The 55880-nt window shown below is 67.4% G+C and carries 51 protein-coding genes (2 of these 51 running past the window's edge); 25 read left to right on the plus strand and 26 right to left on the minus strand.

Translation table 11 applies throughout. From position 1 onward, the window contains the following. The 4 genes in view from HNP51_RS14340 to mce are tightly spaced (each overlapping or abutting the next) and all read left to right on the plus strand, a layout consistent with a single transcriptional unit that may run on beyond the window. Positions 1 to 472, plus strand: the end of a protein-coding gene (locus tag HNP51_RS14340; protein WP_184271971.1) for an acetyl/propionyl/methylcrotonyl-CoA carboxylase subunit alpha. It extends 1505 nt beyond the left edge of the window; the window shows 472 of its 1977 coding nt (coding positions 1506-1977); its start codon lies off the left edge, out of view; the stop codon is at positions 470 to 472. After that, positions 473 to 1855, plus strand: coding sequence for a methylmalonyl-CoA mutase family protein (locus HNP51_RS14345; protein WP_184271967.1), 1383 nt, complete (start codon positions 473 to 475; stop codon positions 1853 to 1855). After that, positions 1852 to 4011 (plus strand): methylmalonyl-CoA mutase, encoded by a 2160-nt coding sequence (gene scpA, locus HNP51_RS14350; protein ID WP_184271964.1) that lies wholly within the window; start codon positions 1852 to 1854, stop codon positions 4009 to 4011. The genes HNP51_RS14345 and scpA overlap by 4 nt, the downstream gene beginning before the upstream one ends. Next, complete coding sequence (mce, locus tag HNP51_RS14355) at positions 4011 to 4433, plus strand: methylmalonyl-CoA epimerase (protein WP_184271960.1); 423 nt, start codon at positions 4011 to 4013, stop codon at positions 4431 to 4433. Before scpA ends, mce begins: the two co-directional genes overlap by 1 nt. Before the next feature lie 35 nt (positions 4434 to 4468). Here the strand turns inward: mce and HNP51_RS14360 are convergent, their stop codons facing one another. After that, positions 4469 to 7018, minus strand: coding sequence for a TonB-dependent receptor (locus HNP51_RS14360; RefSeq protein WP_184271957.1), 2550 nt, complete (start codon positions 7016 to 7018; stop codon positions 4469 to 4471). A gap of 198 nt (positions 7019 to 7216) precedes the next feature. Next, complete coding sequence (locus HNP51_RS14365) at positions 7217 to 9292, minus strand: TonB-dependent receptor domain-containing protein (protein ID WP_184271953.1); 2076 nt, start codon at positions 9290 to 9292, stop codon at positions 7217 to 7219. Positions 9293 to 9422: 130 nt separating this feature from the next. Here HNP51_RS14365 and HNP51_RS14370 point away from each other — a divergent pair, with 130 nt between their 5' ends. Together HNP51_RS14370 and HNP51_RS14375 are read left to right on the plus strand one after the other, a co-directional pair. Next, positions 9423 to 10280, plus strand: a complete 858-nt coding sequence (locus HNP51_RS14370; RefSeq protein ID WP_184271950.1) for a DUF4232 domain-containing protein — start codon at positions 9423 to 9425, stop codon at positions 10278 to 10280. A gap of 45 nt (positions 10281 to 10325) precedes the next feature. Beyond that, positions 10326 to 11528 carry a glycine C-acetyltransferase gene (locus HNP51_RS14375; protein WP_184271948.1) on the plus strand — a complete coding sequence of 401 codons (1203 nt, stop codon included), beginning with the start codon at positions 10326 to 10328 and terminating at the stop codon, positions 11526 to 11528. A gap of 12 nt (positions 11529 to 11540) precedes the next feature. Here HNP51_RS14375 and HNP51_RS14380 read toward each other — a convergent pair whose 3' ends face one another. The 3 genes from HNP51_RS14380 to HNP51_RS14390 form a co-directional block, all read right to left on the minus strand. Continuing rightward, positions 11541 to 12191, minus strand: a complete 651-nt coding sequence (locus HNP51_RS14380; protein WP_184271946.1) for an exosortase H-associated membrane protein — start codon at positions 12189 to 12191, stop codon at positions 11541 to 11543. Continuing rightward, positions 12191 to 12733 (minus strand): exosortase H, encoded by a 543-nt coding sequence (gene xrtH / locus HNP51_RS14385; RefSeq protein WP_184271943.1) that lies wholly within the window; start codon positions 12731 to 12733, stop codon positions 12191 to 12193. The genes HNP51_RS14380 and xrtH overlap by 1 nt, the downstream gene beginning before the upstream one ends. Positions 12734 to 12809: 76 nt before the next feature. After that, a complete protein-coding gene (locus HNP51_RS14390) occupies positions 12810 to 13421 on the minus strand; it encodes an IPTL-CTERM sorting domain-containing protein (protein ID WP_184271939.1) in 612 nt (203 codons plus the stop codon). Positions 13422 to 13677: 256 nt separating this feature from the next. On the opposite strand from HNP51_RS14390, the gene tdh reads away from it, so the two are divergent. Further along, complete coding sequence (gene tdh, locus HNP51_RS14395; RefSeq protein ID WP_409360129.1) at positions 13678 to 14712, plus strand: L-threonine 3-dehydrogenase; 1035 nt, start codon at positions 13678 to 13680, stop codon at positions 14710 to 14712. Between the two features lie 92 nt (positions 14713 to 14804). Here the strand turns inward: tdh and HNP51_RS14400 are convergent, their stop codons facing one another. Next, positions 14805 to 15827: a DNA topoisomerase IB gene (locus tag HNP51_RS14400; RefSeq protein WP_184271933.1), complete on the minus strand. Its 1023-nt coding sequence runs from the start codon at positions 15825 to 15827 to the stop codon at positions 14805 to 14807. Between the two features lie 90 nt (positions 15828 to 15917). Here HNP51_RS14400 and rlmJ point away from each other — a divergent pair, with 90 nt between their 5' ends. Next, positions 15918 to 16751: a 23S rRNA (adenine(2030)-N(6))-methyltransferase RlmJ gene (gene rlmJ, locus HNP51_RS14405; protein ID WP_184271930.1), complete on the plus strand. Its 834-nt coding sequence runs from the start codon at positions 15918 to 15920 to the stop codon at positions 16749 to 16751. Here the strand turns inward: rlmJ and HNP51_RS14410 are convergent. Continuing rightward, entirely contained in the window at positions 16748 to 17065 is a 318-nt protein-coding gene (locus HNP51_RS14410) for an antibiotic biosynthesis monooxygenase (RefSeq protein ID WP_184271926.1), read from the minus strand. The genes rlmJ and HNP51_RS14410 overlap by 4 nt on opposite strands. Positions 17066 to 17148: 83 nt before the next feature. On the opposite strand from HNP51_RS14410, the gene HNP51_RS14415 reads away from it, so the two are divergent. Together HNP51_RS14415 and HNP51_RS14420 are read left to right on the plus strand one after the other, a co-directional pair. After that, positions 17149 to 17880: a type 1 glutamine amidotransferase gene (locus tag HNP51_RS14415; protein WP_184271924.1), complete on the plus strand. Its 732-nt coding sequence runs from the start codon at positions 17149 to 17151 to the stop codon at positions 17878 to 17880. Between the two features lie 72 nt (positions 17881 to 17952). Continuing rightward, entirely contained in the window at positions 17953 to 20442 is a 2490-nt protein-coding gene (locus HNP51_RS14420; protein WP_184271921.1) for an ATP-binding protein, read from the plus strand. 14 nt (positions 20443 to 20456) lie between these two features. Here the strand turns inward: HNP51_RS14420 and hemF are convergent, their stop codons facing one another. Continuing rightward, a complete protein-coding gene (hemF, locus tag HNP51_RS14425; protein ID WP_184272365.1) occupies positions 20457 to 21311 on the minus strand; it encodes an oxygen-dependent coproporphyrinogen oxidase in 855 nt (284 codons plus the stop codon). A 179-nt stretch (positions 21312 to 21490) separates the two neighbouring features. Here hemF and HNP51_RS14430 point away from each other — a divergent pair, with 179 nt between their 5' ends. Next, entirely contained in the window at positions 21491 to 22768 is a 1278-nt protein-coding gene (locus tag HNP51_RS14430) for a dipeptidase (RefSeq protein WP_184271918.1), read from the plus strand. A 3-nt stretch (positions 22769 to 22771) separates the two neighbouring features. Here the strand turns inward: HNP51_RS14430 and HNP51_RS14435 are convergent, their stop codons facing one another. Beyond that, positions 22772 to 23251 (minus strand): DUF2726 domain-containing protein, encoded by a 480-nt coding sequence (locus HNP51_RS14435; RefSeq protein WP_184751199.1) that lies wholly within the window; start codon positions 23249 to 23251, stop codon positions 22772 to 22774. A gap of 241 nt (positions 23252 to 23492) precedes the next feature. Further along, positions 23493 to 23951, minus strand: a complete 459-nt coding sequence (locus HNP51_RS14440; RefSeq protein WP_184271912.1) for a tRNA (cytidine(34)-2'-O)-methyltransferase — start codon at positions 23949 to 23951, stop codon at positions 23493 to 23495. Positions 23952 to 24143: 192 nt separating this feature from the next. Between HNP51_RS14440 and petA the strand changes: the two genes are divergently transcribed. From petA to HNP51_RS14470, 6 genes are all read left to right on the plus strand, one after another. Continuing rightward, positions 24144 to 24698 carry a ubiquinol-cytochrome c reductase iron-sulfur subunit gene (petA, locus tag HNP51_RS14445; protein ID WP_178824549.1) on the plus strand — a complete coding sequence of 185 codons (555 nt, stop codon included), beginning with the start codon at positions 24144 to 24146 and terminating at the stop codon, positions 24696 to 24698. 17 nt (positions 24699 to 24715) lie between these two features. Continuing rightward, a complete protein-coding gene (locus tag HNP51_RS14450; RefSeq protein ID WP_184271909.1) occupies positions 24716 to 26011 on the plus strand; it encodes a cytochrome b N-terminal domain-containing protein in 1296 nt (431 codons plus the stop codon). Between the two features lie 5 nt (positions 26012 to 26016). Further along, a complete protein-coding gene (locus HNP51_RS14455; RefSeq protein WP_184271906.1) occupies positions 26017 to 26892 on the plus strand; it encodes a cytochrome c1 in 876 nt (291 codons plus the stop codon). A gap of 143 nt (positions 26893 to 27035) precedes the next feature. Continuing rightward, positions 27036 to 28676 (plus strand): M28 family metallopeptidase, encoded by a 1641-nt coding sequence (locus tag HNP51_RS14460; protein WP_221415931.1) that lies wholly within the window; start codon positions 27036 to 27038, stop codon positions 28674 to 28676. A 112-nt stretch (positions 28677 to 28788) separates the two neighbouring features. After that, a complete protein-coding gene (locus HNP51_RS14465) occupies positions 28789 to 30399 on the plus strand; it encodes a M28 family peptidase (RefSeq protein ID WP_184271903.1) in 1611 nt (536 codons plus the stop codon). A gap of 39 nt (positions 30400 to 30438) precedes the next feature. After that, entirely contained in the window at positions 30439 to 30900 is a 462-nt protein-coding gene (locus tag HNP51_RS14470) for a hypothetical protein (protein ID WP_184271900.1), read from the plus strand. Positions 30901 to 30903: 3 nt separating this feature from the next. On the opposite strand, the gene HNP51_RS14475 is transcribed toward HNP51_RS14470, so the two are convergent. The 8 genes from HNP51_RS14475 to HNP51_RS14510 all read right to left on the minus strand — a co-directional run bounded on the left by HNP51_RS14475 (position 30904) and on the right by HNP51_RS14510 (position 40048). Further along, positions 30904 to 32175: an O-acetylhomoserine aminocarboxypropyltransferase/cysteine synthase family protein gene (locus tag HNP51_RS14475; RefSeq protein WP_184271896.1), complete on the minus strand. Its 1272-nt coding sequence runs from the start codon at positions 32173 to 32175 to the stop codon at positions 30904 to 30906. A 163-nt stretch (positions 32176 to 32338) separates the two neighbouring features. After that, positions 32339 to 33358 (minus strand): hypothetical protein, encoded by a 1020-nt coding sequence (locus HNP51_RS14480; protein ID WP_184271893.1) that lies wholly within the window; start codon positions 33356 to 33358, stop codon positions 32339 to 32341. Positions 33359 to 33363: 5 nt separating this feature from the next. Further along, a complete protein-coding gene (locus HNP51_RS14485; protein WP_184271890.1) occupies positions 33364 to 34212 on the minus strand; it encodes a hypothetical protein in 849 nt (282 codons plus the stop codon). A 112-nt stretch (positions 34213 to 34324) separates the two neighbouring features. Next, on the minus strand, positions 34325 to 35422 hold the full coding sequence (gene ychF / locus HNP51_RS14490; RefSeq protein ID WP_184271887.1) for a redox-regulated ATPase YchF: 1098 nt from the start codon (positions 35420 to 35422) through the stop codon (positions 34325 to 34327). 212 nt (positions 35423 to 35634) lie between these two features. Beyond that, complete coding sequence (locus tag HNP51_RS14495; RefSeq protein ID WP_184271883.1) at positions 35635 to 36117, minus strand: copper chaperone PCu(A)C; 483 nt, start codon at positions 36115 to 36117, stop codon at positions 35635 to 35637. Between the two features lie 14 nt (positions 36118 to 36131). After that, positions 36132 to 37511, minus strand: coding sequence for a PepSY domain-containing protein (locus HNP51_RS14500; RefSeq protein WP_184271880.1), 1380 nt, complete (start codon positions 37509 to 37511; stop codon positions 36132 to 36134). Further along, entirely contained in the window at positions 37511 to 39586 is a 2076-nt protein-coding gene (locus tag HNP51_RS14505) for a TonB-dependent receptor domain-containing protein (protein WP_184271877.1), read from the minus strand. The genes HNP51_RS14500 and HNP51_RS14505 overlap by 1 nt, the downstream gene beginning before the upstream one ends. Positions 39587 to 39661: 75 nt before the next feature. Beyond that, positions 39662 to 40048, minus strand: a complete 387-nt coding sequence (locus tag HNP51_RS14510) for a hypothetical protein (RefSeq protein WP_184271874.1) — start codon at positions 40046 to 40048, stop codon at positions 39662 to 39664. 127 nt (positions 40049 to 40175) lie between these two features. Between HNP51_RS14510 and HNP51_RS14515 the strand changes: the two genes are divergently transcribed. After that, on the plus strand, positions 40176 to 41585 hold the full coding sequence (locus HNP51_RS14515) for a DUF4139 domain-containing protein (RefSeq protein ID WP_184271871.1): 1410 nt from the start codon (positions 40176 to 40178) through the stop codon (positions 41583 to 41585). Between the two features lie 4 nt (positions 41586 to 41589). Beyond that, a complete protein-coding gene (locus HNP51_RS14520) occupies positions 41590 to 43203 on the plus strand; it encodes a DUF4139 domain-containing protein (RefSeq protein WP_184271868.1) in 1614 nt (537 codons plus the stop codon). Positions 43204 to 43367: 164 nt separating this feature from the next. On the opposite strand, the gene pth is transcribed toward HNP51_RS14520, so the two are convergent. The 4 genes from pth to HNP51_RS14540 all read right to left on the minus strand — a co-directional run bounded on the left by pth (position 43368) and on the right by HNP51_RS14540 (position 46896). Next, positions 43368 to 43985 (minus strand): aminoacyl-tRNA hydrolase, encoded by a 618-nt coding sequence (pth, locus tag HNP51_RS14525; protein ID WP_184271865.1) that lies wholly within the window; start codon positions 43983 to 43985, stop codon positions 43368 to 43370. Between the two features lie 84 nt (positions 43986 to 44069). Then, positions 44070 to 44672: a 50S ribosomal protein L25/general stress protein Ctc gene (locus HNP51_RS14530; protein WP_184271861.1), complete on the minus strand. Its 603-nt coding sequence runs from the start codon at positions 44670 to 44672 to the stop codon at positions 44070 to 44072. 145 nt (positions 44673 to 44817) lie between these two features. Then, positions 44818 to 45852 (minus strand): hypothetical protein, encoded by a 1035-nt coding sequence (locus HNP51_RS14535; protein WP_260398517.1) that lies wholly within the window; start codon positions 45850 to 45852, stop codon positions 44818 to 44820. 108 nt (positions 45853 to 45960) lie between these two features. Then, positions 45961 to 46896, minus strand: a complete 936-nt coding sequence (locus HNP51_RS14540; RefSeq protein WP_184271857.1) for a ribose-phosphate pyrophosphokinase — start codon at positions 46894 to 46896, stop codon at positions 45961 to 45963. Between the two features lie 241 nt (positions 46897 to 47137). Between HNP51_RS14540 and HNP51_RS14545 the strand changes: the two genes are divergently transcribed. The 3 genes from HNP51_RS14545 to HNP51_RS18890 all read left to right on the plus strand — a co-directional run bounded on the left by HNP51_RS14545 (position 47138) and on the right by HNP51_RS18890 (position 50061). Beyond that, on the plus strand, positions 47138 to 47953 hold the full coding sequence (locus HNP51_RS14545; protein WP_184272361.1) for an outer membrane protein assembly factor BamD: 816 nt from the start codon (positions 47138 to 47140) through the stop codon (positions 47951 to 47953). 99 nt (positions 47954 to 48052) lie between these two features. Beyond that, positions 48053 to 49750 (plus strand): DNA repair protein RecN, encoded by a 1698-nt coding sequence (gene recN, locus HNP51_RS14550; protein ID WP_184271854.1) that lies wholly within the window; start codon positions 48053 to 48055, stop codon positions 49748 to 49750. 128 nt (positions 49751 to 49878) lie between these two features. Then, complete coding sequence (locus HNP51_RS18890) at positions 49879 to 50061, plus strand: hypothetical protein (protein ID WP_311769954.1); 183 nt, start codon at positions 49879 to 49881, stop codon at positions 50059 to 50061. 70 nt (positions 50062 to 50131) lie between these two features. On the opposite strand, the gene HNP51_RS14560 is transcribed toward HNP51_RS18890, so the two are convergent. The 4 genes from HNP51_RS14560 to HNP51_RS14575 all read right to left on the minus strand — a co-directional run bounded on the left by HNP51_RS14560 (position 50132) and on the right by HNP51_RS14575 (position 53508). Beyond that, the gene (locus tag HNP51_RS14560) at positions 50132 to 51052 is read right to left on the minus strand and encodes a cobalamin biosynthesis protein CbiG (RefSeq protein ID WP_184271851.1); all 921 of its coding nucleotides are present in this window, start codon (positions 51050 to 51052) and stop codon (positions 50132 to 50134) included. 71 nt (positions 51053 to 51123) lie between these two features. Then, positions 51124 to 51639, minus strand: coding sequence for a hypothetical protein (locus HNP51_RS14565; RefSeq protein ID WP_184271848.1), 516 nt, complete (start codon positions 51637 to 51639; stop codon positions 51124 to 51126). 3 nt (positions 51640 to 51642) lie between these two features. After that, a complete protein-coding gene (locus tag HNP51_RS14570) occupies positions 51643 to 52428 on the minus strand; it encodes an exodeoxyribonuclease III (protein WP_184271845.1) in 786 nt (261 codons plus the stop codon). A gap of 108 nt (positions 52429 to 52536) precedes the next feature. Then, positions 52537 to 53508, minus strand: coding sequence for a hypothetical protein (locus tag HNP51_RS14575; RefSeq protein ID WP_311769953.1), 972 nt, complete (start codon positions 53506 to 53508; stop codon positions 52537 to 52539). 153 nt (positions 53509 to 53661) lie between these two features. Between HNP51_RS14575 and HNP51_RS14580 the strand changes: the two genes are divergently transcribed. The 3 genes in view from HNP51_RS14580 to HNP51_RS14590 are tightly spaced (at most 51 nt apart) and all read left to right on the plus strand, a layout consistent with a single transcriptional unit that may run on beyond the window. Continuing rightward, the gene (locus HNP51_RS14580) at positions 53662 to 54738 is read left to right on the plus strand and encodes an MBL fold metallo-hydrolase (RefSeq protein WP_184271842.1); all 1077 of its coding nucleotides are present in this window, start codon (positions 53662 to 53664) and stop codon (positions 54736 to 54738) included. Then, entirely contained in the window at positions 54735 to 55511 is a 777-nt protein-coding gene (locus HNP51_RS14585; RefSeq protein ID WP_184271839.1) for an enoyl-CoA hydratase, read from the plus strand. Before HNP51_RS14580 ends, HNP51_RS14585 begins: the two co-directional genes overlap by 4 nt. A gap of 51 nt (positions 55512 to 55562) precedes the next feature. Continuing rightward, positions 55563 to 55880 carry the 5' portion of a GNAT family N-acetyltransferase gene (locus tag HNP51_RS14590; protein ID WP_184271835.1) on the plus strand. Its footprint extends 192 nt past the window's final position, so 318 of the gene's 510 nt are visible here — the first part of the coding sequence; the start codon lies at positions 55563 to 55565; its stop codon lies off the right edge, out of view.

Raw genomic sequence — 55880 nt, forward strand, 5'->3', positions numbered from 1 at the left:
GTCGCTGTCGTATGACGAGGCCGAGGATCTGGTCATCTCGCTGGACGAGCGCGACCTGACCCTGTCGGAAATCGACTGGCGTCCGGGCATGGCCCAGTTCCGCGCCGTGCTGGACGACGAACCCTTCACCGCCGAGGTCAAGCGCGCGCCCGACGGCTTTGATATCCGCCACCGGGCGGCCAAGGCCCGCGTGCGCGTCCTGACGCCCAGCACCGCCGCCATGTATCAGCGCCTGCCTGAGAAGGTCGCCGCCGACACCTCCAAGCTGGTGTTGTCGCCCATGCCGGGTCTGGTCGTCGACATCCCCGTGACCGTCGGCCAGGAGGTCAAGTCGGGCGAGACCGTCGCCATCATCGAAGCCATGAAGATGCAGAACATCCTCAAGGCCGAGCATGACGGCGTGGTGAAGGCGGTCGGCGCCAAGGCCGGCGACCCGGTCGCCGCCGACGATGTGCTGGTGGAGTTTGCGTAAATGACAACCTTTCCCACGCCGACGCCGCTGGAGTGGCGGGAACAGGCCGAGAAGGCGCTGAAGGGGCGGGCGATCGAAAGCCTGCTCCACCTCGACGCCGACGGCTTGCTCATCCGGCCGCTCTATGCCGACGCAACTGGGGTGCAGGCGCTTCGCGCGCCGCGCACCACGGACGCCGAGGGGCGGGCGTGGGACCTGCGCACCCTGGTCGAGGGCGACGAGGCGGCGGCGATCAAGGCCGCCGTCCTGACCGACCTTGAAAACGGCGCCGCCTCGGTGGTGCTGAAGGGGGCGTTCACGACGGACGAGACGACGTTGGCCGCCGCCCTGGAGGGCGTGGCGCTGGAACTGGCGCCGGTGGCGCTGGACGCGGGCTTTGACGGCGTGAAGGCCGCCGATGCTCTGGCGGCCGTGGCCAAGGGTTCGCCCCGCGCCCAGCTGCAATTCCACCTCGACCCGATCTCGGCCTTTGCCGAGGCGGGGGAGGGTCCGATCGACGCTGCCGTGACTGAAGCCGCCGAGGCCGCTGTGCGCCTGGCCGGGACCTATCCCGACGCCCGGCTGTTCCTGGCCTCGGGCCGCGTGGTGCATGAGGCGGGCGGTTCGGCGGGACAGGAACTGGCCTTCGCCGCCGCCTCCGCCGTCGCCTACGTCAAGGCCGCCGTGCTGGCCGGTTTGACGACTGAGCAGGCGCTGAAGGGCGTGGTGCTGGGCGTTTCGGTCGACGCGGAATATTTCGACGCTCTGGCCAAGGTGCGGGCCATGCGCCTGATCTGGGCCAGCGTCAGCAAGGCCTTCGGGCATGAGACCCCCGCCATCATCGAGGCCCGCTCGTCGCGGCGGATGTTGTCGGCGCGCGATCCGTGGCCCAACCTTCTGCGCCTGACCGCCGCTGGCTTCGCGGGCGCTGTCGGCGGCGCCGACGTGGTGGTGCTGGACGCCTTCACCCGCGCCGAGGGCCGTCCCGACGCCTTCGCCCGCCGCCAGGCCCGCAACACCCAACTGGTGCTGATGGAAGAAGCCAATCTGGGCCGGGTCGATGATCCCGCCGCCGGCTCCTGGTTCCTGGACAGCCGCACCCGCGATCTGGCCGAGGCGGGCTGGAAGGAGTTCCAGTCGATCGAAGCCGAAGGCGGCGTGGTCGACGCCCTGAAACATCACCTGATCCAGCCGCGCGTCGAACGCACGCGTGGTCAGCTGGAGGCCGCGCTCAAGGACGGCGCCCGCCACATGGTCGGCGTCACCAAATACGTCGATCCCGATCCGCGCCCGGCCCCGGTCGAGACCGCTGATCCCTCCTTCGTCCCGGTGCGCCACGGCGCCCTGACCCCGGTGCGCTTCGCCGCGCCCTTTGAGATCGCGTCCGAGGAGGCGAACCCATGAGCTTCCCCGACTTCTCCAAGGTCGATCTCGACCTGACCGCGACAGGTGAAGGCCCGAGCCGCGATCCCTGGCTGACGCCCGAGGGCCTGACGGTGGAAACCGCCTATGGTCCCGGGGCGCTGGAAGGCCTCGACGCCATCCACGGCCTGCCGGGCTTCGCCCCCTATATGCGCGGCCCCTATCCGACCATGTACGCGGGCAATCCGTGGACGATCCGCCAGTACGCGGGCTTCTCGACCGCCGAGGAGTCCAACGCCTTCTATCGTCGCAACCTGGCGGCGGGTCAGAAGGGCCTGTCGATCGCCTTCGATCTGGCCACGCACCGGGGCTATGACAGCGACCATCCAAGGGTAAAGGGCGACGTCGGCATGGCCGGCGTGGCCATCGACAGCATTCTGGATATGCGGACCCTGTTCGACGGCATCCCGCTGGATCAGATGTCGGTGTCCATGACCATGAACGGCGCCGTCCTGCCGATCCTGGCCCTCTATGTCGTCGCGGCGGAAGAGCAGGGCGTGCCGCACGCGGCCCTGACCGGAACCATTCAGAACGACATTCTGAAGGAGTTCATGGTCCGCAACACCTACATCTATCCGCCCGCGCCCTCGATGCGGATCATCTCGGACATCTTCGCCTGGACAGCGCAGGAGACGCCGAAGTTCAACTCGATTTCGATTTCCGGTTATCACATGCAGGAGGCGGGGGCCTCGGCCGAGATCGAGCTGGCCTATACGCTGTCGGACGGGCTGGAATACATCAAGGCGGGCGTGGACGCGGGGATGGACGTGGATCGGTTCGCGCCGCGCCTGTCCTTCTTCTGGGCCATCGGCATGAACTACTTCATGGAGGTGGCCAAGATGCGGGCCGGCCGCCTGTTGTGGGCCGAAAAGGTCGCCGAGACGTTCTCGCCCAAGGATCAGAGGTCGCTGTCGCTGCGGACCCACTGCCAGACCTCGGGCTGGTCGCTGGCTGCCCAGGACGTGTTCAATAACGTGCCCCGCACCATGGTCGAGGCCATGGCGGCGGCGGGCGGTCAGACCCAGAGCCTGCATACCAATGCCCTGGACGAAGCCCTGGCCCTGCCGACCGACTTCTCGGCCCGGATCGCGCGCAACACCCAGATCCTGCTGCAGATGGAGACGGGCCTGACCCGGACCATCGATCCCTGGGGCGGTAGCTTCTACGTCGAGCGTCTGACGCATGATCTGGCGAACCGCGCCCGCGCCCTGATGGCCGAGGTCGAGACGGCGGGCGGCATGGCCAAGGCCATTGAGGCCGGCATTCCCAAGCTGCGCATCGAGGAAGCGGCGGCCAAGACCCAGGCCCGCATCGACACCGGCAAGCAGACCGTGGTCGGCGTGAACCGCTATCTGAACGATACGCCCGACGACATTCCGATGCTGAAGGTCGACAACGCCGCCGTCCTGACGGCCCAGATCGAGAAGCTGAAGCGCCTGCGCGCCGAGCGTGATCAGGCCGCCACCGACGCCGCGCTGGAAGCCCTGACGGCTGGTGCGCGGGGCAACGCCAACCTGCTGGAACTGGCGGTTCAGGCCGCCCGCGCCAAGGCGACGGTGGGCGAGATTTCGGATGCTCTGGAGGCCGCCTTTGGGCGTCACGTCGCCACGGTGAAGACGGTCTCGGGCGTCTATGGCAAGGAGGCTGGCAATGATCCCAAGGTCGCCCGCGCCCGCGACATGGTCGCGACCTTCGTTGAAAACGACGGCGGTCCGCCACGCATCCTGATCGCCAAGCTGGGTCAGGACGGCCACGACCGGGGCCAGAAGGTCGTCGCCACCGGCTACGGCGATATCGGCTTCGACGTCACCGCCGGTTCGCTGTTCCAGACGCCCGCCGAGGCCGCCCGGGATGCGGTCGAGAAGAATGTCCACGCGGTCGGCGCCTCGTCGCTGGCGGCGGGGCACCTGACGCTCGTGCCGGAACTGCGGGCCGAACTGGCCAAGCTGGGCCGCGAGGACATCATGATCGTGGTCGGCGGCGTCATCCCGCCGTCGGACGTTCAGCCCCTGCTCGATATGGGGGCGGCCGCCGTCTATCCGCCTGGCTCGGTGATCGCCGACACGGCGGCGGACCTGATCGAGAAACTGAACCTGCGTCTGGGCTACGCCCAGCCTGCTCCGGCGGAGACGAAGTAATGATCGGCAATCTGAACCACGTCGGCGTCGCCACGCCCTCGATCGCGGACTCGATCAAGCTGTATCGCGACATCCTGGGTGCGACGAAGATCGGCGAGCCGTTCGACCTGCCGGCCCAGGGGGTGAAGGTCTGCTTCATCGACACGCCGACGGCCCAGATCGAACTGATCGAGCCCTATGACGAGACCAGCCCGATCACCGGCTTCCTGGCCAAGAACCCCAAGGGCGGCCAGCACCACGTCTGCTTCGAAGTAGCCGACATCCACGACGCCGTCGCCGAGATGCGCGCCAAGGGCGTGACCATCCTGGGCACCGGCGAGCCCCGCATCGGCGCCCACGGCACGCCGGTCGTCTTCCTGCACCCCAAGGAGATGGGCGGGGTCCTGATCGAACTGATGGAAGCGCCGAAAGAGGCGCACTGAAGTCAAAAGGCCCGGTCGCTGACCGGGCCTTTTTCTTAGAACAAAATCTTGCGGAAGCTGACCCGGAAGGTCCGGCCCAGCGGGTCCAGATAGTCGGGCTGATAGGCGTCAGGCGTCACGCCTAGCCCGTTTCGCACATCCAGCTTCTGGTCGAAGAGGTTGTCGATCCCGACGCTGACGCGGGCGCCCTTCAGCCAGGGATATTTCGCCACCCAGGTCTGACGCGACGACAGGTCGGCGAACAGGTTCAGGTTGACCGTCGTCAGGTCCGAGAAGCTCAGGTCGTCGTCGGGCGACGAGCCGCCGTTGATCCGCGTGGACTCCTTCCAGTTGGCGTTCAGGAAGCCGCCCATGCCGCTCTTGAACAGGCCCATCTGGAGCTGGACCTCGTTGCGCGACTGCCCGCCGCGCGCGCCGATGGCGGCGCCGTCCAGCAGGTCCAGCACCGGCAGGCCGTCGCGGATCGTGATCTCATCCTGGATGCGATAGGTGTGATACAGCGAGACGTTGAAGCGCCCCTGGCCGGGCTGCATGGCCGGGCCGCGCCCGCCGCGTCCGCCGCCCATCTGCATCCGCATGCCTCCGGGGGGAGGGCCGCCGGCGCCGCCGCCGGGGGGCGGCCCGCCTTCCATTCGCATCGTCACGGGACCGCCGCCTCCGCCGGGACGTCCGCCGCCCGGGCCGCGCTGCCCCATCCGCGCCGCCGCCGCCGGATCAGGCTTGCCGAACGGGGTCGAGAAGTTCAGGCCCCAGCGGATCTCCTGCTGCTCGGCCTTCTGGAAGTTCAGCGGCCGGGCGTCGATCGACAGCAGATTGCCGTCCAGGTCGCGGTCGAAGCGCTCGGGCAGGGCGGCTTCCAGTTCCGGGGTGATGGTCGGGAAGGCGGCGATGGAGCCCTCCACCTCGGTGCGGCTGTAGTTGGCCGTCAGCCGCAGGTCCTTGTCCTTCAGCGGCGTCAGGTTGAAGCCCAGCTTCAGGATGCGCTTGGTTTCCTCTGACAGGCCGGAGTTGCCGCCTTCGATGCGGGTGATGTTGACCGACTCCCCCTTCAGGAAGTCATAGACCGGCACATTTGCGGTCGAGATGGTCGGGTCGTTCAGCTGCGACATCGACGGGGCGTTCTGCTCGTCCGACCAACTGACGTTGAAGTTGATCGGGCTCCAGGGCGACCAGTTCAGGCCCAGGGTATAGGCCGACAGGCCGCCGAAGTCGGACAGGTCCTGATAGGCCAGGTTCAAGTTGGCCGACAGGTCGCCGAGCACGCCCAGGACCTCGCGGTCGCGGCTGGCGATGGGCAGGTTGAAGTTGCCCGAGGCGCTGGTCCGGTCGCGCGACAGCGAGCGCTCGGAGAAGACGCTGGCCTTCAGGTCCGCATCATATCGCAGGCTCTCGGAATCCAGCGTCTGGGTGTCGAAGCCGACCTTGAAGGTCGAGGTCAAGGCGCCCGCCGGCGCCTCCCAGGCCGTGCCGTTGATGACGGCTTCGAGGTTGCCGCTGCTGGAGACGGAGCGGGCGGTGTCGAAGGGCAGGCGCGGCAACTGGTCCGCATCGCCGAACGGGTCGATCAGGCCCGCCGTCACCCCGGCCTGCAGCGCGTCCTGATCAAGCCCGCGCCCGGTGCGGGTCTTGGTCTCTGTGCGGTCGTAGCCGCCGGTCAGCGTCCAGCGCCAGTCGCCCAGATAGCCGTCCACCAGAGCCCCGACCTTGCCCGCCAGGGTGTCAGTGGTGCGCGACAGGGCGTCGGGCGCGGTCAGGTAGAGTTGCTCCGCGACGGTGGACGGCGGCACGGCCAATTGGACGCCCGGCAGCCCCTGCCAGGCCAGTCGCGACGTGTCCTCCAGACTGGCGCTCAGCGTCACGGCGGTGGTGTCGTTCAGGTCGCGCACCAGCGACCCGGCGACGGACGCCTGCTCCTGCTTGGGCAGGATGGTCCGATAGGCGGTCGGTGCGCCGTTGCTGCGCTCGATGTCGCGCTCCGTCTCGAACAGGGCGGTGTCGTTTTCGTACTCGAGGTCCAGCGTGGTCCGCTGCTTGCCGGCGATGCGCAGGACGTTGCCTTCCAGATCGCTGACGGTGCGGCCGCCCTCGTCCGGGCGGCGGACGCTGGCTTGCATCGTCAGCGAGCGGAAGTTGGCCTTGAGGACGAAGTTCACCACCCGCTGGTCGGCGCTGTAGCCGTAGGAGAGGGCGGTCTCCTCGGGCAGGATCTCGGTGCGTTCGATGGCTTCGGGCGGGATGCCGCGGATTTCCTGGAAGCCCGAGATGCGTCGTCCGTTGACCAGGAAGACCGGCGAGCCGCCGCGCGAGCTGCGCGTCACCGGCTCCAGCAGGGTCATCAGCTCCTGTATGCTGCTTGCGCCGTAGGCCTTCAGCTGTTCCTCATCCAGCACCAGCTCGGGTTCGTAGTCGCCGAGCGCCGCGCCCCGTCGCCGGGTCGCGACGGCCTGGATCTCGCCCAGGTCATAGGCTTCCTGCTCTTCGGCCGCAGGGACGGCGGGCGTCTGGGTCTGCGGCGCGACCGCGGGCGTCGTCTCCGCATTGGGATCGAGCGAGGCGAGAGCAAGAAGCAGAACGACAGGCGACATGGATTGTCCTGATTAGACCGGAAGCGAGCGCCGACCTGCTTGAAGACCGATGTGCGCCGAATAATGGCGGAAAGGGCTCTGGCAGATTAACAGCCTGTAATGACGCGGAAATGTCACGGCAGGCTCGACAGTGATCTAACGCAGAAAGGGGCGGCGTCCGTCGCACGCCGCCCCTTCTTTTTTCCAGCTCTGATGAAATCAGAAGCGGGCGCGGACGCCCAACACCAGGTTACGGCCCCGTTGCGGCGCGGTCTCGGCTAGGAAGGAGGCGTGGTTCAGCGCCAGCTCGTCCAGCAGGTTGGTGCCGCGCAGGAAGACCTGCGACTTCACCCCGGCCAACTCCACGTCATAAGCCACGGTGGCGTTGACCATGTTGTAGCCCGGCGTCTCGCTCTCGAAGGCGGCGATGTCGTTCTGCTTGAAGGTGCGGCTGTATTCCACATCGCCCGACCACGGGCCTGCGAAGGCCTCGGCCCGGACGCCCAGACGCGCCGCCGGGATGCGGGGCAGATTTCCGCCGTCGCCCTTCAGCTCGCCGCGCACATAGTCGCCGAAGACGCTGGCGGACAGCCAGGGCGTCAGCTGCTGGCGCACCTCGCCTTCCAGACCCGTGAACGTCGCGTCGGCCTGGCTGTACTGGATCAGGCGGAAGTCCTCGAACTGGTCCAGGGTGCGGGCGAAGATGTAGTCGTCATAAACATAGTGATAGGCGCTGACCGAGGCCGTGGTGGACCCCGCCGTCTTGCGCAGGGTCAGCTCGAGGGCGTTGGCCGTTTCGACGTCCAGGCCGCTGTCGCCGATCTCGTATGTGTTGGTCGCCAGGTGGACGCCGTCGGCATAGAGCTCCTGCGCCGAGGGGGCGCGTTGCGAACGCGACAGCGACACCGCGCCCGACCAGCCGGGCATGAAGTGCCAGACCGCCGATCCCGAGATCGAGAAGGGCTTGTGCTCGGCGTCGGGCAGACCGAGGGCCGAGGCCTCCTGCCATTTCTGACGCAGGGCGCCCTCCAGATGCCAGTCGCCCAGTTCGTATTCCTCCATCACGAACAGGCCGGTGTTCTTGGTCGTGCTGGGAGCCAGGAAGCTTTCCTCCCCGACGGCGGCGAAGTCGCTCTTGCTCAGTTGCAGGCCGACCACGCCCTTGAAGCCGGCGATCGGCTTGTGCTGGGCCTCGATGCGGCCGTCATAGCCCTCGTTGGTGAAGGTGGTCGAGACGACGCCTTCTTCCAGTTCCTGATGCTGATAGTCGGTGTAGCCGGCGCGCAGGCGCACGTTCTCCATGCCGGGCAGGGGATCGCTCAGTTCGCCGCGCAGGTCGAGGCGGCGGCTCTTCAGCCGGACTTCGGGCACGCCGTGGTCGTGATCGTGCTCCTCGCCTTCCTCATGATCATGGCCGTCGTGGTCGTGATCGTCGTGACCGCCGCAATGCAGGTGGTCGCCATGCGGGTGGCAGCCCTCGTATTCATGGGTGTGCCCGGCCAGGCCGTAACGGCTGGTCTGTTCGGTATAGGCCGCGCCCAGATAGCCGCGCGAACCGATGTATGAGGCGCCGAGCGTCGCGGTCGAGGTCTCGTTGTAGGAACCGTCCAGACGCGGTTCGTCCCAGTCCGGCACCTTGTAGTCGTCGGCCTTGCGCGCCGCCGCCTCGATGCGGACGGCGAAGTTTCCACCGCCGACCGTGGCCCCGACCACGCCGGCTTCCTCGTTGTCGACCGAGCCGCGACGGTATTCGACCACGCCCTCGCCGCCGTTGGCTGGCACGCGCGTCGGGATCTTCTTGTCCAGCAGGTTGACCGCCCCGCCGATGGCGCCGCCGCCGTAGAGCAGGGCCGAAGGGCCGCGCAGGATCTCGATGCCTTCCAGCAGCAGGGGCTCGCCGGAGATGGCATGGTCGGGCGAGACTTCGGAGGCGTCCATCAGGCCCGCGCCTTCGCTCAGCACCTTGACGCGGGGGGCGGCCTGACCGCGCACCACCGGGCGGCTGGCGCCGCCGCCGAAGGTGTCGGAGTTGACGCCGGGAATGCCGCTGAGGGTGTCGCCCAGGGTCGACTGGCGGCGGTGGACCAGTTCGTCGCCGCTCAGCAGGGCGACGTGCGAGCCTACGTCGTCGCCGGCACGGCCCAGGGGCAGGGCGCGGACCACCACATCGGCGATCTCGGTCGGCTCGTCCTGATGGGCGGTCTGGATGACGTCATCAGCCGCGAAGGCGGACGTCGAGAGGGCGGCGGCCCCGGCAGCGGTCAGCAGGAAGGTTTGAAGTCGCAAGGCACGCATCCCCGTTACAATGTCGCGAACTTGATATGTTATAGTGTATCACTACGCAACCGCCTCGCTGCATTTCCTTGCAAGCGGAGCCTTTGACGAAGAGCAGCGTTCGGACGGGACGCTCATAGAGAGGCTGTCGATGACCCGTTCCGCCGTTGCGCTGCTGTCCTGTCTCGGCCTGACCGCCGCCGCCTGTTCGCAAGAGCCGGCGCCCGCGCCGACCGCCCCGATCGAGGCGCCGGCCGGCCCGCCCGCCGCCGCCGTCGGCTACGCCTGCGAAAGCGGCAAGGTCGTCACCGCCACCTACCCGGACACGGAGACGGTGCGGGTGTCCTATGACGGTCGCGACTATGTCCTGGCCAGCGCCGTCTCGGCCAGCGGCGCGCGCTACGCCGGACAGGGGCTGGAGTGGTGGACCGCCAGCCGCGACGGGCAGGAAAGCGGAACCCTCAGCCGACTGGCGCCCAATGACACGACAGGCGGGACCATCATCGAGCGGTGCAGCCGCCCGGTCCCGGTTCTGGCCCCGTCTCCCGAGGCGCCCTGCGTCGCAACCAACCTGAGGCTGTCGGTCGAGGGCGGCGACGCGGGCATGGGCAATCGCGTCACCACCCTGGCCTTGCAGAATGCGGGGACGCAGGCATGCAGCCTGACCGGCTATCCCGGCGTGACGCTGGCCGATGCGAACGGCGGCGCTCTGACGACCGTCCAGGCGGTGCACGAGCCCGGCAACTATTTTGCGAAGGGAACTGTGCCGACGCCGGTCTCGCTGGCTCCCCAGGCCAAGGCCTATTTCGATCTGGCCTGGAACGTCGTCCCGCATGAAGCCGAGGGCGAAAAGGCGTGTCCGGAGGCCAAGACCCTGCGCTTGACCACGCCCGGCGATACCGCCGTGGTCAGCCTGCCGCTGGCGCTCACGCCGTGCGGGAAGCAAGTTCGTGTCAGCCCGTTCCGCCCGGTGGCCGACGCCTCGGCCAGACCTGCCCCGGCGACCTGAAATCGGGGGTTCAAACCTGCCTGAATTCAGCGTAGCGGAGAAATCATGACCCAGAGCACCAATACGGCCTTCTACGACCGCATCTCCGCCGAACTGACCGACATTGACGCCCAGGGGCTGACCAAGCCCGAGCGCGTCATCGCCTCGCGCCAGGGACCCGTGATCTCGGTGAACGGTCGCGACGTCCTGAACTTCTGCGCCAACAACTATCTCGGTCTGGCCGGCGACGAGCGCGTCACCCAGGCGGGCATCAGGGCGATGGAGAAGTGGGGCGCCGGCACGGCCTCGGTCCGCTTCATCTGCGGCACGCTGGAAATCCATAAGGAACTGGAACGCGCCGTCGCCGACTACCTCGGCTTTGAAGATGCGATCCTGTTCGCCGCCGCCTTTGACGCCAACGGCGGCATCTTCGAGCCCCTGTTCACCGAGGCCGACGCCATCGTCTCGGACAGCCTGAACCACGCCTCGATCATCGACGGCGTGCGCCTGTGCAAGGCCAAGCGCTATCGTTTCGCCACCTCGGACATGGCCGACCTGGAGGCCCAGCTGAAGCAGGCCCGGGCCGACGGCGCGCGCGAGATCATCATCGCCACCGACGGCGCCTTCTCGATGGACGGCTACATCGCCAAGCTGAAGGACATCCGTGCCCTGGCCGACCAGTACGGCGCCCTGATCATGGTCGACGACTGCCACGCCACCGGCTTCATGGGCGACAAGGGGCGGGGTTCCTACGCTCACTGCGGCGTCGAGGTGGACTTCGTCACCGGCACCTTCGGCAAGGCCCTGGGCGGCGCCATGGGCGGCTTCATCTGCGCCAAGGCCAATGTCGTGGCCCTGCTGAAGCAGCGCGCGCGGCCCTACCTCTTCTCCAACGCCCTGGCCCCCGCCGTCTGCGGCTCGTCGCTGGAGGCCATCCGCATCGCGGCGGGCGAAGAGGGCGACGCCCTGCGCAAGCAACTGTTCGCCAACGCCGCGCGCTTCCGCTCGGCCATGACCGAGGCGGGGTTCACCCTGCAACCGGGCGAGCACCCGATCATTCCCGTCATGCTGGGCGACGCCAAGCTGGCGCAGGACATGGCGGCGCGGATGCTGGAACTGGGCGTCTATGTGATCGGCTTCAGCTTCCCGGTGGTCCCGCGCGGCCAGGCCCGCATCCGCACCCAGATGTCGGCGGCGCATACGTTTGAGCAGATCGACGCCGCCGTCGCCGCCTTCATCCAGGCCGGCAAGGAGTTGGGGGTCATCTGACCCCCAACCGACCTACGACTTCAGGCTGTCGTCGGCCATGATGACCGAGCGGCCCGCCGGATTGAGCGCAGCCCAGAGCACCACTGCGGCGACCAGCGGCGCCACCGACATGCCGATATAGCGGCCGATGATGGCGATCTGCGCCAGGATGGGGTGCAGGGCCGGTTGATCCAGCGCCTGACGCGCGGCGGCGCTGGGCGGCGCCAGGGCAGGGTTCAACTGCGCCGCCAGGTCGCCCCAGATCAGGGACGCCAGCGACAGGATGAACAGCAGCGTCAGGACCAGGGTCGTGATGATCGCCGCCTTGAGCGGCTTCTGCGTCCGCGGCGGCGCGGTCAGGAAGGCCAGCGCCAGGGGGAAGCCCAGCAGCAGCCGACGCAGCGAGGTATGGGGCACATCGTAGGCGATGGGGACGCCGCTGCTGGTCAGCCGCGTGCCGACGCTCCAGCTCCCGTCCGCCAGCACGGCGATCTCGCCCGACAGGCCGAAGAGGCGGAAGACCAGACCCGCCAGCGGGCGCAGGGCCGCCGCAAACAGGTCCGCGCCCCACAGCCACCAGATCGGCAGCACCAGAACGAAAAGACCCAGCGACCACAGGCCGAATCGACGCCGCGCGGCCTCTTCCGGGGTCTTGGCGCCGAGGGTTTCGAACCAGGCGGCCATCAGGCGGCTTCCTCAGCGACGGTCTTGGGCGCATTGCCCGGCTGGCGGCTCTGCCAGCGGGTCCAGAAGAAGAAGACCAGCAGGCCCTCCAGCCCGATCATCGCGTCCCAGACGTAGTGGTGGAAGAACTCGAACATCGATTCAGAGCCACGCGACAGATACAGAAGGCTGATGATCCGCAGCAGGTTGACCAGTTGCAGGGCGATCACGCCGACGGCGGCGCCGATCAGGCCGTCGCGCAGACGCCCAGGGAAGGCCAGGATGGCGGCGATCAACAGGGCGCAGACCTCGACGGCATTACAGCCCGCCAGCACCTGAACCGCGCCGTGCCCGTCGGAGAAGCGCAGGATGTCGCCTTGCGCCTGAACTCGACCGTCAAACGGCGCGAGCACTAAGGCGCAGATGTCGACCAGAAGTTGGGTGAAGGGCTGGACGAACAGCCGTTCTGCCCACGGCGTGGCCAGAACGCTGAACAGGGTGATCGCCAGCAGGGCGAACAGACCCAGATACTGGACAGCAGGCGATTTGAAGAAACGCGGCATGGACTGTCGCCTGAAGTGCAGTGAAAAAAAGCAGGGGCGGACCACGAGGGCCCGCCCCGACCGTTATCTGATCCGATCAGACCGTGCGGCGACGCTTGTGAATGGTCAAGGCGGCGAAACCGCCCAGAGCCGCCGTCAGCAGGATCATGGCCCATTCCGTCAGGGTCGGGACGGGGGCGGGCGGCGGTGCATTGGTGATGGTGTAGCTCGGCATCGGCGACGGCATATCAACGGCGGCGCCGCCGCTGTTGATCTCGAACATGGTCGGCGAATAGACGCCCTCGGTAGATGACGTCGTCACCAGCGACTTGTCGATCTTGATGCTGATGACGGCGCCGGCCGGGATGACGATGCCGTTCCTCAGTCGCAGTTGAACGCCCGAGTTCCAGGTCTGGCAGAAAACAAAGTCGCTCTGAGGCATGGTGACGCCGTTAAGCGTCGCCGTGATGTTGCTGTCGCACTGGTTGGTCGCGGCGGCCAGGACGAGCCCGTCAAACCGGGCGTAGAGCATGTGAGGCGCCGTGTTCACCAGGGTTTCGGTCGTAAACCGAATGTCGACGTCGGTCGGTTGCGACGGAGCGGCGTTCGACAGGGTGACGCTGACGTTGGTCAGGGTTCCCGCCATGGTGGCGGTGGCGGCCATCGACAGGGCGGCCGCAGTAACGGCGGCGGCGATCATTTTCTTCATGGGTTTTCGCAGGATGGGGTCTGAATCCACGTCGAGACCATCTCGCCGCCGATCTTCGAATCGCCGCTAGCTGATTCGCGTTCTTATAGCCAAGCTTGTTTGAGCGGGGGTGTCTCATTTTGCTACGGTAGGGCGCCAGGGCGAACGCAGCTGGCCGCTGATCTAAGCCGCCGGGCGCATGAACCGCTTGCGGTCCAGGCCAAGGCGGCCTAGCGGCTGCATCTGAGTAAAGGGAGCACCCACCATGACCGCCACCATGAAGGCCCTGGCCAAGACTAAACCTGGCGTGGGCCTGGAACTGATCGAGGCGCCGATCCCCGTCGCGGGCGACGAGGACGTGCTGATCCGCGTCCACCGCACCGCCGTCTGCGGCACCGACATCCACATCTGGAACTGGGATGAGTGGTCGCAAAAGAACGTGCCCGTCCCCATGATCACCGGCCATGAGTTTGCGGGCGAGATCGTCGCCATCGGCAAGGACGTAGATCGCCGCCTGAAGATCGGCCAGCGCGTGTCGGCCGAGGGTCACGTCATCGACCTGAACTCCGAAGCGGCCCGCGCCGGTCACTTCCACCTGGACCCCGACACGCGCGGCATCGGCGTGAACCGCCAGGGCGCCTTCGCCGAGTTCGTGGTGGCCCCGGCCTTCAACGTGATCGAGCTGCCCGACGACGTGCCCTATGAGATCGGCTCGATCCTGGACCCCTTCGGCAACGCCGTGCACACGGCGCAGCAGTTCGACCTGCTGGGCGAGGACGTGCTGGTCACCGGCGCCGGCCCCATCGGCATGATGGCCGCCGCCGTGGCGCGCCACGCGGGCGCCCGCACCGTGGTCCTGACGGATATCAATGACTTCCGCCTGGAACTTGCGCAAAAGGTTGCGCCTGGCGTGCGCACGGTGAACACCACCAAGGAAGACCTGCGCGACGTCATGCATGAGCTGGGCCTGAAGGTCGGCTTCGACGTGGCGCTGGAGATGTCGGGCTCGCCCATCGCCTTCAAGCAGTGCGTCGACACCCTGATCATGGGCGGCGGCATGGCCATGCTGGGCATCCCGTCAAAGCCGATGGAGACCGATTGGGGCGCGATCATCCTGAAGGCCCTGACCATCAAGGGCGTCTATGGGCGTGAGATGTTCACCACCTGGCGCAAGATGCTGGGCCTGCTGAAGGCCGGTCTGGACCTGACGCCGCTGATCACCCACCAGATGCCCTATCAGGACTTCGAGGCGGGCTTCGAGGCCATGCGCTCGGGCCAGTCGGGCAAGGTCGTCCTGAACTGGGCCGACTGATCCGGACCTGAAGCGAACCGAAGGCCCCCTGACCGCAAGGCAGGGGGCTTTTTCGTGTCAGGCGCTCTCCGAACCCGGGCGCGGTCGCCATTTTATTGGGGCGACAGCAGCCGGATCAGGCTGGGCTCGAAGCCTTTGGCCTCGGCGCCGGGCAGGGCCGCGGCCAGCCCCCCGTTTTCGAACAGGTCCAGCACGCGAGGATGGACGTAGGCGGCGCGGCAGACCGTGGGCGTATTGCCGAGCAGGCCGGACACCGCCTTGACGCAGAGGGTGATCTTGCGCCGGGCGTCGGTGGGGGAGGTCGGCGGCTCCATGTCGCGCAGGGCGCGGGCGGCGGATACGGTGCCGGCCCAGGTGCGGAAATCCTTGGCTGAGAACTGCTCGCCCATGGCGTCGCGGATATAGGCGTTCACATCGTCCGAGGTGACGGGATGCAGGTCGCCCTGGGCATCGCGATACTTGAACAGATGCTGGCCCGGCAGGCCCTCCAGCGTCCGCATGGCCCGCGCGAGCCTTTGATCGCGGACGCTGATCCGGTGGTCCTTGCCGCTCTTGCCGCGAAACTCGAAGGTCAGGGCGGCGCCGTCGACCTCCAGATGGCGTTTGTGCAGGGTGGTCAGGCCGAAGCTGCGGTTCTGACGGGCGTATTCGGCGTTGCCGACGCGGATCAGGGTGATCTCCAGCAGACGGACGGCGGTGGCCAGCACCTTGTCCCGGCACGGCCCGCGCCGCGTCAGGTCCTGCTCCACCTGCTCGCGCAGTTTCGGCAGCTTGCGGGCGAAGACGGACAAGCGATCGAACTTGGCGTTGGCCGCGTGGCGGGTCCAGTCGGTGTGATAGCGGTACTGCTTGCGTCCCTTCAGATCGCGGCCCGTCGCCTGGATATGGCCGTTGGCGCGCGGACAGATCCAGACCTCGCTCCAGGCGGGCGGAATGGCCAGGGCGCGGATGCGGTCCAGCGTCCGGGCGTCCCGGATCGGCTGTCCGTCGCGTCCGCGATAGGAAAACCCCTGGCCCGACCGACGGCGGCTGAGGCCCGGTTGGTCATCGTTGCACCAGCTGAGGCCGTCGGGGACTTCCAGAACAGACGAAAGGCGGGCGGCGCCGTCGGGCATGGCTTGGAATCCTGAAGATGCGACGACCAACGGGCCGCGCGCCCGGCGGGTTCCTCTTGACCGCGAGCGTCGGGCGGGGGACGGAGCGGCATGAACTATCGTCACAGCTTTCACGCCGGAAACTTCGCCGACCTGGTCAAACACGCCCTGGTGCTGTGGCTGCTGAAAGAGCGGCAGGGCCGGACCGAGGCCCTGGGGCCAGTCACGGTCATCGACACCCATGCGGGCGCGGGCCTCTACGACCTGTCGGGCGACGGCGCGCGGTCGAAAGAGGCCGAGGCGGGCGTGGCGCGCCTGATGACCGCCGAGGACCGGCCGCCGCTGATCGAGGCCCTGGCGGCCGAGGTGGCGGCTCTGAACCCGGACGGCGGCGCGCGCTTCTATCCCGGCTCGCCGTTGCTGATCGCGCGGGCCTTGAACGATGGCGACCGCTATCTGGGCTTCGAGTTCAACCCGCCGGTCCAGGCCATGCTGGCCGAGGCCCTGGCCGACTGGCCTGCCGCCGAGGGGCGTGAAGGCGACGGCTATGTCGAGGCGCTGAAGGCGGCGAAGGCGACCAAGGGGCCTCTGGTCCTGATCGATCCGCCGTTCGAGCGGCCCGACGACTATGTGCGCTCGGCCGAGACCGCCGCCGCCATCCTGCGCCACGACCGCACGGCGACGGTGGCGATCTGGACCCCGCTGAAGGACATGGAGACTTTCGACGGCTTCATCCGTCGTCTGGAAGAGGCCAGGGTCGGTCGGGCGCTGGTCGCCGAGGCGCGTCTGCGCCCGCTGAACAATCCGATGAAGATGAACGGCTGCACCATGACGGTAGTCAATCCGCCCGCGGGCGCCGAGGCGGCGGCGTCGGAAATCTGTGGCTGGGTCGCATCGACCCTGGGCGACGTGGGCGCCAAGGCCGAGATCTGGACCGCCGGCTAGGCTTTAAGGACTTCGCCGGGCTCGTACAGGTGCGGCTCGAAGGTGGCGATGGCCAGGATCGGCCCCATGGTCGCCACCACGCTGGGGTGGCGTGTCATGACCTTCCAGTCCGTGGCGCTGGCCCAGACGGCGTGATTGGCGACGACGCGTCCGTTCAGCCCGCGATGCAGTGTGGCCGAGACGAAGCCGGGCAGGGCGCGCTGCACCTGGGCCAGGGCCGTCAGATGCTCGATCAATTCGTCCTGACGGCGCGCGTCGCACTTGAAGATATTGATCAGGACGACCGGAGAATCGTCGTGCGCGTCGGCGGACATGAAGGGCGGCCTCGTTGCAATCGTCCGACTTCTACCCCAATCCAGAGGCAGACGCTTCCTTCTCCCCGCTGGAAAACGCCGAAATGACCCGTATCGCCATTCTAGAAACCGGCCACCCGCCCGAGCATCTGCGGGACGCCTTCGACGACTATCCCGCCCGCTTTCGCGCCCTGCTGGGCGAGAACGTGCCGACGGTGCGGTTCGACGTCCAGTCGGGGCATCTGCCGGAGGACCCGTCGATCTACACCGGGGCCATCGTCACCGGCTCGGCTGCGGGGGTCTATGACGACCTGCCGTGGATCTCGCCCTTGGTCGACTGGCTGCGGGCGGCGCGGGGCCAGACGCGGCTGCTGGGCATCTGCTTCGGCCATCAGGTGATCGCCCACGCCTTTGGCGGCAAGGTCGAGAAGTCGCACAAGGGCTGGGGCGTCGGCCTGCATCGCTATGACGTGGTCAGCCACGAGCCGTGGATGCATCCGCGCGCGCCCTCCATCGCCATTCCGGTGTCGCATCAGGATCAGGTGGTGGCGGTTGCGCCCGATACGCGGGTCATCGCCTCCAGCCCCTTCACCCCCTACGCCGGTCTGGCCTGGGGCGAGGACGCGGTCAGCTTTCAGTGCCATCCGGAGTTCCAGCCCGCCTACGCCGCCGCCCTGATTGAAGGACGGCGCGGCGACCGCATCCCACATGATCTGGCGGATGAGGCCTTGCTGAGCCTGGAAGGCGCCAATGATCGAGCGGTGCTGACGGCCTGGATCCGGGCCTATCTGCTGCTGACCCCGCCGCCGGTCGAGGCGGACGGCAGCGGCATCTGACAAGACCGCCTGGCTTGTTCGCTGAACGCTAACTTCTAGCGTGTCATTCTGGGGCGTCAGCCCGGAAGTGATATGTCGCCAATCAAAGCCGTGGTCCTTGCGGCCGCCATTCTCTTGTCGCCGGGCCTGGCCCAAGCGCAGGCGGCCGCGCCGCGTGACGACCTGCTGCGGGCTGTGGAGCAGCGCGCGTCGCGGACGAGCTTCGCCGAACTGGAGAGCTTTGGCGAGGCGGCCTACAAGCGCCACGACCGCGAAGGGTTGAACCGGCTCTATCACGTCGTCTGGATCGTCCAGAACCAGGGCGAGTTCGAGCGCGCCGCCTTCTGGAACGGACGGTTGGCCGAGAAGGCGCGCGCCCAAGGGGACCGTCGCTATATCGAGATTGCTCGGCTGAATGGTCTCACTGCGCGGTATGACCAAGGCGATCTGACCGTCGATGCGGAGATGACCCGCATGACCACGACGGGGTTCGACTGGTTCGTGCGCGCCCATGCGGCGCGGCTGACGGCGTTGACCCTGATCGATCAGGACCAGGTCGGCGAGGGGTTGAAGCTGCTCAATCAGGCCGAGACCGATATTCCTGATGAGGACCCCTTCGCTGACACAGCCCATGCGGGGCTGTGGGAGATGACGGGCATGGGGCTGATGAAGTTGAACGACGTCGTGGGCGCGACCATCGCCTTCCGTCGCTTCGAGATCGACTACGCCAACCCGGCCTATCCTCGCCCCGACTTCGACAGCCTTTACAACCTGACCAAGATGGCCGTGCAGGTTGGCGATCTGACACGGGCGCAGGAATATTACGCGGCTCACCGCCGATTGAGTCGGCGGACCGGGCTGGAGAACCTGCTGGTCTATGACGCCAGCCTGTGCGCCCAGGTGGCAGACGCCAAGGATGAACCGCTTGAGGTGCTGGCCTGCGTCGCTCCCTACGGCGAGGACATGGGCGCGGCCGCCTTTCTGATGTTGGACATTCTGCCGCTGCGAGCGGTGGCGCGGGCGCGAACTGGGGATCTGAGCGGGGCGCGCCGCGATCTGGAGCGCCTGCGCAAGCTGGATCTCAACGGAGGCGTGGATTCCCACGTAGCCCTGGTTGAGGCTGAACTGCTGTTCGCCGCCGACCGGCCGACCGAGGCCTATGCGGTGCTGCGGACCTATTCGCGCGAGCGCGATGTCCGCACCGCCCAACGTTTCAGCGCCGGCATTCGTCAGGTCACCGGCGACATTCAGGAACAGCTGGACCGGCGGCGCCAGCAACTGGACACGGCGCGCGCCAATACCGAGCTGCAGCGGACAGTCATCCGCTGGCAGAACTGGATCGTCGGCATCGGCGTGGTCTTCATGCTGTCGGCCCTGCTGACCCTGATCTGGCAATGGCGTCAGGGAGCGGAACTGCGCAGCGCCCGCCGCCGCGCCGAGGACGCCAATCGCGCCAAGAGCGAGTTCCTGGCCAATATGAGCCACGAAATCCGCACGCCCCTGAACGGGGTGGTGGCCATGGCCGACGCCCTGTCTCAAAGCGAGCTGAAGCCGGAAGAGCGCGACATGGTCAGGGCCATCCGGTCGTCCGGGGCGACGCTGGAGCGGCTCTTGTCCGACATTCTGGACACCGCCCGCATCGAATCCGGTCAGGTCACGATCGAGTCCGCTCCCTTTCATCTGGGGCGGGCGGTTCAGGACGTGGCGGCCCTGTGGCGCATCCCGGCTGAGGCCAAGGGGGTGGCGGTGATCGCCCATGTCGATCCGGCCCTGGATCGTCTGGTCGAGGGCGACGCCGTGCGGGTGCGTCAGGTCCTGACCAATCTGGTCAGCAACGCGCTGAAGTTCACCGCAGAGGGCGAGGTCTCGCTGACGGTAGAACCGGGGCTGGAAGGGGACATCCGCTTCACCGTTACTGACACGGGCGTCGGCTTCGACGAGGAGCAGAAGGCGCGTATCTTTGGTCGCTTCCAGCAGGCGGACGGGTCGATCACCCGGCGCTTTGGCGGCACGGGACTGGGCTTGGCGATCTCGCGCGAACTGGTCGAGCTGATGGGCGGGCGGCTGGAGTGCGACAGCAAGCCCGGACGGGGCTCTAGCTTCTGGTTCGAGATCCCCTTGCCCCTGGCCGAGGCGACGAGCGAGGTCGTCGATACAGCCCTGCCTCTGGAGGACGTGCAGAGCCAACCCTTGCGCGTGCTTCTGGCTGACGACCATCCCGCCAACCGCAAGGTCATCGAGGTCATGCTGTCGGCTACGGCGATGGAGCTGGTGGCCGTCGAGGACGGGGCTCAGGCCCTGGAGGCCTTTAACCGCGAGACCTTTGACCTGGTGCTGATGGATATGCAGATGCCGGTGATGGACGGCCTGACCGCCACCGCCGCCATCCGGAACTTCGAGGCCCAGCATGGTCGCGCGCGGACGCCGATACTGATGCTGACCGCAAACGCCATGACGGAGCATGTCGAGGCGGGGCGGGCGGCGGGGGCCGATGGCCACCTGACCAAGCCCCTGACTATGGCCGCCCTGTTCGAGGGGATCGGGCGGGCGCTGGCGACCGGGGAACGGGCCGAGGTCGCCTGACGCCTAGGCCCTGATCAGGGCCACTTCACCACGGGCGGCATGGAGCTGAGGATCGACTCGACGTTGCCGCCGGTCTTCAGCCCGAACATGGTGCCGCGGTCGTACAGCAGGTTGAACTCGACGTAGCGGCCGCGACGGATCAGTTGTTCCTCGCGTTCCTCGGGCGTCCAGGCCTCGGTCATGCGCCCCGCGACGATCTTCGTGTAGACGTCGAGGAAGGCCTTGCCGACGTCCTGGGTGAAGGCGAAGTCCTTCTCCCAGTCGCCGCTGTCGTGGTGGTCGTAGAAGATGCCGCCGGTGCCGCGCGGTTCGTTGCGGTGGGGCAGGAAGAAGTACTCGTCGCACCACTGCTTGTACTTGGCGTGCCAGGTCGGGTCATAGGCGTCGCACGAGGCCTTCATCGCCGCGTGGAAGGCGACAGTGTCAGGGTGGTCGTCGCGACGGTCCGCATCCAGCACGGGCGTCAGGTCGCCGCCGCCGCCGAACCAGGTCTTGGTGGTCGAGATCAGCCGGGTGTTCATGTGCACCGCCGGCACGCGCGGGCTGACCGGGTGGCAGATCAGGCTGATGCCGGTGGCGAAGAAGCGCGGGTCTTCCTCGGCGCCAGGCACGTTCCTGGCGTAGTCGGCGGGGAAGGTCCCGTGGACGGTCGAGCAGTGGACGCCGACCTTCTCGAACAGACGCCCGTGCATCATGCCCATGACGCCGCCGCCGCCTTCCTGGCGGTCCCAGGGCGTGCGCACGAAGCGACCTGCCTCGCCGGGAAAGAGGTCGGCGGGCGCGGCGTCTTCCAGGGCCTCGAAACCGGCGTGAATCTGATCGCGCAGCGTCTCGAACCAGACGCGGGCGCGCTCGCGATGCTCGACCATCAGGGTGGGGGTGTCTTGGATCATCAGGGCTTCAACCATGACGGACGGCCTTTGTGAACAGTGTGCGATGCGCGCTTCATGCGCGCACGGCTGAAAGGCGGCCTTGATCCAGATCAGACCCGGTTCCCATGCCGCCTCGCCTGTGCCAGCGTGGCCTTATCAGTATTGAGGGGACCTCCATGATCCGCACCGCCTTGCTCGCCGCCGCTTCGCTCGCCGTCCTGGCCGGACCCGCCCTGGCTCAGTCGCAAGCTGGGGGCGACGTCGCCGGGCAGGAGCGGGTGATGCAGATCCTGCGTCGCACGCCGCTGATCGACGGTCACAACGACCTGCCCTGGGCCTTGCGTCAGGGCTTTGGCAACGACCCCTATCGCGTTGATCTGGCGACCAATCTGGCGGCGACGACGCGGCTTCACACCGACATCCCGCGCCTGCGCGCGGGCGGCGTCGGGGCCCAGTTCTGGTCGGTCTATGTCCCCGCCAGCCTGGAGCCGGTCGAGGCCGCCAAGGCCACCTTCGAGCAGATCGACACGGTCAAGCGCATCGCCGCCGCCTATCCTTCGGTGTTCGAGATCGCCACCACCGCCGACGACATCGCCCGCATCCACAAGGCGGGCCGCATCGCCAGCCTGATCGGCATGGAGGGCGGCTATTCCATCGACGATTCCCTGGGTCTGCTGCGCGAGTTCTATGATTCGGGTTCGCGCTACATGACGCTGACCCACTCCAAGACCACGACCTGGGCCGACAGCGCCACGGACGCGCCCAAGTGGGGCGGCCTGTCGCCCTTCGGCGAGCAGGTGGTCAAGGAGATGAACCGCATCGGCATGATGGTGGATCTGAGCCACGTCTCGGAAGAGACGATGACCGACGCCATCCGCGTTTCGACGGCGCCGGTCATCTTCTCGCACTCCTCGGCGCGCGCCGTGACGGGGCATCCTCGCAACGTCCCCGACGCCGTGCTGCGCCAGATGCCGGCCAACGGCGGCATCGTCATGGTGACCTTCGTGCCGGGCTTCATCAGCGAGCCGGTGCGCCAGTGGGGCGCCCTGCGCTCCGCCGAGCTCTCGCGGCTCTCGGCCCTGAACCAGGGCGACCCCGACGCGGTGAAGAGAGGCCTGGACGCCTGGACCGCCGCCAACCCTTCGCCCAAGGCCATGCTGGACGACGTGGTGGCCCACATCCAGCACGTCCGCGACGTGGCGGGCATAGACCATGTGGGTCTGGGCGGCGATTTCGACGGCGTCGACAGCCTGCCCGAGGGCGTCGAGAGCGTGGAGGCCTATCCGCGCATCCTGGCCGAACTGATGCGGCGCGGCTGGAGCGAAGCCGACATCCGCAAGATCTCGGGCGAGAACCTTCTGCGCACAATGCGGGCCGTCGAACGCGCCGCGACGGCTGAACGGGGCCAGCGCCCGAACCTGGCGCAACTGCCTAACGACGGCGCGCCGGAGTAGGGATCAGGCGGGCTGCGGAGCCGACGGGGCTTTCAGGCGAATTAGGCGGGCGATTTCGAAGGCGAGATCCTCATCGGAATGGTCGGGCTTCACTTCGATGAAGTCGACCCCCGCGCGCCGCAGCGCTTCTCGCTTGACGGCGTCCCGAGCGGCGGCTGTGCCGAGATAGTGTCCGGAGCCCTGGAACTCTACGGCCGCCAGAGGATGTCCGTCGCGGGCAATGACCAGCATATCCACGCGCTTGCTGTTGACGGCGGCGAAGGCCTTGGCGTCGGTAGAGGTCAGGACCTCGCCCAAAGACACCTGAGCCATCACGCGCCAGCCCATGCGATGGCCACGCAAGAGGTGTTCAATCTGCAGGAAGGCGCGGGCCTCGCTCTTGGACATCAATCGCTTGGGGCGAAACTCGGCGTTCATGACGGTGGTGAGTTGCGCTGCGGGATCAGTTCGGTCGCTGGGAGCCGTTGGGGCGTCAGTGTTCACGAGCTTCATTCCCGCGCGCCATCGCCCCTTGCTGGGACGACGGCCCAAACGACTTTTAGCGCCGACCTTCAACCCTGCGAGGAACCCCAGAAGTGCGACCAAGGCCAGCAACAGCGGCAGGTTATCGGCTGATGTCAGTTCCTGCAGAAAAGCTTGCATAGGCATGGGTCCACTCGTGTGAACTGACCAGTCTGCCTTTCACCATTTGGCGTTCGGTGAATCGGCGTGGTTAAGGTTGGCCTCAGGAGCGCACCGGCAACCCGTCCAACTGCCTCAGCCCTTCCCACAGGGCGATCCCCGCGCTGACAGACAGGTTCAGCGAGCGTGTTTCCGGCCGGATGGGGATGAAGACGCGGGCGTCGGCGGCGGCGTGGACATAGTCGGGGGCGCCGGCGCTTTCCCTGCCGAAAAGCAGAATATCGTCAGGCTGGAATTCGAACCCGGTCAGGGGCGTGGCGCCCCTGGTCGTGAACAGGACCAGCCGCCCCGGCGCGCGGTCGCGCTGGAAGGCCTCCCAGTCAGCGTGGCGGGTCATATGACTGAGCGGACCGTAGTCCAGCGCCGCGCGCTTCATGGCGCGGTCGTCGAAACGGAAGCCGACAGGCTCGATCACGTGTAATTCCACGTCGAAACAGGCGCTCTGACGGATGCAGGCGCCCACATTCTGCGGGATGTCAGGTTGAAAAAGGGCGAGACGCATTCTAAGGCCCTCATACGCGCGGGGCGGGGTCTTGTCGTGGTCTTTGTTGCGATTGTTTCGCAAGTTGCATCCGCAGCTTGTCGTGACGGTCACAATTCAAGGCCACAGGCATCTTTACCGCTTCGCTAGACGATCCATGCCGACGACCATCCCCTTTCCGGGGCGGGCATTCGGAACTGCAGAGGTGATAGCGTGGCCGAATCGGTCGTGAATGCTGAAGGGCCTGATGGCCAACACGGGGGCGGCGACGCCACCCGTCGCGACTTCATCCACATCGCTGCCGGCGCCGCCGCAGTCGGTGCGGGCGTGATGGTGGCCTGGCCGCTGATCAACCAGATGAACCCCGCCGCCGACACCCTGGCCCTGGCGTCGATCGAATTCGATCTGACCAAGGTTCAGGAAGGTCAGCAGGTCGTCATCAAGTGGCAGGGCAAGCCGGTCTTCGTGCGTTACCGCACCCCGGCCGAGATCCAGAAGGTGTCTGCCGAGGGCGCCGTCGGCTCGCCGCCGCAGACTGATGTCGAGCGCACCAAGGCCGGTCACGAGAAGTATCTCGTCGTCATCGGCTCGTGCACCCACCTGGGCTGCGTCCCCACCTTCGGGACGGGCGACTTCGGCGGCTGGTTCTGCCCCTGCCACGGTTCGCACTACGACGCTTCGGGCCGTATTCGTAAGGGACCGGCGCCGCTGAACCTGGTGGTGCCGAACTACGAATACATGTCTGACACCCGCGTCAAAATCGGCTGAGGACGGACAGAGGACCCATGAGCGATCACGAATCCACCTACGTCCCAAAAACCGCGATTGAGCGGTGGATGGACACCCGCCTGCCGATCATCCGTTTCGGCATGGACTACGCCAACCTGCCGACCCCCCGTAACCTGAACTACTGGTGGACTTTCGGCGGCATCCTGGCCCTGTGCCTGATGACGCAGATCATCACCGGCATCGTTCTGGCCATGCACTACACGCCGAACACGGCCCTGGCCTTCGCCTCGGTCGAGCGCATCATGCGCGACGTCAACGGCGGCTGGCTGATCCGTTACGTGCACGCCAACGGCGCGTCGATGTTCTTCATCGCCGTCTATCTGCACATGCTGCGCGGTCTCTACTACGGCTCCTACAAGGCGCCGCGCGAGATGATCTGGATCGTCGGCTGCCTGATCTTCTTCCTGATGATCGCCACCGCCTTCCTGGGCTACGTCCTGCCCTGGGGCCAGATGTCCTTCTGGGGCGCTGAGGTCATCACCAACCTGATCGGCGCCATTCCGGTCGTCGGCGAGCCGATCCTGATCTGGCTGCGCGGCGGTCCGGCGATCGACAACGCCACGCTGAACCGCTTCTTCTCGCTGCACTACCTGCTGCCGTTCGTCATCGCCGGCTGCGTGGTGCTGCACCTCTGGGCCCTGCACGCCGCCGGTCAGAACAACCCGGTCGGCATCCTGATCCCGAAGGACCGCCAGAAGAAGGACATGCTGCCCTTCCACCCGTACTTCACGGTCAAGGACGGCTTTGCGATCATCCTGTTCCTGATCCTGTTCGCGGTCTTCGTCTTCTATCAGCCGAACGCCCTGGGCCACGCCGACAACTATATTCCGGCCAACCCGCTGCAGACCCCGGCCCACATCGTGCCCGAATGGTACATGCTGCCCTTCTACGCGATCCTGCGCGCCATCCCCGACAAGTTCGGCGGCGTGGTGGCCATGTTCGGCGCCATCGGCGTGCTGTTCGTCCTGCCCTGGCTGGACACGTCCAAGGTGCGCTCCATGCGCTACCGCCCGACGATGCGCACCTGCTTCATCATCTTCCTGTTCGTCTGCTTCGGCCTCGGCTGGTGCGGTGGTCAGCTGCCGGATGCTCCGGTCGTTCCGGGCATGCCCAGCTTCAACCTGTTTGACGGTCAGCTGAACTCCTACCTGTGGCTGACGCGTCTGCTGACGGCCTACTACTTCATCTTCTTCCTGGTGCTGATGCCGTTCCTCGGCCTGCGCGAGAAGCCGTTGCCGGTCCCGGCCACGATTTCCGAGCCGGTCCTGCCCGTCACCGAGCAGAAGGGCTGAGCGCGATGATTTCGAACGAGAAGAAAACCGTGTCCTTCCGCAAGATCCTGGTTTCCCTGACGGCCGCTGTCGGTCTGGTCGCCATCGCCGCTCCGGCGATGGCCGCCGGGGGCGCCAAGCATCCGCGCGAGGGCAACTTCAGCTTCGAGGGGCCGTTCGGCACCTATGATCAGGGCCAGCTTCAGCGCGGCTACAAGGTCTACAAGGAGGTCTGCGCCTCCTGCCACGGCATGGACCTGATGCATTTCCGCAACCTGGGCGACAAGCACGGGCCGTTCTGGAACCCCAAATACCCGAACCCGAACGACAACCCGGTCGTGAAGGCTCTGGCCAAGGAAGCCCAGGTCCCGGACATCGACAGCGAAACGGGCGAGGCGCTGATGCGCGACGCCACCACCGCTGACAAGTTCCCGAACCCCTATCCGAACGCCACGGCTGCGGCTGCGGCCAACGGCGGCGCCATGCCGCCGGACCTGTCGGTCATGGCCAAGGCCCGTCACGACGGCGCCAACTACATCTACTCGCTGCTGTCGGGCTATGTGACCCCGCCGGCCGGCCTGAAAATGACCTCGGCGCAGCACTACAACCCCTATATGGCGGGCGATCTGACCCCGTTCTGGGAAGGTAAGGGACACGTTCCCCCGGGCGGCTTCATCGCCATGCCCGCGCCGCTGCGCGCCGGTCAGGTCACCTATGACGACGGCACCGAGGCCACCGTCGATCAGATGGCCAAGGACGTCGCCGCCTTCATCGCCTGGACCTCCGAGCCCAAGGCGACCGAGCGCAAGCAGATGGGCTTCGGCGTGATCATCTTCCTGCTGCTCTTCGCAGGGATCACCTACGCCAGCTATCGCCGCATCTGGAAGGGCGTCGCCCACTAAGGGTGATGCAGCTTCGAGACGAGATGACCCGCCGGAGCGATCCGGCGGGTTTTTTCATGTCCGCAGGCGGAACAGGTCGCATCGACTCGCCGGATTTCGACCGATAGGGTCCGGGCCTCTGATTTGGTCGAGGGTCTGTTTCCATGCGTCTGATGTCGTCCGCCGCCGTCCTGCTGTTCGCCGCCGCCCTGGCCTCTAATGCGGGCGCTCAGACCCCCGACTTCGATGCGGCCCGCATCTCCAACGACATCAAAATCCTGTCGGACGACAGCTTCGAGGGCCGCGGCATCGCCACCCCGGCGGAGCAGAAGGTCATCGACTATCTGAGCCAGCAGTACGCGGCGGCGGGCTTTGCGCCCGGCGGCGAGAACGGCGGCTGGACCCAGGCGGTCGGCCTGAACCGCTTCACCGTCTCCAACGTCAGCGGCCAGATCAAGGTCGGCGACTGGACCCAGCCGCTCGTGCAGGGGCAGCAGGCCACCATCACCACCCGTCTGCCCGGCGAGGGCGTCGACCTGCGCGGCAAGCCCCTGGTCTTCGTCGGCTACGGCACGAACGCGCCCGAACGCGGCTGGAACGACTTCAAGACCGACGTGCGCGGCAAGGTCATCGTCGTCCTGGTCAACGACGCCGACTTCGAGGAGCCTTCGCTGAACACCTTCGGCGGCGTGGCCATGACCTATTACGGCCGCTGGACCTACAAGTACGAAGAGGCGGCGCGTCAGGGCGCGGCGGGGGTGCTGATCGTCCACGAGACCAAGCCCGCCTCCTATGGCTGGACCACGGTCGCCAACTCCTGGTCGGGGCCGCAGTTCGACATCGTGCGTCAGAACCCCTCAGCCGAGCGCGTGCCGATGGAGGCCTGGATTCAGCGCGACGTGGCCGTGGACCTGTTCCGCCACGCCGGTCTCGATTTCGAGCAGGAGAAGATCAAGGCCCGCAGCCGCGACTTCCAGCCGGTCGAGCTGAAGGGCGCGACCATCGACGCCAGCTTCGATGTGAAGACGGACCAGATCACCACCCACAACGTCGTGGCCAAGCTGGAGGGCGCGACCCACCCGAACGAGACCATCCTCTACACCGGCCATTGGGACCACATCGGCATGGGCGAGCCGGACGCCAGCGGCGACCGCATCTTCAACGGCGCCGTGGACAACGCCTCGGGCACGGCGGGCCTGCTGGAGCTGGCGCGTCACTGGTCGGCGGGCAAGCGCCCCGAGCGCACCATCGTCATGATCAGCTTCACCGCCGAAGAAAGCGGCCTGTTGGGCTCGGAGTTCTACGCCGCCAATCCGCTCTATCCGCTGGAAACCACGGTGGCGGGCTTCAACCTGGACGCCATGGGCGTGCTGGGCCGCATGAGCAAGCTGGGCGTGACCGGCTATGGGCATTCGGAACTGGACGAGCGGGTCATTCCCTTGGCGGCGGCGCAGGGGCGTGGATTTGAAGGCAATGCGGGCGTGGGCGCGGGCATCTATTTCCGCTCGGACCACTTCCCATTGGCCAAGCGCGGGGTGCCTATGGCCTACCTGTCCTCGACCGGCGACTACATCGACGAACCGATCGCCCCGCGTCTGGCTGCTGCGGCTGAGTATGGCGCCAAACGCTATCACCAGGCCGCCGACGAATGGGAACCGACCTGGGACTATCGCGGCATGATCCAGGATCTGGAGGTGGTCTATGCGGCCGGTCAGGCCCTGGCCAACAGCCGCGACTGGCCGCAGTGGAAGGCAGGTTCGGAGTTCGGCCCGGCCCGCGCGACTAGCGCTGACCAGCGCAAGTAGGCCAGGTTTGGCCCGCCTTCGCGGAACATGACAAAAATGTAAGGGGCGGCCTCGCAAGAGGCCGCCTTATTACTTTGCGCGAACGCCCCGTGGGGAGGGCGAGGGAGTTTTCATGTATCGTCGGTTCATCAGCGGCGTCGCCGCAACCGCTCTTCTGCTCGTCGCTGGCTCGGCTGCGGCTCAGGACTTTTCGGCCCAGCGCCTGTCGGACGAAATCCGCACCATCAGCGCCGACGACTTCCAGGGCCGCTATCCCGGCACGGACGGCGAGAAGAAGACCCTGGACTGGCTGCAGGCCCAGTACGAGGCCATGGGCATGGCGCCCGGCGGCCCGAACGGTCAGTGGCTGCAGGTCATTGACCTGAAGCGCTACACCCCCGTCGCTGACGCCGCCAAGGCCAGCTGGACCGGCGCGGACGGTCAGGTCCACACCCTGACGCCGGGAACCGACATCACCCTGCGGGCGGTCAGCAATGACGGTCAGGCGTCGATCGCCAATGCGGGCCTGGTCTTCGCCGGCTATGGCATCCATGCGCCGGAGCGCGGCTGGGACGACTACGGCAGCCTCGACGTGGCGGGCAAGATTGTCCTGGTTGTCGGCGGAGAGCCGGATGGCGACCTGTTCAACGGGCCCTACGCCACCAACTATCAGTCCGGCGCCTATAAGGCGGACGAGGCCAAACGCCGGGGGGCGCTCGGCGTCATCACGGTCTCCAAGGTCGGCGCGAGCGACACCGGCTGGACCCGCATGGCGCAGGGCAACAGCCGCACGCGCACCTTGACGCCGGGAGCCGCCGACCTCGAATTCTCGGGCGCGATCAACGCCGATACGGCCAAGGCTCTGGGGATCGACATCGCCGAACTGGCCCCGCGCGCGGCCAACGGGGACTTCCGCGCCTTCGCCTTGCCGGGCGTGACCCTGTCGGTTGAGGCGGCGGAAACCACCGACACCCTGCGCACGCACAACCTGTTGGCCAAGATTCCGGGGACCAAGCGCCCGAACGAGACCATCATCTACTCGGCCCACTGGGACCACGTCGGCGTCAACGAGCACGCTGGCGGCGACGACAAGATCTTCAACGGCGCCTGGGACAACGCCTCGGGCACCATCGGCGTGCTGGAGATGGCGCGTCAGCTGAAGGCGGCGCCCGCGCCGGACCGCACCATCGTCTTCGCCCACATGGCGGCCGAGGAAATGGGCCTGCTGGGCGGCTACGCCTATGTCGCTGATCCGGTCTATCCGCTGGAGACGACGGTGGCCGACATCAACATCGACATGCTGCCGCTGTCGGGGCCGACGAAGGACGTGCCGATCTTCGGCAAGGGTCAGAACAGCCTTGAGGACGACCTTCAGGCCCTGGCCGCCAAGGAGGGCCGCTATGTCTCCGACGACGGCCAGCCGGAGCAGGGCTTCTATTACCGCTCCGACCACTTCCCCTTCGCCCGCGCGGGCGTGCCGGCCTTGATGCCCTGGCACGGCGTGGATTGGGTCGACGGCGGCAAGGAGGCCGGTCTGGCCGCCTGGAAGGCCAAGTTCGGCGCCGACTATCACAAGCCCAGCGATGAATGGTCCGCCGACTGGGACCTGCGCTCGGCGGTCGAGAACCTGACCCTGCTGTATCGCCTGGGGCTGCAACTGGCCAACAGCGACGCATGGCCGACGTGGAAGCCGACGTCCGAGTTCGGTCAGGTTCGCGCGACGAGCGACGCGGCGCGTCGTTAGACCCTCTGAACCGCGCCAAGGCTGGGGCGTTTGTCGGGGATGCGCCTATTCCTCACAAACGCCGCCGCTGTCTGCATTTTTCTGCTGGCTGCATGTGACCGCGATGGTGGCGTCAATCCGCCGACGGAACCGGCGCAGCCGATCCAGGGTCCTGCGCCTCCCGCTCAAAAGGCGTCCGGGGTCGGGGTTACGGGGACAGGACCTGCCAGCTTCGTCGGGCGATGGGCGGCCGAGGCGGACTGGTGCTTCAATCCGCGTGGCGACCGCGTGCCGATCGAGATCACCACCACCGAGCTGCGCGGCTACGAGAACCGGTGCGAAATCAAGCGCATCACCGAGCTCAGCGACGGCTATGAGGCTGCGCTGAAATGCGACGCCGAGGGCGAGGCGCGCTACGAGCGGGTGCGGATGACGGCCACGGCCCAGACCCTGGCCATCACCTGGCTGGACCGCAGCGACCGCCCCGTGCGGCTGGTGCGGTGCATGACCCCCACGGGCTGAGGCTCAGACCGCCGCCAGGGCCTGTTCCAGATCGGCGATCAGGTCGTCGATGTGTTCGATGCCGACCGACAGGCGCACGGTGTCCTCGGTCACGCCGGCCTTCTTCAGCTCGTCCGGCGACAGCTGGCGGTGGGTCGTCGAGGCGGGGTGGCAGACCAGCGACTTGGCGTCGCCGATGTTGACCAGCCGGGTGAACAGCTTGACCGCGTCCTGGAAGCGCCCGCCGGCCTCGCGGCCTCCGTCCACGCCAAACGTGAGCAGACCCGAGGCCTTGCCGTTGAAATACTTCTGAATCAGCGGGTTAGACGGGTGATCTTTCAGGCTGGCGTAGTTGACCCACTTCACCTTGGGGTGGGTCTTGAGATAGTTCGCCACGGCGACGGCGTTCTCGACGTGCCGGTCCATGCGCAGGGCCAGGGTCTCAAGCCCTTGCAGGATCAGGAAGCTGTTGAACGGCGAGATGGCGGCGCCGGTGTTGCGCAGCAGCACCGTCCGTACCCGCCCGATATAGGCCGCCGGACCCAGGGCCTCGGTATAGACCACGCCGTGATAGGACACCTCGGGCTCGTTCAGACGGCGAAAGCGCGTCTTGTGCTCGGCCCAGGGGAAGTTGCCGCTGTCGATGATGGCCCCGCCGATGCTGGTGCCGTGGCCGCCGATATACTTGGTCAGCGACTGCACCACGATGTCGGCGCCGTGCTCGATCGGGCGCGTCAGATAGGGGGTCGGCACGGTGTTGTCGACGATCAGCGGCAAGCCTTGCGCGTGCGCCGCATCGGCCAAGGCGGCGAAGTCCACCACATTGCCCAGCGGGTTGCCGATGGACTCGCAGAAGACCGCCTTGGTTCGTTCATCCGTGTTGGCGGCGACGGCGTCAAAATCGTCGGCGTCGATGAAGCGCACCGTGATGCCGTACTGGGGCAGGGTATGGGCGAACAGGTTGTAGGTGCCGCCGTACAGGGTGCTCGTGGCGATGATGTTGTCGCCCGCCTCTGCAATCGTCAGGATGGCGTAGGTGATGGCCGCCTGGCCCGAGGCCACGGCCAGGGCCGCAATCCCGCCCTCCAGGGCCGCCAGACGCTGCTCCAGCACGTCCGACGTCGGGTTCATGATCCGGGTGTAGATATTGCCCGCCACCTTCAGGTCGAACAGGTCCGCCCCGTGCTGGGTGTCGTCGAAGGCATAGCTGGTGGTCTGATAGATGGGCACCGCGACGGACTTGGTCGTCGGGTCGGGCGAATAGCCGGCGTGGACGGCGAGCGTGTCGAACTTCATGGCGTGTCCCCGGGGAGCCTGACGCGGAAACCGCGCCTTCATTCCCCGAGGCTAGCAAAACCCAGACGGCAATGGGATTTCAGTTTTTCTGCAACGGCGGTCAGATTTTCTAACTGGGCGCCGTCGCCGGCTTGGGGGTTGGACGAGGTGTGCGGCTATCCGCTCAGCGAGGGCCGCGCCTCATGATCATGGCCACGATCTGGAGGAGTTCCTCACGTGTCGGCGGGGCGACCAGCAGGGCGCGACCAGCGGGTAGGGCTGAGACCAGCTTGGCGCGAGCCTTGCCGTCGAGATCGACGCGATCGACCTCGATGACGATGCCTCGAGCATCGCTGTAGTGGCCGCGTCCATCACTATCCAGGCGCACTCTGATCGGCGCGACCAGGTCGAGCCCGTCTTCGGGCTGGGTCTGGGCGGGCTGCACCAGAAGATTGCCCGCCGGGGCTGAGCGAGCGATCGCTGGGCCCGTCAGCAGATGGAAATGGACCTCGCCGTCAATCAGTCTGCCGTCGGCGCCGACCTTGGCTGAGCCGGGGCCGTCGTAGCGGATCACAACTTTTTCGGCGAAATCAGCCTGGCCGCCGGACGTATAGGTCACGACATCGGCCAATCGCTCGTCACGACCCAGGTCGGTGAACTGAAAGCGGCTCTGGCCGAGGCTTTGGCCTGGAGAGGCATTCCTCTTTACGACATCGAACTTGCCGTCATTGTCGGCGTCCCGATAGCAGTAGATGTCGGACGGACGGGTCCAGCCGGGATAGCGGTCGCCGTTGCGCCAGCACCACCAGTCTCCGTCGCCATCAATACCGGCCCACAGGACGGCGCCGGCCGGGCCATACTTTCGAGCGTTGCGGGCTGGAGTGACAATGGTGGCGAACGCCGCTGGCCGAACGACCTGTTCACTGAGAACGTCGCCGTGGTCGAGGGTGCGGAAGTCCGTGTCGGGGGCTGCGGCGGCTTCGACGACCAGCACGGCCTGGGGCTCAGGCTTGCTCATCTGTTCTTCCAGCCGCTTGCGCAGGTCCTCGGGCAGCGACTCCCAGGTCAGGGGGGCGGTGGCCGGTTCAGGCAGTTCAGCCGCCTCGGTCGATGGATCGGGTTCCGCAGTCGGGGCGGGCGCCGGAGCGGGAGCCGCTTGCAGGGCGAGCGCGGAGGCGAGAGACGCAAAGGAGATCAACGACATGAGTCTCAGCCCGGAATGAAGATCGGAACCATGGTGGTTCTGGTGGTGACGCCCATGGTGACGCGCTCAACCTGCGTCGGGGTCGGCGTGAGGACGCGGTAGCGCACGACATTGGCCTCATCGACGCCGAGAATTTCGATCTCGGCGCCCTTCAGGTTGATCCGGGACGGCTCGCCGTCCTTTAGGCGCGCGCTCTTGCTCCAGCCGCCGATCCTCGCGGGAATGCTGTTCACGCCTTGTCGGAAGCCGCCCCTGAGCGTGACGAATGTGGACGGGGGAAGCGCCGCGTCGCGAGTGCGCGGGCGTTGAACCTGGGCTGTGACGACATAGTCCACGGCCGGGCCGTCCTCGGTGGCGATGAGGGTGTAAGGCGCAGGTTGGGGCAGCGGCTGCCGGCGGCCCAGCTGGAAGACGAACAGGGGCACGCCGAGGAAGGGCGAGCCTGACAGCATCGCGGTTTCGAACCGGCCGTCCTTGTCGGCGTCCTCGTAGCAGACGAACTCGTCGCCAGCCCACCAGGACGCCGTGGTTTCAGCGACGGCGCAATAGGCCCATCCGCTCGTGGTATAGACGCCGAACATCGGCGATCCGGCGGTGAAGACCTTGGTTTTCGCAAAGCCCGCCAGCGACGGCGTGTCGGCTTCCAATCTTGCGGCGCGGATTGAGGTCGCGCGCTGCACGATCAGCGGCTGTCCCGGAGGGGCGGTCGCTTCGGTCCCGATCTCAGGGCCGGCCGAGACCGCGCGATGAATGACGAAAGGCGTGGATTCCTGCGTCTGGCCCTGGGCCAGGGCGGGGCCTGCCGCCAGACACAAGGCAGCGGCGGCGGCGCCGACGGCACGAAGTGAAAACATGGAAACCCCTCAGTCGGCGTGAACCAGACTGCCTACCACTGTCGCCCGACGCGTGTTCGGTCAAGCCGTGGTGGTGTCGGGCGTCGCCGGGGTTGGACGACGCCCGCCTGGCTTAGTTGTTGAACAGGAAGTGCATCACGTCGCCGTCCTTGACGACATAGGCCTTGCCTTCAGCCCGCATCTTGCCGGCTTCCTTGGCGCCCGCTTCGCCCTTGAGCGCGACGAAGTCGTTGTAGGCGATGGTTTCGGCGCGGATGTAGCCCTTTTCGAAGTCGGTGTGGATCACGCCGGCGGCTTGCGGGCCGGTGGCGCCGACGGGGATGGTCCAGGCGCGGGCTTCCTTGGGGCCGACCGTAAAGTAGGTCTGCAGGCCCAGGAGCTTGTAGGCTTCGCGGATCAGGCGGTTCAGGCCGGGCTCTTCCAGACCCAGGGTCTCGAGGAACTCGCGTTGCTCCTCGTCGTCCAGGACGGCGATTTCGGACTCGATCTGGGCCGAGATGACCACCGAGTTGGCGTTGTCCTCGGCGGCGCGCTTGGCCACCAGGTCGGACAGCTCATTGCCCTTGTCGGCCGAGGCTTCGTCGACGTTGGCGACGTAGAGGGCGGGCAGGGAGGTCAGAAGCTGCAGCATATGCCACGCCTTCTCGTCTTCCTTGTCGATTTGGGCCACGCGTGCCGGCTTGCCGGCGCGGAGCGGCGTCAGGGCCAGGTTGATCAGGCGCAGGGTCTGCTGGGCGTCCTTGTCGCCGCCCTTGGCCTTCTTCTCGACGTTGACGACGCGCTTCTCGAGGCTTTCGAGGTCGGCCAGCATCAGTTCGGTCTCGATGATCTCGAGGTCCGAAATGGGGTCGATGCGGTTTTCGACGTGGGTGATGTCGTCATCGACGAAGCAGCGCGCGACAAAGGCCACGGCGTCGCAGTCGCGGATATTGGCCAGGAACTGGTTGCCCAGGCCCTCGCCCTTGGACGCGCCGCGCACCAGGCCGGCGATGTCCACGAAGGTGATCCGCGAGGGGATGATCTCCTTGGACCCGGCGATGCCGGCCAGCACGTCGAGGCGCGGCTCGGGCACGGCCACGTCGCCGGTGTTCGGCTCGATGGTGCAGAACGGATAGTTGGCTGCTTGCGCCGCCGCCGTCTTGGTCAGGGCGTTGAACAGGGTGGACTTGCCGACGTTGGGCAGGCCGACGATCGCGACTTTAAGAGCCATGGGATTCCTCGTGAGCGCGAGCCTTTAGCGGGTTCGGGGCTGTTTGTCAGGTGCGGGGGCAAATCCAGCTTTCCTCCCCATCCTATGGGGAGGGGGCGCGGCGGCGTAGCCGACGTGACGGAGGGGGCGACTCGACGGCTGACGTCTGCGTCGCCCCCTCCACCGCTGCGCGGTCCCCCTCCCCACGAGTGGGGAGGAAAGTCGGGCCGTTGCTACTCCTGCGAATCCACCACCGGCGGCTGTTTCACCGCCGCATGGACGCCAATGGCCGGGGCTTTTTCGAAGGTCAGGGTGAAGGAGGCGACGCCGCCGTCCACCAGCGGATCGCGCAAGCCCATCAGCATGATGTGCGTCGAGCCTGGCTTCAGCTCGACCTTCTGACCGGCGGGCAGGGGCAGGCCGTCTTTCAGCTCGCTCATGCTCATCATGCCGTTCTCCATCTTCATCTCATGGATCTGGGCGCTGTCGGCGAGCGGGGTGGAGACGCTGACCAGCCGGTCTTCGGACCCGGCGGTCAGGGTGACGTAGCAGCCGCCGGCCTTGGCGCCGTTCGGCGTCGGGCGGCACCAGGCGTCGGCGACCGTGACGGTTCCGGGGACGGCGGCGGCGTCAGCGGGCTTTTCCGCCGGCTGACCGCAGGCGGCCAAGGTCAGGGCGGCGGCCGACAGACCGGCCAGGGCGAACAGGGATTTCATCGAGGTGTTCCTTTTTAGGAGGCGACGGTCTTGGACCCGGCGAACGTCCGCACCGCTCGATCGAGCAGCAGGGCGGCCACAAGGCTCAGTCCCGTCAAGGGATAGAGGATGGACAGGGGAATGACGATGCACAGCACCGCCGTCCGGGCGCGAGGGCCGGGGGGCGAGGGCGGGGCGCCCAGGCGACGGCGCGACAGGCTGGGCGGACGGCGCTTCCACCACATGACCAAGCCGCTGATCGCCAGCACCCAAACGGCGATGCAGCCCGCCAGCATCAGGATGCGGTTGATCCAGCCGTACTGCATCCCCTGGTGGACGGCGATGCCCCACTCAAAGCCCTTGGCCATGACGCCGAACTGTTCCCAGCGCAGGTCGGCCTTCACCGCTCCGGTCGCGCCATCGACATAGAGGCTGCGGGCGTCCTCGGCCTGGCGCGTCTGGCGCGCGACGGTCCAGGCCAGGTCGGCCGATTGCGGGATGCTGACGGTGAAGGGCCGGGGCAGGCCCTGTTCACGCGCAGTCAGCAGCACGCGCCTCAGGCTCGGGGCTGCGTGGCCGTGAGTAGGCGCGGGCAGGACGGCGTTCTCCAGCGTCCAGCCTACGCCGGCCGGGGCGTCGTGCGGCTTGGCGTGGCTCCAGGGGCTGGCGGCGGCGGGCGCGGGCGGACGGCCCAGACCCGTGCCGCGCATCACCCCCATGAACTGATCGCCCCAGACGGCGGACCAGGGCATGCCCGTCACCGCCAGGAAGATGATCACCCCGCCGACATAGAAGCCGGTCACGGCGTGCAGGTCGCGCCAGAAGGGACGGCGACCCGCATCGGTTTCCTTCAGCCGCAGCACCGCCCCTTCTCTCCGGCGCGGCCACCACAGATAGAGGCCGGTGGCGCACAGGATGACGGCCCAGCCCGCGACGATCTCGACCAGGATGTTCAGCGCCTTGCCGACCGGCCCGCCGAACAGGCTGAGGGAATGCAGCGCCTTGATCGTCTCGGTCACGCCGCCATAGGCGGTGACGCCGGTGACGCGGGCCGTATGAGGATCGACGAAGACGGTCCGTCGCGAACCGTCCGGGCGATCCACGCGGATGCGCACGGCCTGATCGGATCGCGCCGGGACCAGGACGTTCGCGGCTCGTCCCTGGCCGGCGACGGCCGCCGCCGTCAGCCACTGATCGGGATCGGCCGTCTGCGCGCTGGCCGGGACCTGGATCATGGCGCGATAGACGGCCTGATCGATCTCGTCCTTGAACAGATAGAGAGCGCCGGTCAGCGTCAGCAGCATCAGGAAGGGCATGACCAGCACCCCGGCGTAGAAGTGCCAGCGCCAGACCGCGCGATAGGCGCCGGACATCATGTCCGGCGCCTCGCCCCTGATTTTGGCGGGACGGCCCATCAGTAGGCCAGCCTGACGCCGACGAAGACGGAGCGCCCTTCGCCGGGGAAGAAGACAGCGCTGGACGCGCCGCCGATGGTCACGGCGGAGAACTCGCCGACGTAGCGCTCGTTCGTCAGGTTGCGCGCATCGACATAGACCGAGGCGTTGGACCCGATGTTGAAGCCGCCGGTCAGGCCCAGCAGGGCGTAGTCGGGCGCCTTCGTCTTATTGGCGTAGTCGACATAGGGGCTGCTGATCCGCCACTCGACCGAAGGCGTGACGAAGACGCCCGAGGCATGACGCCAGGTCAGTTCGGCCCGGTACTGATGCTCGGGCACGACCGGCAGGCGGTTGTCGCCCCAGCGCGCATCGCCGTCGAAGCGGAAGTCGCTCCAGGTCCAGGTCTGGCGCAGCAGCAGCGAGCCGCCGGCCAGTTCGACGGGCAGGCGCCAGTCCAGACCGGCCTCGATTCCTTGATGGAGGGTCTTGTCGGCGTTGAAGGTGGCGGCGGGGATGTCCGGGCCGGTGATGAAGTTGAGGATCTCTCCATCGATCTGGCTGCGATAGGCGGTCAGGTCCCAGGCGAAGGCGCCGCGTCTGCCGCGCGTGCCGATCTCGGCGGTCCAGGCGTCCTGAACCTCGACCGGGACGAAGCCGGCCAGCGGGGCCTGCACCAGGGCGCCATAGGTCGGCGGCTCGACCGAGCGGGTGATGTTGGCGAAGACCTGGGCGCCGTCTTCGGCTTCCCACAACAGGCCCAGACGCGGCGAGAACCAGTCGTAGTCGATGCTGTCGTCATTGGCCGGGGCCAGGTGGTCGCGATAGTCGCGCGTAGCCCGCCCCCAGGACCCGCCCGCCACCAGGGCCAGCCGGTCGGTGACGAACAGCCGTCCCTCGGCGAAGACGTCCAGCCCCGTCGCTTCTTGCTTGCCCTTGGCGGTCAGGGCGCCGCGATTGCCGGCGATGTTGACATAACGCAGGGCGTCCAGGTCGCCGTCACGCCAGCTGAAGCCATAGAAGGCGTCGGCGCGCAGGCCCGCGACCTGACCCGTCCAGTCGATGCGGGCGAAGGCGCCGCGCGTGGCGCTGTCCTGATCCACGACCTGGAAGATCGGGTGATAGAGCGACTTCTCCCAACCCCAGACGGCACCCTCGAACAGGGTGGATTCATTGAAGCGCCAGCGCGTCTGCAGCGTCAGGCGCTTGACCGTCAGGTCGCGGGCCTGATCCCCGGTCAGGGCCGAGTTCGAGGCCATGCGCGGCGTCTTTAGCGCCTGATCCAGCGTCAGGGCGCCGGGGATGTCCTGCTTGATGTCCGCCGCCTGGGCGATCAGGCGCACCTCGCGGTCCTCGCCGAACGAGCGCCCGGCGTTGACGGTCAGGCGGCCCTGCGACTGCTGGCTGTGGTCGCGCCAGCCGTCGCTCTGCATGGCTGTGGCGGCGGCATAGACGTCCCAGTCGCCGTGCGTGCGAGCGACGGCGGCGTGGCCGCGCCAGGATTCGAAGCTGCCGCCTTCAAGCTGAAGCAGGTTCTCTTGCAGCGCCGTGCGGCCCGTCGGCGTGACCAGGTTGATCGCCCCGCCCAGCTGCGCCCCGCCGAAACGCAGGGTGTTCGACCCCTTCCACACCTCGATGTAGCGGGCGCTCAGCGCGTCCACGCTCTGGAAGTCGGAGAAGCCGTCGGCGTCGGCGAAGGGCACGCCGTCCTGGGCGAACAGGACGCCGCGCTGGTGGAAGCCCTGGGCGATGCCCGAGCCGCGGATGGAGAGCCGGCTTTCCTCGCCATAGCGTTTTTGGGCGAGGACGCCGGGGACGTTCCTCAGGGTGTCGGCAAAGCCCTGGGCGAAGCGGTCGGCATAGCTCTCGGCCGAGACGACGGCCACAGCGCCGGGGGTGCGGCTGAGGCGATCGCGCGCCTCGGCCACGACGGCGGGGTCTTCGGCGTTGCGGCGGCCGGTGACGATGATGCTGTCGACGACGGTGGCCGGACCTTCAGCGTTCGGCCCCTCAGCCTCGGAGGCATGAGCAAAGGCGGGCGCCAGGCAGGCGCCGATGAGCAGCGCGCACGGCGCGGCAGTGGTCTTGAAAGACATGAAACTGGAATCCTGAAAACAGAAATGCAGCCGCGCGGCCCGTCAGCAGGCGCGCGGCGTCGATAGGTCTGGTTTTCAGGCGTGCGGAGGGGCGGTGGACGGCGGGCGCGGCGGCGCGCGGGCCGGCGGCGGCGGGCTGACGCGGAAGGGCGCATAGGCGACCGGCGCGACCATGCGGACGGCCGGAGCCGGAGCGGGCGCAGGCGGTTCGGGCAGGGCGGCCAGCAGGGGCATGACGCAGGCGGCGCACTTGGCCCCGACGTGCTGGTTGACCGGGCCGTCGACGCCGCCCGTCTGGATCGTCTGCGGCCCCTCGGCCGAGCAGATGACGATGGGCTGGCCGGGAACCGAGGCCGCCAGGGCCGCGAACGGCAGCAGGGTTCCGATCACGATGGCGAACGTCGCGGCCAGGAAGGCCAGCGAGCGCGCAATCGACCAGTTTTCACTCTGGGACCGGGTCACAGGCCGGGGCTTAAACCTTCCCGCAATGTGAAGCCAGAGCCGTCCAGCGCGACGGGACGCCGCGCACCCTCGACAACGGCCGTTTCTCCGTGTCAGCGTGGCCCTCGAAACGCTCAGGGAAGACCTCATGATCCGCGCACTCGGACCCTTCGCCGTCGCCATGCTGCTGGCCGCGCCGGTAATGGCGCAACAGGTGGAGGAGGGGCCGGGCGGACCCGACCGCGTCTCCCTGACCGTCTATAATCAGAACATCGCCCTGGTGGAGGACGTGCGGAACCTGAACGTGCCCGCCGGGCGCTCGCGTCAGGAGTTTCCGGGCGTGTCCGCCAGCATCCGGCCCGAGACGGTCGGCCTGTCGGGACGCGGCCTGTCGGTGGTGGAGCAGAACTTCGACTATGACCTGCTGACGCCCGGCAAGCTGATGGAAAGCGCCGTCGGCGGCGACATCGGCATCGTCCGCACCAACCCCGGCTCGGGCGCGCAGACGACCGAGCGCGCCCGCGTTCTGGCGGCGAATCAGGGCGTGGTGCTGCAGATCGGAAACCGGATCGAGGTGCTGCGCGACGACGGGGTGCCGACGCGGGTCATCTTTGACCGGGTGCCGGCTAACCTGCGCCCACGCCCGACGCTGAGCGTCACTCTGGACGCCGAAGGCGCCGGCCGTCGCGAGACGACGCTGTCCTATCTGACCACCGGCCTGGCGTGGAAGGCCGACTATGTCGCTCGTTTCGACGAAAAAGCGGGCAAGCTGGACCTGACCGGCTGGATCACCATCACCAACAACTCCGGCGCGACCTTCTCGAACGCCCAGACGCGGGTGGTGGCGGGCGACGTCAACCTGGTCAACCAGGGCGGTTACAACCCGCGCGGCGTGGTGCGGCCCGGCCAGCGCGGCAACGGCACGCAGACGGGCGGGCAGGGGGCCTTGGCCGACGTCTATGTCTATCCGCTGCCAGAGGCTGTGACGGTCGCCAATAACCAGACCAAGCAGGTCGGCCTGATCGACGCGGCGGGCGTGCCCGCTACCAAGCGCTATCTGAACGTCATCAATGGCTTCCAGACCTTCGAGGAGCCCGTCGCGGCTGAGGTCGGCGTCATCTTCAGCAATGGATCGGGAAATGCCGCCCGCGCCCTGCCGGCGGGGGTCATGCGCGTCTATGTGAAGGATGAGGCGGGCGAGCCGCGCTTCATCGGCGAGGATCAGGTCGATCACGCGCCCGCCGGGTCCGAGATCGTCATCACGACGGGCGAGGCCTTCGATGTGACGGTGCAGCCGCGTCTCGTCTCCAGCACCGCCGCGCCCAAGTCGTCCTACTATCGGTGGCGGACCCGCTACGCGATGGAATACACCGTCCGCAACGCCCGCCCCCAGCCGGTCACGGTCGAGGTGCGCCAGCGCGGTCTGGGGCGCGACACAGAACTGAGCGAGCAGAGCATCGCGGGCGACCTGCGCGACGCCAACACCGTGGTCTGGCGCGTGCCCGTGCCCGCCAACGGCGAGACCAAGCTGACCGCGACCATCACGACCGGCGGCTGATCCCATGCTCCGCCTGCTGGCGATCACCACGGCCCTGAGCTTGATCGCGCCCTCGGCGTGGGCGCAGACGGAAAGCGTCTCCGCGCGTCCCGATACGGCGACGGTGGTCATCTATCGCGACCGGCCTGTGAACACCGTCGAACTGATGGCCCAGTCCCGCCAGCCGTGGAGCCGGCTGGACCAGCAGGGGCTGGCTTTGATCGTCGAGACGCGGACGGTGGACCTGCCGGCGGGCGAGGGGATCATCCGCTTCCGGGGGCTGGCCACCGGCGTCGTGCCGCAGAGCGCGGTGCTGGAGGGCCTGCCCGCCCATGTGGTCGAGCGCAACGCCGACTTCGACCTCTTGTCGCCCGCCAGCCTGATTGAGAAGTCCGTAGGCGAGGTCGTGCGCGCCGTCCGCACCAATCCCGCGACCGGCGAACAGGTCGAAAAGGCCGCCGTGATCCGCGCGGGCGCGCAAGGCACGGTGCTGGAGATCGACGGCCGCTTTGAGGCCCTGGACTGTTCCGGCCAGACCGAGCGCGTCATCTTCGACCGAATCCCTGAGGGCCTTGGCGACCAGCCGGTGCTGTCCGTCCGCACGCGGGCCGAGCACGCCGGGCGCCACACCGTCACCCTGGCCTATCTGGCGACGGGGCTGCAGTGGTCGGCGGACTATGTGGCGCGGCTGAACCCCGACGGGCGGACGCTGGACCTGACTGGCTGGGTGACCCTGGCCAACTTCGGCGGCACCGGCTTCCCTGACGTGCCGGTGCAGGTGGTGGCCGGGACGCTGCGGAAGGACGACGGCACCGTGCCGGTCGAGCCGGTCATCCGCTATCCGCAGACGGGCTGCTGGCCGCAGGGGACGACGACCCTGGGCAGCGGACTTGAGCCGACCTACAAGCAGGATCGCGTCGAATACAACGGGCCGCCGGTGGTGGTTTATGGGGCGCCTGTTCCCGCAGAGCGGAACTCCGTTGTCGGAGAGATCGTCGTCACCGGCAGCCGGGTCGTCCGTCAGGGCGAGTTGGGCGACTACAAGATCTATACCCTGCCGGAGCCCACCACCGTGGCCGCACGCCAGACCAAGCAGGTCCGCTTCATGGAGCGCGCGGGCGTGGCCTATGACCGGGTCTACCGGGCCTGGGTCGATGCAAATGACAGCGCCGAGGCGCAGCCGGCCGAGATACAGCTAAGGCTTCGCAACGAGGCCCGTACGGGCCTGGGCCTGGCTCTGCCGGGGGGGACGGTGGCGGTGATGCAGCCCGACGGCGCGGGCGGCGTCCTCCTGGCGGGCGAAGATCGGTTCGTGGACAAGGGCGTGGGCCTGCCGGTGCGTTTGTCATTCGGCCAGTCGCCCGACGTGCGGGTGGCGACGCGGCGCGTGTCGTCCCGTTCCGCCCGGGACCAGGGGGGCAGGGCGCACCGCGCGGACATGGAGATCACCGTCACCAATGCGCGCAGCGAGGCCGTGACCGTTGATCTGTCGCCACAGGCGGCGGGACGGCGGGGCTTCCGTATTCTCAGCCAGTCGATCCGCAGCCGCATCGACGACACCGGCTATCCGGTCTGGACGATGATAGTGCCCGCCAACGGCGCGACCACGCTCAAGGCGGCGTGGACGACGACGGATTGATTTCCTGATTCTCCCTCCCCTTCATGGGGAGGGTGGCTGAGGCGAAGCCGAAGCCGGGTGGGGGCGGCTCGGCTATTCACGCGCAATGCCTAGTATCGCCATGCCCTCCCCACCCGGTCGCTGCGCGACCACCCTCCCCATGAAGGGGATGGAGAGGCGTCGCGTTACTCTCCCCGCGCGGCCTGCCGTGGGCTGAACTTGGGCGCCGGGGCCAGGCGCATGACCTCGCCCTGATAGCGTTCGTCGTCGCCCGCCACGGCGAAGGGCAGGGCGTCAGCGCAGGCTTGCAACAGGGCGTCCAGCCAGGGCTTCTCGGCCTTGTGGAAGTCGCCCAGGACGTGCGGCATGACCAGATGGCTCTCGCCCGGATGGCCGATGCCCATGCGGCCCCTGCGGAAGTCGGCGCCCAGGTGGCTGATCAGGCTGCGGATGCCGTTCTGACCCGCCGCGCCGCCGCCGGTCTTCATGCGGAAGCGGCCGGGGGCCAGGTCGATTTCGTCGTGGAAGACGATGATCTCGCTGGGTTTGATCTTGTAGAAGCGCGCCGCCTCGCCGACCGCGCGGCCGCTCTCGTTCATATAGGTCTGCGGCTTCATCAGCAGGACCTTGACCGGGCCGTCAGCGCTGTCGACTTCGCCCTCGCTGACAATCGACTGGAACTTGGCCCGCTCGGGCCCGAAGCGCCAACGGCGCGAAATCTCGTCCACGGCCATGAAGCCGATGTTGTGGCGGTTCTTTTCGTATTTGGGGCCCGGATTGCCCAGGCCGGCGATGATGATCATGGGGCCCTCTTGCCCTGTGCTCCGGGCAAAGAAAAGCCCCGCCGGGCGAACCCGGCGGGGCTGATCTTCGACAGTGGAAGAAGCTTAGGCTTCGACGGTCGTGTCGCCGGCTTCCGACTGGGCAGCGGAAGAAGCCTTGATCGTAGCGATCATGAAGTCGCGGTCAGCGATGACCGTCGTCGCGCCCTTGGGCAGGACGATGTCCGAGATGCGGATGTTTTCGCCGATTTCGCGACCCTTCAGGTCAACGACCAGTTCGTCCGGGATCAGGTCGGCGGCGACCAGGATCTCGACCGAGTGACGGACGATTTCCAGCATGCCGCCAGCGCGGGTGAACGGCGCTTCGTCAGCGTTCTTGAAGTGAACGGCGATTTCGATCTTGACCGGTGCGTTCGCATCGACGCGCATCAGGTCGAAGTGCAGCGGGCGGTCCGACACGGGGTCGAACTGGACCGTTTTGGCGATGACCGGCTGGGTCTCGTCGCCGTATTTCAGGGTCACCAGGTGGCCCAGCAGCTTGCCGGTGTAGAGGGACTTGCGGAAGTCCTTCTCGTTCACCGAGATCGAGACGGGGGCTTTGTCGCCGCCGTACAGGATGCCAGGCACAGCGCCCGAGCGACGAACAGCGCGCGCGCTGCCGGTGCCTGCGCCTTCACGGACGTCAACGTTCAGAATGATCTCGGCCATCGGGCTCGCCTCAATAACTACAGATACGCCGCGCTAACCGGAGCCCGCGCGACGGGGTCATGAACCCTCGAATTCAAGAGGGCGGGCTATTACACGGAACAGGGGGGGCGCGCAACCGCCCCGGTCGTTTCAGCCCGCCTTGGCGTCAGTTCATGCCGCTTCCCGGCGTGGGAGTCGATGCGGCGATGGACACCACCGGCGTTGCTGGAGTCGGCGTAGGCCCCGTGTACTGGGCCGTACAGGTGGCCAGGTCACGCACGATGTGGCGGCCGGCGCAGAACATGTCTTCGTAACTTGGGCGCGACGCAGCCAGGCACTGGAACAGCATCAGCTTGGACATATTGGTGCAGAATTCGTTGTTTGATTCGGTCGTCAACGCATCCGTGTTGGTCTTGGCCTCGTCTCCGGCGGCTCCCAGGGCGGCCAGGGCGGCGATCGCCAGCGAGTTGACCATGGCGGGGGTGAAGGGCGCGCTGCGCTGCGCCGGGGTCAGGCCCAGACCGGTTCCGCTATTGGCGGCGGCGAACAGCCGGGCGCTGTCCTCGGCTGAGGGGAGCTGGGGGACTGACAGGGTCTTGGCCGACTGCAGTCGTGTGTCGCGATGGGCGACGGGGCTGACGGCCCAACGGCGGCGCGGGTCGCGGCGTTCCTGGATCGTATAGGCGTCGGCTTCCACCGCCTCGGCGATGGCGGTCAGGGCCTCGATGTCCTTGCCCATGGTAGAGGCGATCAGGCCAGCCGCCGCGTCGGCGCCAGGCAGGGTGGCCGCATAGGCCGGGTCGGCGACGATGCTGGCGATCATCTGCTGACGCAAGGCAGGCGTGGAAGCGAACTGACGCACGCCGGCGACATACTCCGGCGACTGCAGGGCCAGGATCGAGCCATAGGCGATCATGCCGCGCGACAATTGCACAGGATCGGAGGCCGAGCCTGTTCGCACGGCAGCCTGAATGGACTCGGCGTCGGGGAAGCCTGCCTTGATCGACCCGACCTGACGGACGTAGGTCACGTAGATCGAGGCGGCCTCAGCCACGCCTTGGTTCAGGCTGACCGGCGGAAGCGGCGCGACCACAGGGGGTGGAGGCGGCGCTTCCGGTTCGGGCGTCGAGCAGCTGGCCAGGATGGCGGCGGCGGCGATGGCGGCGACGGACAGGCCGCGGCGCAAGAAGGCCTGAGACATCGGCGAACTTCCCTCAAATCGAACGCGGGGCGCGGCCCCTGAAACCAGGGCGGGGCGCGCCCCAGAAACTGATGCGTCTATATCGCTGAGGGAATGGTTATTCGAAGGTTAATCGAACAGCTTCGAGACCGATTCCTCATTGGCGATGCGCCGGATAGCCTCGCCGATAAGAGGGGCCACGGATACCGTGCGAATCTTTCCGCACTTCAAAACTTCGTCAGGTTGTTCGATGGAATCGGTGATCACCAGCTCCTTGAGCGGGCCGTTGGTGACGCGCTGGACCGCCGGTCCGGACAGGACGCCGTGGCTGATATAGGCCGAGACCTCGGTCGCGCCGCGATCGATCAGGGCCTGAGCCGCATTGACCAGGGTGCCGCCCGAATCGACGATGTCGTCGAAAAGGATGCAGCGGCGGCCTTCGACGTCGCCGATGATGTTCATGACTTCGCTCTCGCCCGCCTTAGGGCGGCGCTTGTCGACGATGGCCAGGTCGGCGTCGAGACGCTTGGCCAGCGAACGGGCGCGCACCACGCCGCCGACGTCGGGCGAGACGATCATCAGATCATCGCCGCGCGGGTAGTGGTCCTTGATGTCCTGGGCCAGGACCGGGGTGGCGACCAGGTTGTCGGTCGGAATGTCGAAGAAGCCCTGGATCTGACCCGCGTGCAGATCCATCGTCAGGACGCGGTGAGCGCCGGCGCGAGTGATCATGTTGGCGACCAGCTTGGCCGAGATGGGCGTGCGGCCGCCGGTCTTCCGGTCCTGACGGGCGTAGCCGAAGTAGGGCATGACCGCCGTGATCCGCCGCGCCGACGCCCGCACCAGGGCGTCGGTCATGATCAGCAGCTCCATCAGGTTGTCGTTGGCCGGATAGGAGGTCGACTGGATGATGAAGACGTCCTCGCCGCGGACATTCTCTTCGATGACCGCGAAAACCTCGTTATCGGCGAATCGTTTCACCTGAGCCTTGGTCAGGGGCATGTCGAGGTGGGTGGCGATGGCCTGGGACAGAGTCCGGTTCGAATTGCCAGAGAGCAGCTTCATTACCGGTCATCCTTTTGCCGTCATCGCTGCGCCAATGAGCGCAGTCGTTTCTGGACGCGCTCTTTAGCAGCGGATTGCCTAGCATCAACCCGTCATGACGGATTTCGCTGCATTGGCATGGTCGCAGTGGCTGCTATAGAGGTCGCCGTAACGACAGCGGCGCACCGGGGGTGCGCTGTGACCAAGGCATCTTAAGAGGTCGCCCTTGCCCGCTTCGAAGTCCCGCTCCGGCCTGATCCTTATGACGGTCGCCGTCGCCGCCCTGACGGTTTCCGCCTGCTCCGGGACCAAGCCGCGTCAGAAGCTGGCCTATGAGGAGCGCCCGGTCGAGCTGCTCTACAACACCGGCTATCAACGGCTTCAGTCCAAGCGCTGGACCGACGCCGTCGACTATTTCCAGGAAGTGGAGCGTCAGCACCCCTATTCGGAATGGTCGCGCCGCGCGATCCTGATGCAGGTTTACGCCTACTATCAGAACAACAACTATCAGGACGCGATCGCGGCGGCTGACCGCTTCATCGCCTTGTTCCCGGGCAATCCATCTGCGGCCTACGCCTTCTACATGCGCGCCATCTGCAACTTCGAGCAGATCGTCGATGTGGGTCGCGACCAGGCCTATGCCGAAGCCGCTCTGGCCGGTCTGCGCGATGTGGTGCGGCGTTATCCAAGCACGCCTTACGCCACCGATGCTCGGGTCAAGATCGACATGGTCAATGACCAGCTGGCCGGCAAGGAGATGGCCGTGGGCCGCTTCTATCAGCGCGCCAACCAGCCGCTGGCGGCCCTGAACCGCTACAAGGCCGTGATCAACAACGAAGCCTTCCAGCGCAGCTCGCATACGCCGGAAGCCCTTTATCGTCTGGTCGAGGTCAACGTCGCCCTGGGCCTGACGGAAGAGGCGACGCGCAACGCTGCTGTCCTGGGCTACAACTATCCAGGCAGCCCCTGGTACGCCGAGGCCTACGCCCTGCTGAGCGAGCGTGGCGTGCGCCCTGACGTGCAGCCTGAGGCCAAGCGCGAGAGCTGGCTGCAACGTATTATTCCCGGCGGGGCTTGAGCCTCGCGGGACCGATTGGTCGGCCTGGTTGCGGAAAGACGCTGCGTTCCCCTTCTGTTTCCGTCTAGAGTGGGACGTAACGTCGAATCAAGCTGACCCATGCTGACCACACTCTCGATCCGTGATGTCGTCCTCGTCGACGCCCTCGACCTGGAGGTCGGCGAAGGCCTGACCGTGCTGACCGGCGAGACCGGGGCCGGAAAGTCCATCATTCTCGACGCCCTCGGCCTGGCCCTGGGCGCGCGCGGCGACGTGGGTCTGGTGCGCGCCGGCGCCAAGCAGGCGGTGGCCACCGCCGTCTTCACCGCCCCCGACGACGCCGCCCTCATCGACCTTCTGGCCGAGCGCGGCTTCGAGGTCGCGCCAGGCGAGGAGCTGATCCTGCGCCGCGTCGTCTCGGCCGACGGCCGCAGCCGGGCCTACGTCAACGACCAGCCGGCGGGCGTTACGGCCCTTCGTGAGATCGGCGCCCTGCTGGTCGAGGTCCACGGCCAGCACGAGACGGTCGGCTTGCTGGACTGGAAGACCCACCGCGCCCTGCTGGACAACTACGGCGGCCTGCAGCCCCAACTGTCGGGCGTGGCCGCCGCCGCCGAGCGGCTGAAGGCTGCGCAGGGGCGTCTGGACGAACTGGAGGCCTCCGCCGCCGAAGCCGCCGCCAAGGCCGAGGAGATCGCCCTCAACCTGGCCGACCTCGACGCCCTGGACCCCCAGCCCGACGAAGAGACCGAACTGGCCGGCGAGCGCGCCATCCTGGGCGCTTCTGAAAAGGCCGTGGCCGATCTGGCCGACGCCCGCAATCTGCTGGGCGGGGACAAGCTGAGCCAGCGTCTGGCCTCGGCCCTGCGCGCCGTCGAACACGCCCGCCAGCGCGCGGTTCAGGCCGGCGCCGAGGGCGACAACCTCGTCATCATCAAGCTGGGCCTGGCCGCCGAGGCGGTGGACCGCGCCCTGGTCGAGGCGACGGAAGCCGTCGCCGCCGTCGACGCCGCCGCCGACGCCTTCGATTTCGAGCCGGGCCGTCTGGACAAGGCCGAGGAGCGGCTGTTCGCCCTGCGCGCCGCCGCCCGCAAGCTGAACACTACGGTCGACGCCCTGCCGGCTCTGCGGGTGCGTCTGCGCGAACAATTGCGCCTGATCGAGGACGGGGCCGAGGCTCTGACCAACGCCCGTCGCGACGTGGCCGTGGCGATCGAGGCCTATGACGCGGCCGCCATGCTGCTGACCTCGGCGCGCGAGGCGGCGGGCGACCGCCTGACCGCCGCCGTCATGGGCGAGTTGGGTCCGTTGAAGCTGGACCGCGCCCGTTTCCGCGTCACCCTGGACCCCATAGAGAACCGTCGCGGTCCCTTGGGGGGCGAGACGGTGCGATTCGAGGTCGCCACCAACGCCGGCACGCCCTTTGGCCCGCTGGACACCGTGGCCTCGGGCGGCGAACTGGCGCGCTTCGCCCTGGCTATGAAGGCGGCCCTGGCCAGCCGCGAGGACCAGCGTCAGCCGGTCATGATCTTCGACGAGGTCGATCAGGGCGTCGGCGGCGCCGTGGCCGAGGCCGTCGGCGGGCGTCTGCAACGTCTGTCCAAGGGCGCCCAGGTCCTGGTCGTCACCCACAGCCCCCAGGTCGCCTCGCGCGGCCACGCCCACTGGAAGGTCCGCAAGGCCGACGTGGACGGCCACACCCGCACCTCCATCGACGTGCTGGACCCCCATCCCCGTCAAGAAGAAATCGCCCGCATGCTGTCGGGCGCCGAAATCACCGACGAGGCGCGGGCGGCGGCGCGGGTGCTGATCGGGTAGGGCGATGCGCGACGACGGCACGGAAGGCTTCTGGGTCTATATCGTCGCCAATCACCGCAACGGCGTGATCTATACCGGCCACACGGACAACCTTAGGCCGTCGCACGCATGAACACGCGTCCGGTCTGATGCCGGGTTTTAGTCGCGACGATGGCTGCAGGACGCTGGTCTGGGCCGAGTGGCACGAGACCCGCGAAAGCGCTTTTCGACGCGAGCGCGCCATCAAGGAATGGCGGCGCTCGTGGAAGCTGCGGCTGATCGAAGAACGGAACCCGACTTGGCGCGATATGCTGGCGGACTATGTGACCTAGTCCCCACCCTATCCGCTCATCCCGGCGAAGGCCGGGATGAGCGGATAGGGTGGGGCGGGAAAATGGAAGCTCAGACCCCCAGGATCCAGCCTTCTTCGCTTTCGACCTGGGCGATCAGCGCTTCGTCAGCCGTCTTGGGCGCAGCGAAAGCTTTTTGCAGGGTTCCCGCGTCGTCCATCTGGGCTAAGGATTCGGCGGCGGTGCGGACCTGGGCCTGGGTCTTGAATTCCTTGACGCCTTCGCCGTTGATCTTGCGCTTGGCGTCGAACAGGGCGGGCCAGACCTCGACGACGAGGGCCGACAGCGGCTCGACATCGGCCTCAGTCAGTTCGCGCCAGCCGGTGTTGAAGGGCCAGACGGCGGCGGAGGCGCCCAGCTTGTCCAGCAGGCGGCGCAGCATGGGCACGCCCAGCAACGTCAGGCCGCCGACGGCGCCCGCGCCGTGCATCTGCCAGACGCTCTTGGGCGGCAGCTTGTCCTTGCGTGCGGCCAGTTCGGTGGCGCGGAACTCGGGAATGTCGGCGCCGGCGCCTTCGGGCGGCTTGGTCGTGGTCAGCCAGCGCTGAGCCTGGCTGGCGGGCGCGCCCCAGAAGGGCCAGGGCTGGTCCGTCATAAGCCGGTTCATCTTGGCCGCGACCTGATAGCGGTTGTTGGTGTTGTCGGCCTTGTCGACGATGTTGGCGGCCAGGAACTTGCCCATGGCCTCCCACGGCCGACCGTCCAGCTTCAGCCGCGCAGCCGTGCCGGCGGGGAAGCCGAAGTCGAAGTCGAAGCCGACCAGGACGCGGTCGCCGCGCTTCCTGTGTTCAGCCAGCAGGTCGGCGATCAGGGCTTCGCCCTCGGCGCGCGTGGCGACGTTGTGGGTCTCGGTGTAGAGGCGGAAGCGCACGTCGCGCTTGGCGACGCCGACCCACAGGGTCTGCTCGCCCAGCTTCTTGCCTTCGGCGGCGGTCCAGTCTGCGATGATGTAGGCGTCGAAGAGACGGGCCACGGCGGGCTCCTGAAACACAGTAAACAGTAGAGGCGGCTTCTAGCCTTCCGCAGCGGGGGCGGGAAGGGCGATCAGCGCTTCATCAGGGCTTCGACGTGCGACAACCAGCGGCGCCCCAGCCGCAAGGCCTCGGTCGGCGATCCGGTGGAGGCGGGCAGGTCGGCGTTCCACAGGGCCAGTTCGAACTCGGGGCTGCGCGTGTCGTCGAACATCAGGCGCAGAACCACCTGTTCCGCCTCAGGCACGACGACGTCCAGATCCTTGCGCACGGCGCCGCGTCGGGCGCGGGCGACGACATGGCCGTCCACGATGATCTCGCCGCCCTCGACCTCGTCAAAGCCATAGACCAGGCCTTGCGAGCCGCGCTTCCACAGCACGACCACCTGACCGCCGTCGAAATCCAGCCCGGCGGCGCGGCCTTCGGCGGGGGACAGAGCCTCGGTATCAGCCTTGACCCCCAGCGACTTCATCAGCGCCCGCTTCAGCCGCCGCTCCGGCTCCATCCACCAGGACAGCATCAGGGCGCCCGTCGTCAGGAAGGCGGCGGTCAGGGCGATCAGCAGGATGACCCTGAACGCCTCGCTCATGGGTCAGGCCTCCAGATCGAGGTCAACCACCACGGGGACGTGGTCGCTGGGCTTGTCCATGTCGCGGGCGTCACGGTGGGTCTCGATGCCGCGGAACCGGTCGGTCGCCTGGGGCGACAGCAGGGCGTAGTCGATGCGGATGCCGTTGTTCCTCTGCCAGGCGCCGGCCTGGTAGTCCCAGAAGGTGTAGGTCCCCTTGGGCTCGCCCCCCAGGTCGTGGGCGTCCGACAGGCCCAGCCACTTCATGGCGTTCAGCGCCGCGCGGGTTTCCGGCTGGAACAGGGCGTCGTTGACCCAGTCCTCGGGCTTGGCCGCGTCGTCAGGCGTCAGGATGCAGTTGTAGTCGCCGCATAGAGCCAGCGGCTCCTCATAGGCCAGCAGGGCCTTGGCGTGGTCGTGCAGTCGCTGGAACCAGGCCAGCTTATAGGGGAACTTCTCGGTGCCGACGGGATTGCCGTTCGGCAGATAGATCGAGGCCACGCGGACAGGAACCGGGGCCTCGATCAGCGCCTCAATGTAGCGGGCCTGTTCGTCTGCGTCGTCGCCGGGCAGGCCGCGCCGGATGTCGGACAGCGGAAACTTCGACAGGATGGCGACGCCGTTATAGGTCTTCTGACCGTGGGTCTCGACGTTGTAGCCCAGACTTTCGAAGGCCTCGCGCGGGAATTTCTCGTCCACGCATTTGATTTCCTGGAAGCAGACGACGTCAGGATTGGCGGCTTCCAGCCAGGCCAGCACAGTGGGCAGGCGGGCGTTGACCGAGTTCACGTTCCAGGTGGCGATGCGCATGACCGTAAGGCTAAGGCGAGCCGCGTTCACCGTGAAGGGGTTGGCGAAAACAAAGACGCCGCCGGAGTGATCCGGCGGCGCTTGGTTCGTTCAACGATCTGATGGCGCTTAGGTTTGGGGCGTCGAGGCGGGCGCCGTCGTCGTCAGCTTGCAACCGCCGCCGATCTGCTGGGCCGTGGCGCAAGGATAGACTTGCTGGACTACACGTTCAGCGTTCAGGCGGACGATGACGCCTTCAGCGCCGGCGCAGGTCATCTCGACGAACCGGCCGTTGGCGTTCTGGCCCATCAGGCGGACCTGCTGCACGTCGCAAGCGGCGGCGTCCGAGCCGGGCAGCCAGGACTTGACCGTGGCGGCCTGCTCAGCAGGGGTGGTGAACTGGCAAGAGCCGCTCTGGCCGAGGACCTGTAGGCATTCGGTCTTCTCCCAGCCTGTGGCGTTCTTCTCGATCCAGTAGCCGTCCGCGCCGGCGCAGCCGACTTCATAGACGACGGCGCCATTGCTCGACTGACCCCGGACTTTGACTTCATCAACCGTGCAGGGGACGCCGGCCTGGGTCGCGTAGGCTTTCAGGAAGCCCTGGATGTCCTGGTTGGCGGGCAGGCTGCAGGCGGGGCTGGCGGGGGCTTCGGGATTGGCGGCGCGGGCAGCCTGGGCCTGGCTGTCGAGCACGACGCAGTCGACGATCTGGGGCGGGGTCGAGGCGACCAGGATATAGCCGGGCGCGCCGGCGCAGGCGGCCTCGTAAACATTGACCTTTGCTTCATCCGCGCTGAGGCCCAGCAGCTTGGCTTCCGTCACCTGGCAGGAGGTCGAGGCGGCGGTAAAGATAGCCTCCACCTCAGCCTTGGTCACGGCGGGATCGGCGGGGGCGGCGGCTTGCTGACGTTCCCGCTGCTGGCGACGTTCGTTGCGGTCGCCGCCGATACGGCCGGGCATGACACGCTCGGCCTTGGGTTGCTCGCCCTGCTGGGCGGCCGCGCCGGATTGTTCCTGGGCGACGGCGAGGGCCGGGCTGAGGGTCATGATGGCCAGGCCGGCGGCGATCCCCACGGCGCGGCTGAAACGTTTGATGGTCACGGAAAGGGCTCCTCGGCCTCTACTGATGTCGAAAGCCTTGGCGGGGTCCGGCTTTCTGGTCAAGCGCCGCCCACGACGTTGTCGTGCGGGCGGCACTGGACCCGGTCATCGCAATCCGCTTAAAACTGACGCCAGTTGCGATTGGAGACTGACTTGGCGGACGGCGCGATAGGCGATGAGGCGACGACGACCCTGCGCGGCCTGACCTATCCGTCCGGGCCGCCGCCAGAGGCTGGCCAGGCGGTCGAGGTTGCGCCGGGCGTGCTGTGGCTGCGGTTGCCGCTGCCGATGACGCTGAACCATATCAACGTCTATGCTCTGGCGGACGGCGACGGCTGGACCCTAGTGGATACGGGGTTGAAGACCAGCGCCTCTCGCGAGGGCTGGGAAGCGGCGTTCGCCGGGCCGCTGGGGGGCAAGCCCATCAAGCGCGTGATCTGTACCCATATGCACCCCGACCACATCGGTTTGGCCGGCTGGCTGTGCGCGCGCTTCGACGCGCCTCTGCTGATGTCGCGGCTGGAATATGTGACGGCGCGGATGCTGTTGGCGGACACCGGCCAGCCGGCCCCGGATTCGGGTGAGGTCTTTTATCGCGCAGCCGGCTGGAACGACGAGCAGATCGCGCGCTGGCGGACCGGCTACGGCGGTTTCGGCAAGGCGGTGGCGGCCATGCCTGCGGCCTATCTGCGCCTGTCCGAAAACGATGTGTTGCGCATCGGCGATGACGACTGGCGCGTCGTGATCGGCGAAGGACACAGCCCCGAGCACGTTTGCCTGTGGCGCGAGAGCGACGGCGTCTTGCTGTCCGGTGATCAGATCCTGCCGCGTATTTCCTCCAATGTTTCCGTCTGGCCGACCGAACCCGAAGGCGACCCCCTGGGCGAGTGGCTGCGGTCGCTGGCGGCGTTAAAGGCGCGGCTGCCGGGCGACCTCTTCGTCCTGCCGTCGCATGGCGAGCCCTTCTACGGCGTCACCACCCGGCTGGAAGCCCTGATCCGGGGCCACGAGACCGCATTGAAGCGGCTGGAGCGGACGCTGAAGACGCCGTCTCGCGCCGTTGACGTCTTCTCGGCCCTGTTCGCGCGCCCGGTGGGCGACGAGGTGCTGAGCATGGCGACGGGCGAGGCGATCGCACATCTAAACTATCTGGCCCGCGAGGGGCGGGTCCGGCGCAGCCGCGATGAAGCGGGCGTTGATTGGTGGACACTGACGGAGGCGGCGCAATGAGCGAACACATCAAGACGGATCTGGACGGCGGCGTCCTGACGGTCGCCTTTAACCGGGCGGACAAGAAGAACGCCATCACCCAGGCCATGTACACGGCTCTGGCCGAGGCGACCGAGCGGGCCAAGGCCGACGACGCCGTGCGCGTGATCCTGTTCCGCAGCGAGGGGGATTCCTTCTCGGCCGGCAACGACATCGCCGACTTCATTTCGCTGGGCGCGCAGAGCAGCGGCGATCTGGTCGAGATGGGGGTGTTCCGGTTCCTCAAGGCCCTGGCCGATCTGGACAAGCCCGCAGTGGCCGCCGTGCGTGGACGCGCCGTGGGCATCGGCCTGACCCTGCTGCTGCATTGCGACATGGTGGTGGTGGCCGAGGACGCCCTGCTGTCGGTCCCCTTCGTCAACCTGGCCCTGGCGCCCGAGGCGGCGTCGTCCCTCTTGCTGCCGGCGACCATCGGCCACCAGCGGGCGTTCGAGCTGTTCGCCCTGGGCGAGGCCATCGACGGCAGGACGGCCCTGGCCTGGGGGTTGGCCAATCGCGCGGTCGCCGCCGATCAGGTCGAGGCCAAGGCGCGCGAACTGGCGGACAAGCTGGCGGCGCGGGCGCCCAACTCGATCCGCAAGACCAAGGCCTTGATGCGCGACGCCGAGACCCTGTGGTCTCTGATGCAGCGCGAGGCCCACGCCTTCGGTTCGCAGATGCGCAGCCCCGAGGCCATGGAGGCTTTCATGGCCTTCAGCCAGAAACGCACGCCCGATTTCTCGAAAGCGGGCTGATTTCGCGCAAACGCGATTGATTCGAGGGGGCAAGGGGTCTAGGCGCCGCGCATGAACGCCGTCGCCGCCCCAGTATCCGTCGAACCCGCAGCCCCCGTCCGCATCGTGCGAGAACGATCGGGGGATGCGGCGGCGATCGACGCCCTGGTTCTGGCGGCCTTTGGTCCCGGTCGGTTCGCCAAGACGGCGGAGCGGCTGCGGGAGGCCGCTCAACTGGCCGTCGGCTTCACCGCCTTTGAGGGCGAGCGGTTGATCGGCTCGGTGCGGCTGTGGTCGATCATGGCGGGCGAGGCGCGCTCGGTCTTCCTCGGTCCCATCGCCGTGGATGCGTCCAGCCGTCGCGGCGGGCTGGGCGCGGAACTGGTGCAG

This window comes from Brevundimonas bullata (assembly GCF_014207965.1).
Taxonomy (GTDB): Bacteria; Pseudomonadota; Alphaproteobacteria; order Caulobacterales; family Caulobacteraceae; genus Brevundimonas; species Brevundimonas bullata_A.

Excerpts from the sequence above, each read along its gene's own strand:
- HNP51_RS14345 (WP_184271967.1), top strand. The coding sequence starts at position 473 with ATGACAACCTTTCCCACGCCGACGCCGCTGGAGTGGCGGGAACAGGCC.
- scpA (WP_184271964.1), top strand. The coding sequence starts at position 1,852 with ATGAGCTTCCCCGACTTCTCCAAGGTCGATCTCGACCTGACCGCGACA.
- mce (WP_184271960.1), top strand. The coding sequence starts at position 4,011 with ATGATCGGCAATCTGAACCACGTCGGCGTCGCCACGCCCTCGATCGCG.
- HNP51_RS14360 (WP_184271957.1), bottom strand. The coding sequence starts at position 7,018 with ATGTCGCCTGTCGTTCTGCTTCTTGCTCTCGCCTCGCTCGATCCCAAT.
- HNP51_RS14365 (WP_184271953.1), bottom strand. The coding sequence starts at position 9,292 with ATGCGTGCCTTGCGACTTCAAACCTTCCTGCTGACCGCTGCCGGGGCC.
- HNP51_RS14370 (WP_184271950.1), top strand. The coding sequence starts at position 9,423 with ATGACCCGTTCCGCCGTTGCGCTGCTGTCCTGTCTCGGCCTGACCGCC.
- HNP51_RS14375 (WP_184271948.1), top strand. The coding sequence starts at position 10,326 with ATGACCCAGAGCACCAATACGGCCTTCTACGACCGCATCTCCGCCGAA.
- HNP51_RS14380 (WP_184271946.1), bottom strand. The coding sequence starts at position 12,191 with ATGGCCGCCTGGTTCGAAACCCTCGGCGCCAAGACCCCGGAAGAGGCC.
- xrtH (WP_184271943.1), bottom strand. The coding sequence starts at position 12,733 with ATGCCGCGTTTCTTCAAATCGCCTGCTGTCCAGTATCTGGGTCTGTTC.
- HNP51_RS14390 (WP_184271939.1), bottom strand. The coding sequence starts at position 13,421 with ATGAAGAAAATGATCGCCGCCGCCGTTACTGCGGCCGCCCTGTCGATG.
- tdh (WP_409360129.1), top strand. The coding sequence starts at position 13,678 with ATGAAGGCCCTGGCCAAGACTAAACCTGGCGTGGGCCTGGAACTGATC.
- HNP51_RS14400 (WP_184271933.1), bottom strand. The coding sequence starts at position 15,827 with ATGCCCGACGGCGCCGCCCGCCTTTCGTCTGTTCTGGAAGTCCCCGAC.
- rlmJ (WP_184271930.1), top strand. The coding sequence starts at position 15,918 with ATGAACTATCGTCACAGCTTTCACGCCGGAAACTTCGCCGACCTGGTC.
- HNP51_RS14410 (WP_184271926.1), bottom strand. The coding sequence starts at position 17,065 with ATGTCCGCCGACGCGCACGACGATTCTCCGGTCGTCCTGATCAATATC.
- HNP51_RS14415 (WP_184271924.1), top strand. The coding sequence starts at position 17,149 with ATGACCCGTATCGCCATTCTAGAAACCGGCCACCCGCCCGAGCATCTG.
- HNP51_RS14420 (WP_184271921.1), top strand. The coding sequence starts at position 17,953 with ATGTCGCCAATCAAAGCCGTGGTCCTTGCGGCCGCCATTCTCTTGTCG.
- hemF (WP_184272365.1), bottom strand. The coding sequence starts at position 21,311 with ATGGTCGAGCATCGCGAGCGCGCCCGCGTCTGGTTCGAGACGCTGCGC.
- HNP51_RS14430 (WP_184271918.1), top strand. The coding sequence starts at position 21,491 with ATGATCCGCACCGCCTTGCTCGCCGCCGCTTCGCTCGCCGTCCTGGCC.
- HNP51_RS14440 (WP_184271912.1), bottom strand. The coding sequence starts at position 23,951 with ATGCGTCTCGCCCTTTTTCAACCTGACATCCCGCAGAATGTGGGCGCC.
- HNP51_RS14450 (WP_184271909.1), top strand. The coding sequence starts at position 24,716 with ATGAGCGATCACGAATCCACCTACGTCCCAAAAACCGCGATTGAGCGG.
- HNP51_RS14455 (WP_184271906.1), top strand. The coding sequence starts at position 26,017 with ATGATTTCGAACGAGAAGAAAACCGTGTCCTTCCGCAAGATCCTGGTT.
- HNP51_RS14460 (WP_221415931.1), top strand. The coding sequence starts at position 27,036 with ATGCGTCTGATGTCGTCCGCCGCCGTCCTGCTGTTCGCCGCCGCCCTG.
- HNP51_RS14465 (WP_184271903.1), top strand. The coding sequence starts at position 28,789 with ATGTATCGTCGGTTCATCAGCGGCGTCGCCGCAACCGCTCTTCTGCTC.
- HNP51_RS14470 (WP_184271900.1), top strand. The coding sequence starts at position 30,439 with ATGCGCCTATTCCTCACAAACGCCGCCGCTGTCTGCATTTTTCTGCTG.
- HNP51_RS14475 (WP_184271896.1), bottom strand. The coding sequence starts at position 32,175 with ATGAAGTTCGACACGCTCGCCGTCCACGCCGGCTATTCGCCCGACCCG.
- HNP51_RS14480 (WP_184271893.1), bottom strand. The coding sequence starts at position 33,358 with ATGTCGTTGATCTCCTTTGCGTCTCTCGCCTCCGCGCTCGCCCTGCAA.
- HNP51_RS14485 (WP_184271890.1), bottom strand. The coding sequence starts at position 34,212 with ATGTTTTCACTTCGTGCCGTCGGCGCCGCCGCCGCTGCCTTGTGTCTG.
- ychF (WP_184271887.1), bottom strand. The coding sequence starts at position 35,422 with ATGGCTCTTAAAGTCGCGATCGTCGGCCTGCCCAACGTCGGCAAGTCC.
- HNP51_RS14495 (WP_184271883.1), bottom strand. The coding sequence starts at position 36,117 with ATGAAATCCCTGTTCGCCCTGGCCGGTCTGTCGGCCGCCGCCCTGACC.
- HNP51_RS14500 (WP_184271880.1), bottom strand. The coding sequence starts at position 37,511 with ATGGGCCGTCCCGCCAAAATCAGGGGCGAGGCGCCGGACATGATGTCC.
- HNP51_RS14505 (WP_184271877.1), bottom strand. The coding sequence starts at position 39,586 with ATGTCTTTCAAGACCACTGCCGCGCCGTGCGCGCTGCTCATCGGCGCC.
- HNP51_RS14515 (WP_184271871.1), top strand. The coding sequence starts at position 40,176 with ATGATCCGCGCACTCGGACCCTTCGCCGTCGCCATGCTGCTGGCCGCG.
- HNP51_RS14520 (WP_184271868.1), top strand. The coding sequence starts at position 41,590 with ATGCTCCGCCTGCTGGCGATCACCACGGCCCTGAGCTTGATCGCGCCC.
- pth (WP_184271865.1), bottom strand. The coding sequence starts at position 43,985 with ATGATCATCATCGCCGGCCTGGGCAATCCGGGCCCCAAATACGAAAAG.
- HNP51_RS14530 (WP_184271861.1), bottom strand. The coding sequence starts at position 44,672 with ATGGCCGAGATCATTCTGAACGTTGACGTCCGTGAAGGCGCAGGCACC.
- HNP51_RS14535 (WP_260398517.1), bottom strand. The coding sequence starts at position 45,852 with ATGTCTCAGGCCTTCTTGCGCCGCGGCCTGTCCGTCGCCGCCATCGCC.
- HNP51_RS14540 (WP_184271857.1), bottom strand. The coding sequence starts at position 46,896 with ATGAAGCTGCTCTCTGGCAATTCGAACCGGACTCTGTCCCAGGCCATC.
- HNP51_RS14545 (WP_184272361.1), top strand. The coding sequence starts at position 47,138 with ATGACGGTCGCCGTCGCCGCCCTGACGGTTTCCGCCTGCTCCGGGACC.
- recN (WP_184271854.1), top strand. The coding sequence starts at position 48,053 with ATGCTGACCACACTCTCGATCCGTGATGTCGTCCTCGTCGACGCCCTC.
- HNP51_RS18890 (WP_311769954.1), top strand. The coding sequence starts at position 49,879 with ATGCCGGGTTTTAGTCGCGACGATGGCTGCAGGACGCTGGTCTGGGCC.
- HNP51_RS14565 (WP_184271848.1), bottom strand. The coding sequence starts at position 51,639 with ATGAGCGAGGCGTTCAGGGTCATCCTGCTGATCGCCCTGACCGCCGCC.
- HNP51_RS14570 (WP_184271845.1), bottom strand. The coding sequence starts at position 52,428 with ATGCGCATCGCCACCTGGAACGTGAACTCGGTCAACGCCCGCCTGCCC.
- HNP51_RS14585 (WP_184271839.1), top strand. The coding sequence starts at position 54,735 with ATGAGCGAACACATCAAGACGGATCTGGACGGCGGCGTCCTGACGGTC.